The sequence below is a fragment of the Dyella sp. NPDC103356 genome (genome assembly GCF_055584465.1).
In genome coordinates, this window is record NZ_JBVJLZ010000006.1 from 341,507 (window position 1) to 399,177 (window position 57,671).

General features: G+C 59.6%; 51 protein-coding genes (2 of these 51 running past the window's edge). 25 read left to right on the plus strand and 26 right to left on the minus strand.

The genetic code is table 11. The features are described 5' to 3' along the window. Together ACZ6WW_RS16090 and ACZ6WW_RS16095 are read right to left on the minus strand one after the other, a co-directional pair. Positions 1-40, minus strand: the start of a protein-coding gene (locus ACZ6WW_RS16090) for an efflux RND transporter permease subunit (protein ID WP_465275092.1). Its footprint begins 3,068 nt before the window's first position; the window shows 40 of its 3,108 coding nt (coding positions 1-40); its start codon is at positions 38-40; its stop codon lies off the left edge, out of view. A gap of 18 nt (positions 41-58) precedes the next feature. Beyond that, positions 59-1,312, minus strand: coding sequence for an efflux RND transporter periplasmic adaptor subunit (locus tag ACZ6WW_RS16095; RefSeq protein WP_465275093.1), 1,254 nt, complete (start codon positions 1,310-1,312; stop codon positions 59-61). Between the two features lie 378 nt (positions 1,313-1,690). Between ACZ6WW_RS16095 and ACZ6WW_RS16100 the strand changes: the two genes are divergently transcribed. Continuing rightward, positions 1,691-1,951, plus strand: coding sequence for a hypothetical protein (locus tag ACZ6WW_RS16100; protein ID WP_281849197.1), 261 nt, complete (start codon positions 1,691-1,693; stop codon positions 1,949-1,951). A gap of 4 nt (positions 1,952-1,955) precedes the next feature. Here the strand turns inward: ACZ6WW_RS16100 and pgaD are convergent, their stop codons facing one another. The 9 genes from pgaD to ACZ6WW_RS16145 form a co-directional block, all read right to left on the minus strand. Further along, entirely contained in the window at positions 1,956-2,402 is a 447-nt protein-coding gene (pgaD, locus tag ACZ6WW_RS16105) for a poly-beta-1,6-N-acetyl-D-glucosamine biosynthesis protein PgaD (RefSeq protein WP_465275094.1), read from the minus strand. After that, positions 2,399-3,646 carry a poly-beta-1,6-N-acetyl-D-glucosamine synthase gene (pgaC, locus tag ACZ6WW_RS16110; RefSeq protein ID WP_465275095.1) on the minus strand — a complete coding sequence of 416 codons (1,248 nt, stop codon included), beginning with the start codon at positions 3,644-3,646 and terminating at the stop codon, positions 2,399-2,401. The genes pgaD and pgaC overlap by 4 nt, the downstream gene beginning before the upstream one ends. A 9-nt stretch (positions 3,647-3,655) precedes the next feature. Beyond that, entirely contained in the window at positions 3,656-5,545 is a 1,890-nt protein-coding gene (gene pgaB, locus ACZ6WW_RS16115) for a poly-beta-1,6-N-acetyl-D-glucosamine N-deacetylase PgaB (RefSeq protein ID WP_465275096.1), read from the minus strand. Positions 5,546-5,548: 3 nt separating this feature from the next. After that, on the minus strand, positions 5,549-7,636 hold the full coding sequence (gene pgaA, locus ACZ6WW_RS16120) for a poly-beta-1,6 N-acetyl-D-glucosamine export porin PgaA (RefSeq protein ID WP_465275097.1): 2,088 nt from the start codon (positions 7,634-7,636) through the stop codon (positions 5,549-5,551). A gap of 119 nt (positions 7,637-7,755) precedes the next feature. Continuing rightward, positions 7,756-8,889 carry a GGDEF domain-containing protein gene (locus ACZ6WW_RS16125; RefSeq protein WP_465275098.1) on the minus strand — a complete coding sequence of 378 codons (1,134 nt, stop codon included), beginning with the start codon at positions 8,887-8,889 and terminating at the stop codon, positions 7,756-7,758. A gap of 259 nt (positions 8,890-9,148) precedes the next feature. Further along, positions 9,149-9,601 (minus strand): SRPBCC family protein, encoded by a 453-nt coding sequence (locus ACZ6WW_RS16130; RefSeq protein ID WP_465275099.1) that lies wholly within the window; start codon positions 9,599-9,601, stop codon positions 9,149-9,151. A 19-nt stretch (positions 9,602-9,620) separates the two neighbouring features. After that, positions 9,621-9,881 (minus strand): GlsB/YeaQ/YmgE family stress response membrane protein, encoded by a 261-nt coding sequence (locus ACZ6WW_RS16135; protein ID WP_465275100.1) that lies wholly within the window; start codon positions 9,879-9,881, stop codon positions 9,621-9,623. A gap of 67 nt (positions 9,882-9,948) precedes the next feature. Then, positions 9,949-10,554 carry a hypothetical protein gene (locus tag ACZ6WW_RS16140; protein ID WP_465275101.1) on the minus strand — a complete coding sequence of 202 codons (606 nt, stop codon included), beginning with the start codon at positions 10,552-10,554 and terminating at the stop codon, positions 9,949-9,951. Positions 10,555-10,824: 270 nt separating this feature from the next. Continuing rightward, positions 10,825-11,454 (minus strand): response regulator, encoded by a 630-nt coding sequence (locus ACZ6WW_RS16145; RefSeq protein ID WP_281849206.1) that lies wholly within the window; start codon positions 11,452-11,454, stop codon positions 10,825-10,827. Between the two features lie 120 nt (positions 11,455-11,574). On the opposite strand from ACZ6WW_RS16145, the gene ACZ6WW_RS16150 reads away from it, so the two are divergent. From ACZ6WW_RS16150 to ACZ6WW_RS16165, 4 genes are all read left to right on the plus strand, one after another. After that, positions 11,575-14,490 (plus strand): PAS domain-containing hybrid sensor histidine kinase/response regulator, encoded by a 2,916-nt coding sequence (locus tag ACZ6WW_RS16150; RefSeq protein ID WP_465275102.1) that lies wholly within the window; start codon positions 11,575-11,577, stop codon positions 14,488-14,490. A 132-nt stretch (positions 14,491-14,622) separates the two neighbouring features. Then, positions 14,623-16,290, plus strand: a complete 1,668-nt coding sequence (locus ACZ6WW_RS16155; protein ID WP_465275103.1) for a FecR family protein — start codon at positions 14,623-14,625, stop codon at positions 16,288-16,290. A gap of 40 nt (positions 16,291-16,330) precedes the next feature. After that, complete coding sequence (locus tag ACZ6WW_RS16160; protein WP_465275104.1) at positions 16,331-17,473, plus strand: CHASE2 domain-containing protein; 1,143 nt, start codon at positions 16,331-16,333, stop codon at positions 17,471-17,473. A 471-nt stretch (positions 17,474-17,944) separates the two neighbouring features. Continuing rightward, the gene (locus tag ACZ6WW_RS16165; RefSeq protein WP_465275105.1) at positions 17,945-18,997 is read left to right on the plus strand and encodes a hypothetical protein; all 1,053 of its coding nucleotides are present in this window, start codon (positions 17,945-17,947) and stop codon (positions 18,995-18,997) included. Positions 18,998-19,276: 279 nt separating this feature from the next. Here the strand turns inward: ACZ6WW_RS16165 and ACZ6WW_RS16170 are convergent, their stop codons facing one another. Then, positions 19,277-20,749, minus strand: a complete 1,473-nt coding sequence (locus ACZ6WW_RS16170; protein WP_465275106.1) for an efflux transporter outer membrane subunit — start codon at positions 20,747-20,749, stop codon at positions 19,277-19,279. A gap of 128 nt (positions 20,750-20,877) precedes the next feature. Here ACZ6WW_RS16170 and ACZ6WW_RS16175 point away from each other — a divergent pair, with 128 nt between their 5' ends. Next, positions 20,878-22,821 (plus strand): AI-2E family transporter, encoded by a 1,944-nt coding sequence (locus ACZ6WW_RS16175; RefSeq protein ID WP_465275107.1) that lies wholly within the window; start codon positions 20,878-20,880, stop codon positions 22,819-22,821. A gap of 3 nt (positions 22,822-22,824) precedes the next feature. Here ACZ6WW_RS16175 and ACZ6WW_RS16180 read toward each other — a convergent pair whose 3' ends face one another. Further along, positions 22,825-23,709, minus strand: coding sequence for an EamA family transporter (locus tag ACZ6WW_RS16180; protein WP_465275108.1), 885 nt, complete (start codon positions 23,707-23,709; stop codon positions 22,825-22,827). A 185-nt stretch (positions 23,710-23,894) separates the two neighbouring features. On the opposite strand from ACZ6WW_RS16180, the gene ACZ6WW_RS16185 reads away from it, so the two are divergent. After that, positions 23,895-24,182, plus strand: coding sequence for a DUF1330 domain-containing protein (locus ACZ6WW_RS16185; protein WP_465275109.1), 288 nt, complete (start codon positions 23,895-23,897; stop codon positions 24,180-24,182). Here the strand turns inward: ACZ6WW_RS16185 and ACZ6WW_RS16190 are convergent. Then, a complete protein-coding gene (locus tag ACZ6WW_RS16190; RefSeq protein ID WP_465275110.1) occupies positions 24,152-24,565 on the minus strand; it encodes a hypothetical protein in 414 nt (137 codons plus the stop codon). The genes ACZ6WW_RS16185 and ACZ6WW_RS16190 overlap by 31 nt on opposite strands. A gap of 218 nt (positions 24,566-24,783) precedes the next feature. On the opposite strand from ACZ6WW_RS16190, the gene ACZ6WW_RS16195 reads away from it, so the two are divergent. Both ACZ6WW_RS16195 and ACZ6WW_RS16200 read left to right on the plus strand, forming a co-directional pair. Further along, complete coding sequence (locus tag ACZ6WW_RS16195; protein ID WP_465275111.1) at positions 24,784-25,899, plus strand: sensor histidine kinase; 1,116 nt, start codon at positions 24,784-24,786, stop codon at positions 25,897-25,899. Then, positions 25,896-26,684 carry a LytR/AlgR family response regulator transcription factor gene (locus tag ACZ6WW_RS16200; protein ID WP_465275112.1) on the plus strand — a complete coding sequence of 263 codons (789 nt, stop codon included), beginning with the start codon at positions 25,896-25,898 and terminating at the stop codon, positions 26,682-26,684. Before ACZ6WW_RS16195 ends, ACZ6WW_RS16200 begins: the two co-directional genes overlap by 4 nt. A gap of 24 nt (positions 26,685-26,708) precedes the next feature. On the opposite strand, the gene ACZ6WW_RS16205 is transcribed toward ACZ6WW_RS16200, so the two are convergent. Next, positions 26,709-27,560 carry a hypothetical protein gene (locus ACZ6WW_RS16205; RefSeq protein WP_281849218.1) on the minus strand — a complete coding sequence of 284 codons (852 nt, stop codon included), beginning with the start codon at positions 27,558-27,560 and terminating at the stop codon, positions 26,709-26,711. A 477-nt stretch (positions 27,561-28,037) separates the two neighbouring features. On the opposite strand from ACZ6WW_RS16205, the gene ACZ6WW_RS16210 reads away from it, so the two are divergent. Further along, on the plus strand, positions 28,038-30,155 hold the full coding sequence (locus ACZ6WW_RS16210; protein ID WP_465275113.1) for a sulfatase-like hydrolase/transferase: 2,118 nt from the start codon (positions 28,038-28,040) through the stop codon (positions 30,153-30,155). Positions 30,156-30,262: 107 nt separating this feature from the next. Beyond that, a complete protein-coding gene (locus ACZ6WW_RS16215) occupies positions 30,263-31,087 on the plus strand; it encodes a hypothetical protein (protein WP_465275114.1) in 825 nt (274 codons plus the stop codon). A 2-nt stretch (positions 31,088-31,089) separates the two neighbouring features. Here the strand turns inward: ACZ6WW_RS16215 and ACZ6WW_RS16220 are convergent, their stop codons facing one another. Next, on the minus strand, positions 31,090-31,416 hold the full coding sequence (locus ACZ6WW_RS16220; protein WP_281849222.1) for a hypothetical protein: 327 nt from the start codon (positions 31,414-31,416) through the stop codon (positions 31,090-31,092). Positions 31,417-31,462: 46 nt separating this feature from the next. Continuing rightward, the gene (locus ACZ6WW_RS16225) at positions 31,463-31,999 is read right to left on the minus strand and encodes a hypothetical protein (protein ID WP_465275115.1); all 537 of its coding nucleotides are present in this window, start codon (positions 31,997-31,999) and stop codon (positions 31,463-31,465) included. Between the two features lie 226 nt (positions 32,000-32,225). Here ACZ6WW_RS16225 and ACZ6WW_RS16230 point away from each other — a divergent pair, with 226 nt between their 5' ends. Further along, entirely contained in the window at positions 32,226-32,738 is a 513-nt protein-coding gene (locus ACZ6WW_RS16230) for a hypothetical protein (protein ID WP_465275116.1), read from the plus strand. 35 nt (positions 32,739-32,773) lie between these two features. Here the strand turns inward: ACZ6WW_RS16230 and ACZ6WW_RS16235 are convergent, their stop codons facing one another. Both ACZ6WW_RS16235 and ACZ6WW_RS16240 read right to left on the minus strand, forming a co-directional pair. Then, positions 32,774-33,283 (minus strand): arsenate reductase ArsC, encoded by a 510-nt coding sequence (locus ACZ6WW_RS16235; protein ID WP_465275117.1) that lies wholly within the window; start codon positions 33,281-33,283, stop codon positions 32,774-32,776. A gap of 22 nt (positions 33,284-33,305) precedes the next feature. After that, the gene (locus ACZ6WW_RS16240) at positions 33,306-33,629 is read right to left on the minus strand and encodes an ArsR/SmtB family transcription factor (RefSeq protein ID WP_465275118.1); all 324 of its coding nucleotides are present in this window, start codon (positions 33,627-33,629) and stop codon (positions 33,306-33,308) included. 38 nt (positions 33,630-33,667) lie between these two features. Between ACZ6WW_RS16240 and arsH the strand changes: the two genes are divergently transcribed. The 6 genes from arsH to ACZ6WW_RS16270 all read left to right on the plus strand — a co-directional run bounded on the left by arsH (position 33,668) and on the right by ACZ6WW_RS16270 (position 41,853). Beyond that, positions 33,668-34,390 carry an arsenical resistance protein ArsH gene (arsH, locus tag ACZ6WW_RS16245; RefSeq protein ID WP_465275119.1) on the plus strand — a complete coding sequence of 241 codons (723 nt, stop codon included), beginning with the start codon at positions 33,668-33,670 and terminating at the stop codon, positions 34,388-34,390. Positions 34,391-34,882: 492 nt separating this feature from the next. Next, entirely contained in the window at positions 34,883-35,419 is a 537-nt protein-coding gene (locus tag ACZ6WW_RS16250) for a Csu type fimbrial protein (protein WP_465275120.1), read from the plus strand. An 8-nt stretch (positions 35,420-35,427) separates the two neighbouring features. Then, positions 35,428-36,174, plus strand: coding sequence for a fimbrial biogenesis chaperone (locus ACZ6WW_RS16255; RefSeq protein ID WP_465275121.1), 747 nt, complete (start codon positions 35,428-35,430; stop codon positions 36,172-36,174). Next, positions 36,125-38,530: a fimbria/pilus outer membrane usher protein gene (locus ACZ6WW_RS16260; protein ID WP_465275122.1), complete on the plus strand. Its 2,406-nt coding sequence runs from the start codon at positions 36,125-36,127 to the stop codon at positions 38,528-38,530. Before ACZ6WW_RS16255 ends, ACZ6WW_RS16260 begins: the two co-directional genes overlap by 50 nt. Then, a complete protein-coding gene (locus ACZ6WW_RS16265) occupies positions 38,527-39,564 on the plus strand; it encodes a Csu type fimbrial protein (RefSeq protein WP_465275123.1) in 1,038 nt (345 codons plus the stop codon). The genes ACZ6WW_RS16260 and ACZ6WW_RS16265 overlap by 4 nt, the downstream gene beginning before the upstream one ends. Positions 39,565-39,837: 273 nt before the next feature. Beyond that, entirely contained in the window at positions 39,838-41,853 is a 2,016-nt protein-coding gene (locus ACZ6WW_RS16270; protein WP_465275124.1) for an amidohydrolase family protein, read from the plus strand. Positions 41,854-41,896: 43 nt separating this feature from the next. Here the strand turns inward: ACZ6WW_RS16270 and ACZ6WW_RS16275 are convergent, their stop codons facing one another. Next, on the minus strand, positions 41,897-43,111 hold the full coding sequence (locus ACZ6WW_RS16275) for a YbfB/YjiJ family MFS transporter (RefSeq protein WP_465275125.1): 1,215 nt from the start codon (positions 43,109-43,111) through the stop codon (positions 41,897-41,899). A gap of 130 nt (positions 43,112-43,241) precedes the next feature. Here ACZ6WW_RS16275 and ACZ6WW_RS16280 point away from each other — a divergent pair, with 130 nt between their 5' ends. From ACZ6WW_RS16280 to ACZ6WW_RS16300, 5 genes are all read left to right on the plus strand, one after another. Then, the gene (locus ACZ6WW_RS16280; protein ID WP_465275126.1) at positions 43,242-44,129 is read left to right on the plus strand and encodes a LysR substrate-binding domain-containing protein; all 888 of its coding nucleotides are present in this window, start codon (positions 43,242-43,244) and stop codon (positions 44,127-44,129) included. Positions 44,130-44,548: 419 nt separating this feature from the next. Next, positions 44,549-45,973 carry a hypothetical protein gene (locus ACZ6WW_RS16285; protein WP_465275127.1) on the plus strand — a complete coding sequence of 475 codons (1,425 nt, stop codon included), beginning with the start codon at positions 44,549-44,551 and terminating at the stop codon, positions 45,971-45,973. 18 nt (positions 45,974-45,991) lie between these two features. Continuing rightward, positions 45,992-46,486, plus strand: a complete 495-nt coding sequence (locus ACZ6WW_RS16290) for a hypothetical protein (protein WP_465275128.1) — start codon at positions 45,992-45,994, stop codon at positions 46,484-46,486. An 11-nt stretch (positions 46,487-46,497) separates the two neighbouring features. After that, positions 46,498-48,474, plus strand: a complete 1,977-nt coding sequence (locus ACZ6WW_RS16295) for a GMC family oxidoreductase (protein ID WP_465275129.1) — start codon at positions 46,498-46,500, stop codon at positions 48,472-48,474. Positions 48,475-48,740: 266 nt separating this feature from the next. Next, positions 48,741-50,354, plus strand: coding sequence for a hypothetical protein (locus ACZ6WW_RS16300; protein WP_465275130.1), 1,614 nt, complete (start codon positions 48,741-48,743; stop codon positions 50,352-50,354). 72 nt (positions 50,355-50,426) lie between these two features. Here ACZ6WW_RS16300 and ACZ6WW_RS16305 read toward each other — a convergent pair whose 3' ends face one another. Next, the gene (locus tag ACZ6WW_RS16305; RefSeq protein WP_465275131.1) at positions 50,427-50,933 is read right to left on the minus strand and encodes a gluconokinase; all 507 of its coding nucleotides are present in this window, start codon (positions 50,931-50,933) and stop codon (positions 50,427-50,429) included. Positions 50,934-51,087: 154 nt separating this feature from the next. Beyond that, positions 51,088-51,714, minus strand: a complete 627-nt coding sequence (locus ACZ6WW_RS16310; protein WP_465275132.1) for a DUF2278 family protein — start codon at positions 51,712-51,714, stop codon at positions 51,088-51,090. A gap of 385 nt (positions 51,715-52,099) precedes the next feature. Here ACZ6WW_RS16310 and ACZ6WW_RS16315 point away from each other — a divergent pair, with 385 nt between their 5' ends. Continuing rightward, the gene (locus ACZ6WW_RS16315) at positions 52,100-53,284 is read left to right on the plus strand and encodes a DUF2235 domain-containing protein (RefSeq protein WP_465275133.1); all 1,185 of its coding nucleotides are present in this window, start codon (positions 52,100-52,102) and stop codon (positions 53,282-53,284) included. 41 nt (positions 53,285-53,325) lie between these two features. On the opposite strand, the gene ACZ6WW_RS16320 is transcribed toward ACZ6WW_RS16315, so the two are convergent. Then, on the minus strand, positions 53,326-54,027 hold the full coding sequence (locus ACZ6WW_RS16320; RefSeq protein WP_465275134.1) for an SDR family NAD(P)-dependent oxidoreductase: 702 nt from the start codon (positions 54,025-54,027) through the stop codon (positions 53,326-53,328). Between the two features lie 125 nt (positions 54,028-54,152). Between ACZ6WW_RS16320 and ACZ6WW_RS16325 the strand changes: the two genes are divergently transcribed. Continuing rightward, the gene (locus tag ACZ6WW_RS16325) at positions 54,153-55,076 is read left to right on the plus strand and encodes a LysR family transcriptional regulator (protein WP_465275135.1); all 924 of its coding nucleotides are present in this window, start codon (positions 54,153-54,155) and stop codon (positions 55,074-55,076) included. 30 nt (positions 55,077-55,106) lie between these two features. On the opposite strand, the gene ACZ6WW_RS16330 is transcribed toward ACZ6WW_RS16325, so the two are convergent. From ACZ6WW_RS16330 to ACZ6WW_RS16340, 3 genes are all read right to left on the minus strand, one after another. Continuing rightward, positions 55,107-55,607, minus strand: a complete 501-nt coding sequence (locus ACZ6WW_RS16330) for an SMI1/KNR4 family protein (protein ID WP_465275136.1) — start codon at positions 55,605-55,607, stop codon at positions 55,107-55,109. Between the two features lie 110 nt (positions 55,608-55,717). Further along, positions 55,718-57,250, minus strand: a complete 1,533-nt coding sequence (locus ACZ6WW_RS16335) for a YadA-like family protein (protein ID WP_465275137.1) — start codon at positions 57,248-57,250, stop codon at positions 55,718-55,720. A gap of 309 nt (positions 57,251-57,559) precedes the next feature. After that, on the minus strand, positions 57,560-57,671 hold the 3' end of the coding sequence (locus ACZ6WW_RS16340; protein WP_465275138.1) for a LysR family transcriptional regulator. 770 nt of this gene lie beyond the right edge of the window; the window shows 112 of its 882 coding nt (coding positions 771-882); the start codon falls outside the window, past its right edge; it ends in the stop codon at positions 57,560-57,562.

Sequence of the window (57,671 nt, forward strand, 5' to 3'; positions counted from 1 at the left end):
TCGCCACCGGCCTGAGTACGAACAAGCGGGAGATGTTCATCGGAGTGGTATCCGCCGCTTACGAAGCTGACGTAGCGGTGGCGTTACCGCGCTTGTGCGCATGCATCTGCGTTGGGCCTTGTGCCGATGAGGCAGATGCCGGAGCACTGCCCGCACCGGCCGGCCTCGTACCGGCAAGCTTGATCTTGGCGCCGTCGCTCAAGCGGTCCATGCCGTCGGTAACGACGGTCTGTCCGACGGCGAGACCGGATGCAATGACCGTGTTCTTGCCGTCGCTGGGACCGAGCGTCACCTTGTGTACGGAGACCGTCTGATCGTCATTGACCAGATAGACGTAATCGCCGGGTGCACCACTCTGCACGGCAGGTGTGGGCACCAGCACGGCTTTCTGCAGTGTGTCGACCAGCAGGGTCACGTTGACGAATTCGTTCGGAAACAGCGCCTCGTCGTCATTGGGGAACGTGGCGCGCAACGTCACCGTGCCGGTGGCGGTGGCCATCTGGTTACCGAGCGCATACAAGGTACCGGTGGCGATCTGTTTGCTGTTGTCGCTGCTGAAAGCGGTAACCGCCAGCTTGGCGCCCGAACCGAAGCGCTGCAGCACCTTGTTCAATGCGTTCTGCGGCACCGTGAACTGCACCGTCGTCGGCTTGATGGTGGTGATGGTCACGATGCCCGGTGAACTCGACTGCGTGACGTAATTGCCCGGATCGACCAGGCGCAGGCCCACACGCCCGGCCACTGGCGCGGTGATGTGGCAATAGGCAAGGTCCAGATCGAACTGCGCGATGTTGGCCTTATCGGATTTCACCGCTGCCTCGTCCTGCTGGACGGTGAACTTCTGGTCCACATAGGTCTGTTCGGCGATCGATTTCTGCTGGTTCAACTGCGTGAAGCGGGCCAGGTCGGAACGTGCCTGGGCGAGGCTTGCCTCGTCCTTGGCCAATTGAGCCTGGGCCTGCTGCTTGCTGATTTCGTATTGCCGCGGATCGATCTGGGCCAGGAACTGGCCTTTCTCCACGTCCTGGCCTTCCTGATAGCCCACCGCCGTCAGGTAGCCGCTCAGCTGCGGCAGGACGTTGACGGTGGCCGTCGGCGTCACGGTACCCAGGGCATTGAGAATTTCAGGCATCTCGCCCTGCGTTGCCTTGGCCGCACTGACCACCTGCGGAGGTGTACCGGCCCTGGTCTTCTTGGCGCCCATAAGATGAACCACGATCAGGGCGATCACGGCAACGACGACAATCACAACAACGACGAACAGCCCGCGCCTCTTGCGAACGGGGCGAGCTGATTGGGAAACGCCACTCATAAACCATCTCCTGATGGACGCGTCTCGCTACGACGGCACGACCACTTGTGAAAGCAATGCTTCCCTGGGGAAAGAAACATCGTCAGCAAAATTGCCAAAGTGGATTTAACGGCTCATCGACTCACGCGGTTGACGCAAGAGCATGCGATCTCGTCACCTTGAGTCCTGCCCTGGTGGTGACTGAGCAGCTGGGGTTGGGAGGCCCTGACCCGAACCATGGCTTAACGCCTGCCCAAACTGGCTAGCGTGGCAATGTCCTTTTACGGCGCGGCCATCGGCACACTATATGGACGCATGCTGTCAATTCCTGGTGATGGGGCCCGGGCTATATTGCGGCGGGGCATACGCCCCATTTCCCCACACCCACCGGAAATCTCCATGAGCACCGAACTCAGTCGCGCAGATGCCAAAGCCTATGCGTGCAGCTACATCCTGGGAAACTTGCTGCAGCATCTGAATGGGCAACATCCAGGGCTGATCCATACGTTGATCGCTGGCGTCGAGGGCGATCTCGCTGCCATCCAGTCGCAGGAAAGCAAAGACATCCCCGGCCCGGTCCCCGCCATCTTTCAAGAGGCGCTGGCAATCCTGCGCAAGGCCAACGGCAACGAAAACAGCGGGGGCGCCATGTCGGGTTGACCCATCAACGCGAGTCGACCCGATGCATCACGCTATCGTCCTGTAGAAACTGCAACACCACGCGCCTTTGAGAACGCAATTCCCCAGCCGTCGTCGTCCGGACCTTGAGCGACCTGGCCATCGCTTCACGCGTCACGGCAGTCGGCGTCCTGCGGCGGGTCAAACTGCCGTAACGCAGGCGGTTATAGCCGGACCATAGCAGCGTAATGACAGCACACACCGCGGCGATAAACAGAATGCTGACAAGATCGTGCCAACCCTTGCCGTGCTCGCGCACGACCAGCTCGATATAGCCGTTGCGCAACCCCGCCGACCAGGCGACCAGCGTAATCATCGGCAACCACAGCACACCCCAGACAAGCCAGGCCACAAACGTAATCAATGCGAAGAACGCATTGCGTGCGTGGCGTGGCCGGGTCTGCCGCTGGATCAGGATCGCTTCGGCTCTCATCGCACACCCCGGTCCGGACTGACCCAGACAGCTCGCGTGCCCTTGCGCTTGAGCAGCGCCTTGGGCAGCGCGACCACGGTGGTTGCCGCGCTGATGATCCAATAGGCCAGCGGGTACCAGATCATCCAGTAGTAGTTGCGCCCGACGCGCGCTTCGTAACGACGATCGATCAGGCTGCTGATGGCGAACTGGATCAGGCAGACGATACCCAGCATCACGCCATGCCATTGCGGGAAGAGCGTCGCGACGTAAAGGTAGGGCGGCATGGGAATGAACAAACCAAGCATCCACAGCGCAACGATGCCAAGCATCGAATAGGCCCACAGCACGCTCAGCAGGTACTCCATGGCGACGAACCACTTTCTGCGCTTGCGCCAGCTAAGCAGATCGCCGGCATAACGCAGGATCACCTCCACCCCTCCCTGTGCCCAGCGCAAACGCTGCTTCCACAGCCCACGCAAGGTTTCGGGCATGAGGATCCAGCAGATCGCGTTGGGTTCGTAGCGGATATCCCATGAACGCATCTGCAAGCGCCAACTGATGTCGATATCTTCAGTCACCATGTCGGTGCTCCAGTAACCGACATCGTGCAGCGCACTCTTTCGAAAGCAGGCAATCACGCCCGATACCGTGAAGACGCGTCCGTATACCCGCTGCGCACGCTTGATCAGACCAATGATCGACGAGAACTCGCCAACCTGCAGTTTGCCCAGCAACGTGGACCGGTTGCGAATACGCGGGTTGCCCGTCACTGAACCCACGCGCGGAGAGCTGATCATATGCCGCATCAGCCAATGCGTGGCGTAGTCATCCAACAACGCATCGCCGTCGATGCAAACAAGAAACTCGCCCTTGGCGGCCATCGCAGCCATGCGCAGCCCCATCGCCTTGCCCTGATTGCTCGCGAAGTGAATGACACGAAGACGTGGAAATTCGCTCAGCAACGCATCAAGCTGCGCACCGGTGTCGTCGCTGGAGCCGTCGTTGACCGCGATGATTTCAAAATGCGGATACTTTTGCGCATCGAGTTGCGAAATGGTCTCCCTGACCTGCTCGCCTTCGTTGTGGCAGGGCACGATCAGCGTGACGAAGGGATAATCGCCAAGCTCCGGCGGCTTGACCCGTTGCGGCGATTTGCGTTCCCAACGGAAGTAATACACCAGGCTCCCGCTGATCCAGGCGAACGACATGATCAGCGGATAGTAGAACGCAAAATCGAATAGCCATGCGACGATGTCACGCATGAAACGTCCTCATGGTTCCGGGTAGGGGTACGTGGCTGCCGAGATATACGGCCGAATCGCTTCCAGTGCGGGACGATCGATCACGAAGTCATCGGGGTAATACGCGATATGTCGCGCTCCTTTGGCGAGCAGCAGACGCATGCGCGCGCCCATGGTTTTCTCGGGCACAGGTTTTCCGCTGCGCCAGTCGACCGCGGCCAGCTCGAAGACAGTGCGCTCCATCGCGCCGGGCTGCGCCGCCACGGCGGTGGCGAGTCGTTCGAACCATGCGTCGCTCGCGCGCTCCTGGTCCAGCTGAGGCATGGCCATCAGGCCGGTGTAGTCATAGGCGGCGTTGAACGCCGCCAGGTTCTGCGCAAACCATGCCTCCGAGCGCGGATCGAGCACAGGCCGCGCATACAGGTTTCGCGCGGTGAGCGCCTGCGGATGCCACTGGCGAACGCGACGGGTCAGCTCATCGGTGAAGGCGATCAGATACTGCGTGCGCTGGCCTGGCGTGCTGCCGGCCCACGGACCCAACGCGTCCGTATCCCGGATATAGGCATCGTCCGAAAACAGAATGCCGTCCAGCGGCGCCTGCATCGCCAGATCCTCGTAGACATCGCCGATCGTTTCGCGAACGCGCGCGTCCCACGGCGCCAGCCGATAATGATCCTTGTCCTTGCTGCCATGGCCGAGCGTGGGCAACGCCGCTGCGTCGGGAAAGTGAAAGGCCAATACCGGCATCCACGCATACACCTGAACCTCGGCGCGCGTATGCAACTGCCACGACACGCGCGAGAACAGGTCCGCGCGCATCGGCAGATGCCGATTAGGAAAATACACCGCATCGGCCACCCCATCCCCATCGGGGTCGGCATAGGCTTGCAACCAGACCTGGGTGGGGCGCAGGCGTTTGATGCGCTCCAACAACGCGGAGAGATTCTTCTCCTGTTGCTGCGAATCCTTGTCGTAGACGTAGTCGAGATCGACTTGCACGATACGCTGGGCTTCGCGCTGCCTGCGTTGGTAGATCAGTGCCGCCAATCCGTCCGTGCCGATGTTGTCGGCCACCAGCAAGCGCGCAATGGTGCCGTCGGCAATCGGTCGATCTGTCGCCAGGCTCAGCGAAACATCCAGGCCGACGGCTTTGGCTTGCGCCACCGCAATCTGGCTATAGGCGCCGTAGGGCCACACGATGGCACGCGGCCGTCGGCCGGTCTCATGCTCTATTTCATCCGCGCTTCGTTGCAGATCGTCATGAATACGCACGCGGTACGCTGCCACATCGGCATAGTGTTGCCGCGCAGGATCGTAGCCAAGGCTGACCACGGCCGGCATCTGGTTGTCCTGTGGGTTGGCATCGATCCCGTGGTGAAGATCGTAGGTGTGCGAGGCCAGCTCCACCAGGCCGGACGACTGCATCTCACGCACCTGCGCCCAACTGACAAAACATTCATGCCCGCAAAGCGTGCCGTTGTAGTCGAAGCGCTGGCCCTCGGGCAAATCCATCCAGGAGCCTTCGAGCGCGAAAAGCGCCGGATAGCCATAGGCCTGCAATAGCGGATACACATGCGTGTAGAAGCTGACCAGCCCGTCGTCAAAGGTCAGCAGCACCGCCTTGGCGGGCAACGCACGCCTTCCCTGCCGGGCGGCGACCACATCGTCCAGACTGACCATATGAAAGCCGTTGGCGCGCAGCCAGTCGAAATGCGCAATCAGATGATCCGTACTGATCGCAGTGCTGTCCTTGGGTCCGGCGTCGCGAATGTCGTCACGCACGTCGTGATAGTTGAGAACAATCACGTCGGATGCAGCGTTCTGGACTGGCACAACCGCAGCCGGAGTCCCCGCATCGGCCAGCGTCGCCAGGAACCATAATGAAATCGCTACGAAAGCGAATATCGCAATCCGGTGCACGCGTCATTCTCCCCAATGCATTTTCAAATCGAGCGTGACACGCGTTTCGCGCCTGCCCGCATACGGTTGGCTCGCCCATCCGAGGCTCCATCCATAAGTGCGCCCGCCTCGCGGCGTAAACACCTGTCCGTACTGGATGCTTGCCATCCAGCCGCTTTGATAAGAGCGCTCTTGATAGGTACCTACTGCAACATCGATCTGTTGCCGCCATTGCGTTTCGTAGTGCTGGTACAGGGCGCTTTTCAGCCGGCCAGAAAGCGTGGCCCAACGCGCACGCGAAGGGCTGTAGTACGGCACCGAGCTGAGGTCGTTGCGGGTTTGCCCGAGCTCCAGCCCGCCATCTAGCGTAAAGAAGGCTGCCGTATGCAGCCGTTGTTGCAAGTCGACCTGCCAATCGGTGCGCCGGTTATGGTCAGTGAAGCGGCTGCGTGTCGCATCGATGCCGACCGAGGTCAGCTCGCTGGCGCGCCAATGCACATCCGCATTCCACGTCGTTGCCGTGACGCCGTAATAACCGGCCTGGAGCGGTACCGTCGTGTCACCCTTATTGCTCCATGCCAGGCCAAACAACCAGTAGTCGTTGGCGTTCCAGCGAACACCGCTTTCCCATGCCGTCCCATGCGCCTGCCCGGCCACGCCCGGCAGCAGCTGCATATAGGCCTCCAGGTCGCGCATATAAAAACGTGCGCCGAGCCCGGCACGGTCGCGTTGTGCATGCCCTTCTTCGAGCGAAGCATCGGCCAGCTGGGCGAGCGCGTAGACGCGCCAGTGATCGTCGAACAAGGGACTCTGCAGGGTCGCCTGCGTCTCGTGGTCGTCATTGCCGAAACGGGTCGCGCCGCCCTGCCCGCGCTCGTGTTCGAGGTCGAACTGCCAGCCGCGCTGACGATCCCATTCGCGGCGCGTTTCGATCACCTGCTGATCGCGCGGCATGACTTCCTCGACATCACGCAAGGCAGGTTCGACCGGCGCAAAGTCGCCGATATCGCGCCAGGCATCGATGGCTCCAAGCCGTGTGCCCATGTCTTCCGGGTCGAGACCGGCGGCGATCGTATCGGCATCCTCCGATCTATGCGGCCAACCGCGCGCACGCTGCACCTTGGCCCATTCGCGCCAGTAAGTGGCATTGGCCGGAGCGCGCGATACCAGTCCCTCCACGCGCTGCGATGCGTCCGCCAGCAGCTCCAGATAAAGCCGTGCCTGGGCAGCACTCAGTTCCGCCTCACTGCGGTGCGGATTGGGAACCGGCTTGGACGATCCCGGCGAAGGCAGCCACGCGGGTTGGCTGTTCGACATCGTGTCGATCAGGGCGAGCGCGTCCTTGGGCCGCCCCGCCTCCAGATAGGCGTGCATCAATCCGATCCTCGGATCGGTTTCCGACTCCGCATAGACGCCCGGACGGTTGTGTATGGCTTGTTCGAACAGCGGTATGGCCGCTTCGGGACGGCGTACGTCCAGCAACGCGTTAGCCACGGCTGTCTGCGCATACCCGGGAACCGCTTGACCGGATTGACGCATGCGGTCGAACTCGTGCGCGGCATCGGTGTTTCGTTGTGCCTGCGCATAGGCCATCAGGCGATCGGCTGCCAATCGCTCATCCAGCCCCGAAACACGCGAGTCATAGTGTTCCGCTGTCAGTTGCAGACTCTGTACGGCACGATCGGCTTCGACATAAGGGCGGCGGGGATTTTCGTTAACCCAGGCGGCCCATGTGGTCTGATGTGCTGCGGCATTTGCTTCCAGACGCGCCATCTCGTCGGGTGCAAGCGCCGGATCCAGCGAACGAGCGAGTTGCAGGGCCTGCGTCGCGGCGCCCAGCTCCGACAACAGACGCACACGCAGCAGCTTCGCCGCCGGATCGTCCGGCCAGCGCTGCAGGACGGCCTGGCATGCAGACAGTGCTTCGATGCGGCGCCCTTGCGTTTGCAGTTCGCGAGCATGAGCGAGCAGGGCGTCGCGCGAGGTCGGCGCAACGACGGCGGCTGCATCTGCGGCTCGGCAGAATGTACTGCTACCAAACACCACGGCAATGGATACGGCCAGGCCCAAGCGACAGACGATCGGTTTAGAACGTGGTGCAACAACGGTCATGCGAGTACGACGTCCATGGCTAAGGTTCTGCGGCATGGCCGCAGATGTTTTCACTGTGTTGACGGTGCGCAGCGCCTGCGCGGCATCAAGGCCGGGCCGAATCGGCCCGGCATCCCTGGCTAGGGACGGTGCGTCGAGGGATGGGCACAGACGGTATTGCGGCCCTGCGCCTTGGCGGTGTACAGCGCGCGATCGGCCTGGCCGAGCAGCTCGCTGCGCTGCTGCGCCACGCTGGCTTTACGCGTGAAATCGTCGAACGTCGCCACACCGATGCTCAACGTGACGCATCCATACGGACTGGTTGGATGCTTCAGCTGCAGGTTGCGGACCTCCTGCAATGCATTGAGTGCGATACGCAGCCCATGCGCGGCACCGGTGCCCGGCAACACCGCCATGAACTCTTCGCCACCGTAGCGGCCCATCACATCGCTGCTGCGCCGCATGACCTGGCGCAACTGCTTGGCGATAGCACGCAGGCATTGATCACCCTGCAGATGCCCGACGTGATCGTTGTAATCCTTGAACATGTCCACGTCGATCATCAAGACCGACAACGGCGTCGCATCCTGTACGGAACGACGAAGCTGCTGATCGATCGCCTCGTCGATATGACGACGGTTGGGCAATCCGGTGAGATGATCGTGGCTGGCGTGAAACTGCCAGCGACGATGGTTTTTTTCCAGTACGCGCTCGGCCTGCTTGCGCGAGGTGATATCGACCAGCGTCGAGGTAAGCGCCAGCACCTGCCCGCCCGCATTCTTCACCGGCTGAATCAGCTCGTGGAAGACACGTTCCTTCCAGGCAATTTCGCGATCGGCGACCCTGAGCCCCGCATCGAGTACAGCCAGATCCTGACGCAATTGTGCAAGCGCACCGGGCACGAAGTTTTCGACACGGTTGCCGATCAGTTGGGCCGGCTCCAGCTCATGGATGGCCGCGTAGGCGGTGTTGACCACGATGTAGCGGCCATCGCGACCGATCAGGCCGATCGGCATGGGAAAGGTGTCGTAAACCGCTTTCAAGGAAGCATCGAACAGCAGCGTCTGGTCTTCGATCCAGCCTTCGCGTTGCTCATTGGGGCCTTCACTACGTGCTGCACGGTCGGGCAGCATCACTGCACTCGGCGTGGCAGACTGCGTGCCCGCGGCGACATGCAGAGGCGTAGCCTTGCCGCCATGGACGACGTTATCGTTCTTGGTGGCAAGCACAGGTGTCGACGAGGCCACCAGGCGAATCGGCAGCGCGTCGTTCATTTGTCGATACATCTTTCTCATTGCTTCCCCCTGGGTCGCCATGAATTCAAGTACGATCTTGAAGCCCTGGTGCCAGCGACTACACGAACAAGAAAGGGCTGACCTGCCCTCTACGTACGGATGGTGTCGACGCCCGACAGGTTCGTATCGCGTGCGGCCGAACCCGTCGAATCACTCGACATTGCATAAATATGCTCGCGTCGGTCAGCGCTTTGAATCAGAAAAGTCCTAGGGCAACAAAGATATGCCCGGGCAACTGCTACTCGATGGCGTGAGTCCGCAGCAAGTACGCCCTCAGACCTGTCATCGCATTGCCTACTTGCCTGCTGACCGCGCGTCTGATCAACGGCGCCACCAGTCGTGCCAGAGGCGAGCGCGCCGTGATGTCGATGGTGTGGGTCAGGTAGGTACCGTTTCCATGCGGTCGCATCGAGAAGTCGACCAGCACCCTGAACCGGCGGGCCACATACTCGCAAGCGAGGTTTTCAAATGGCCGCCTGGAAACGATCACGCCGGGCATCACGCCATCGCGGGCGACGCCCTGGTAGAAAAACTTCAGCGGGTCACCCACTCGATTTTCCCCGTCGCCCGATCGTTGAAGCCGAATGCAACGGTTCAGCCATTGATGCGTCGAGGAAAAATCGTCGATGACCCTGAACACCTGCACAGGATCTCTGGGCAAGAATGCATCTTGCCCGTGGGATATCTTCATGCGAGGCAAGGTGCCGGCGTTACTTGACCAGAACCTTGACGGCACGCAGCGCCAGCAAAAGAACGACGGCGCCGATGGTGGCGGTAATGATCGAACCGAACAGGCCGGCACTCACGCCGATCCCAAGCAACCCGGCGAGCCAGCCGCCAACGAAGGCGCCGACGATGCCGACCGCGATATCGGCAAACAGGCCGAAACCGCCGCCCTTTACCAGTAGACCCGCCAGCCAGCCGGCGACGGCACCGATGATGATCCAGACAATGATGCCATGTGCTGCCATGTTCCCTGCTCCGTCGATAGTGATGTGTATGAAGTTCGCAACCGATGCTGTGGTTATCGTGTGCGCGTCACGTCTCGGCGACGCGCTGCTGCGACTTGAGCGCGATGACCGCGCGACGCAGCGTCTCCTGCATTTTCGGATCGACCGCGACCAGGCGATCGGCGGCGCGCAACATGACCTGCATGGACGGGTCGGACAGCGACAGCTCACCCCACTCCGCCAGCAAGATTTTGCGCAGCATGGGCAGCCGGATGTTTTCCAACGATGCTCGATCGTCCGGATCGATCTCTTTGAGCAGATCGGCCAGTTCGCGCTTCATGACTATTTCGCCCGCTTCCCGCGCCGACGAACCGGCGTGGCCAGGCATGGGCGCAATGCCGCTGGCGATATGCCTCAAGATGTCGATAAGCGAAGGTCGTTGATTGGACACGGTCATAAGAAACCAGGAATCGTTTCCCAACCTTCCGTGGTCGGGAAAACGAAAAGGATGGTGATGGGCCGGCGGGTGCATCAAGCGGCAGCACCCCAAGCTCACCCCTTCACCCAATAAAGTTCCCAACAAACCGAACCAAGGGGGCGGAGGTCGGTTGGTCGTCGGCGTGCTCACCGACACATACACATCCCTGGTATGCGGGAAGGCAGGTGCTGCGGCCCGATCGAGCGGCCACTGCATCGTCTTGATGCGTAATGTGGGCTAGCGGGGGCGCGCTTGGAATCGGAAAAGTCCTAAGCGCTGATAAAAGGGTTGGTGTTCAGCGGGCGTAGCGACTTCAGAGAGCCGCGAATAACCTCAGTTTTCATCGTCGCCCCGGCGAAAGCCGGGGCCTAGCGTCTTCAGCACGTTCAAGGGGAAGGCACTGGGCCCCGGCTTTCGCCGGGGCGACGTATAGGAGATGCTTCTAGAAGGTCTCTGAAGCTGTTCTACAAGGACTTGGCTGCCCCACTAAGACCCAAGCGACCGAGCATACTCAAACAACTGCTTGTCACTCTCCAGCCCAAGCTTGCGCATCGCGTCGCGCTTCTGCTGACTGATCGTCTTCACGCTGCGCCCGGTACGCCGCGCAATCTCCGACACGGTAAGCCCTTCGGCAAGAAAGCGAACGATCTCCGCCTCGCGCGGAGAAATCGGCCCGTGCTCATCGGTGGGCGTGGTGGTGCCTTCGATCTGGCGACGCGTACGCTCGCTCAGATAAGTACGGCCGGCACGAATCGCATCGATCGCGAGCATCAACTCCTTGGTGCCCGCCATTTTGTCCACCACGCCACGCACACCGGCGGCGATCATGCCCTGGATCAGGCCGGGGTTGCTGAGCATCGTCAACACCAGGATAGGCAGTTGTGGACTGGCCTCGCGCAATTGCCGCAGCATGCTCAGGCCATCACTGGCGGGGTGGCTGCCCGGCATGGAAAAATCGGTGATCAACAGATCGCAGGGAACCCGCGAAACCAACGAAACCAGCTCCGGCCCGCTATAGGCCTCGCCGACAACGGTGAAGCGGTCGCCATAAGCCTGTAGCGATGCCTTGAGCCCGGCCAGAACCACCGGATGGTCGTCGGAAATAATGATCCTCACACACCCTCCTTACCCTGCAACTGCAACGTCCTCGACACCCTGAATTCAACCGTGTTCCCTTTGTCCTGGACTCGAACAGGAGTCGTAGCAACCGGTATTCTCCACGCAGCAGCTTATTACATGGGATCGACCACGACAGTGCCGCCGAATGATTACCTTGCCCTCCAAGGACTGATGCCGGACCACTCGGGGTGGTTGGCGGCTGTGCTGGACAACGCGTCCACGGCAGCCTGGGTGGACAACCGGGCGGTGCCCATCACCCCTGTGACTCTGGCTTTGGCCGGTCTGTTGTTGGCCACAGCCCTGGTAGGGCTGATGCTTACCTGGCTCCTGCAGCGCAGGGATCGCAATGCAAAGGCCTTGCAGGCCGAACTGGCCGGCCAACGCTTTTTTTCCGAAGAAACCCTCAATGCACTGCCCTTCCCGGTCGCCGTGCACCACCTCGATGGCACCTGCCGGAGCGCCAATGCAGCCTGCCAGCGCGACCGGCCGGCCTTCGATGCCCTGATGGCGGCCATGGACGATCGGCACATCGCGCAAACGTTGCAAGCGGGCGTCGATGGCTATCGTCACGAGATAAGTTACACAGACGACGCTGGACGAACACGCGCGGCGGTCGTCCTGAACAAGCTCCTGCTCAGCCCTGGTGGCGAGCCTGACGGTTTCACCAGCTCGTTGTTTGAGGTGACCGAGTTCCATGCTGCCGAGCAAGCGGCGCGCTCCACGGAACTTCGCCTGCGCGAGATCGCGCAACACATTCCCCTGGTGATTTTCACACGCGCCGTCGACGCTCGGAATGTGCACCGGCTGGTCTTTGCCGCAGGCGACATGCATGCGCTGTTCGGCCTGGGCGTCGCCGATCTGGTGGATTCGGGCGACGTGCTGCGCGAACGCGCGCTCCATGATCGGGTCCATCCGGACGACTTGCCGGCTTTCGATGCCTTCATGTCCGCCAACGGCGATATGCAGCTGCGATCGCTCGATTTTCGCGCCTTCGGCCAGGAAGGATTGCGTTGGATCCACGCCATGCTCGCTCCACAGCGGATGCCGAACGGCGATCTGCGTCTGCTGGGCTGCTTCATCGACACGACCGAACTCAATCTTCGCAACGAAACGCTGCGGATCGCACGCGATGTCGCCGAGCGCGCCTCCAAGGCCAAAGCGGATTTCCTGGCCACCATGAGCCACGAGATCCGCACGCCGATGAACGGCGTGATCGGCATGCTGGAATTGCTGGGCCATACACCGATCAATGCGGAGCAGCGCGAACTCCTGCGCGCCGTCGAAGACTCCGCCAGCGTGTTGCTTCAGATACTCAACGACATCCTGGATTTCTCCAAGCTGGAAGCGGGCGACCTGCGCCTGGACGAAACCGCCTTCGAGCCACGCGCTTTGATCGACAGCGTGATGAACGTGATGGCCTCGTCGGCTCAAAAGAAAGGATTGAGCGTACGCACATCCGTCGATACCGGCGTTGCCGGCGCGCTGCGCGGCGATAGCGTTCGCCTCAAGCAGATTCTGCTCAACCTGGTGAACAACGCCACCAAGTTCACCGAGCGTGGCAGCGTTTCCGTACGTCTTATGCTGCTGGGCGACGATGGCTCGCATCAGCGTCTGCGCCTGTGTGTCACCGATACCGGTATCGGCATCGCCAAGGACCGGCAGGCCACCCTCTTCAATCCCTTCACCCAGGCCGAAGCATGGACGAGTCGCCGCTACGGCGGCACCGGCCTGGGCCTGGCTATCTGCCGTCATCTGGCGCAATTGATGGATGGCAGCATCGAACTGAGCAGCGAGCCAGGGGCGGGAACCACCGTCATGCTCGACCTGCGCTTGTCGATCGTTCAACGCGACGCAACAGCACCGGCAAACTTGCGTGGGCGCCACGCGATCGTACGTCTCGGCTCGGACGACATCGCCACGGCACTTTGCGAATCGCTCAAATCGTTAGGCGTCAGTGTCGAGAACGCCCCACCCTCGCAGCCGCTGCGCGAAGGCATGGCAGCGAGCCTGCTCTTTATCGATCCGCTCGATCAGGCCAGCGCCACCCAGGTCAGCGCTCACGTGGTCACGGTCACCGGCGAGCCGCTCCGCGGCATGGGCGTCGAAACGGCGAACGGCCGTGTCCTGCTGAGCGCGAACCCGCTGCGCTGGCAATCGTTGATACGTGCCTGCATGGTCTCGCTCGAACTGGACGCGGCCCTGGAACAACCGACCGCATCGCCGGGAACGGCTATCGACCAGGCTCCGCTGCCTGGCTCGAACCTGCTGGCGACAGCGCAGGCGGATCTGCCGCTTCATCGCGGCCACGTTCTGGTCGCCGAAGATCACCCCATCAGCCAGCAACTGATCGGCCGCCAGCTCGCCCTGCTCGGGCTCAGCTGCGATGTCGTGGACAACGGACAGGATGCCTATGAAGCCTTGTCCGGCGGCGACTACGACCTGCTCCTCACCGACTGCAACATGCCCACGATGAGCGGCTACGAACTTGCGTCGGCATGGCGTCGCCATGAAGCAGCTGCACCGGCCCAACGCCGGCTGCCGATTGTCGCAATGACGGCCAACGCCCTGGGTGGCGAAGCGATCAAGGCGCGGGACGCGGGCATGGACGACGTGCTCAGCAAACCCCTGCAACTGCTGCCGCTCAGCCGGAAGCTCGGTCAATGGCTGCCGGATCGGGCCATCGAACTGCCCACCCAAGCGCATGGATATTCCGGTGTCGCGGGCGCCGACGATGCCTTCCGTTCGCAGATGTTGCAGATGTTCACCAACGCCAGTCGGGACGACCTTCGCGAGCTCGCGCGCTGCGTCGCCGAGGGCGATAGCGCGGCCGCATCGCTGGCCTTGCACCGCCTGCTCGGGGCCTTGCAGCTTTTCAACGAGGACGGCGCGCTAATGGAGGAGGGCCGGCGACTGCTGCAGGCCCTAAATGGGGAACATGGGTCTCAGACCCTGCCGGAGCTGCCCGGATTCGCCGAGCTAACCGAGAAGTTTCTTATAAAACTTAATGCCCACCCACCTGCCGCAACCCCCTAAATAGCTATTTCCATCACAGTTCGAGACAATAGCCCTTGCTGAAAGCCGCAACTTTGCCTAGGGATCCGGACGATCCTTGGCCAGGGAGGACGTGCGGCAGCGCTTCTGGGGGCGCAACAGTTGAGGATTTACATGTCATACCGCACTAGGGGACGGTGTCAGCTTGGCAAGTGGCTGGTAGCCGCATCGCTCGCGGCCATGTTCATACCCGCTTTCGCAGCGCCGACGGCCGATTGGAGCTATCGCGTGCGCCCGGGGGACAATATCTGGGATCTGGCCGCCCGCTTTCTGAAGCCCGACGTGCCCTGGCAGAAGCTGCAGGGCTATAACAACGTTGCCGATCCGTTGCATCTGCCGCCGGGGATGACCATGCATGTCCCCATAGCGTGGCTGCGCCTGCGACCCGCGCCCGCGAAGATCATCGCCGTTATCGGCAACGCCACCGCCAAGCCAACCGATGCCGCGCAGGCGATCCCTGTGGTCAAGGACATGTCGGTGGGTTTCGGCACCGACCTGGTCACGCTCGCTGGTGCCAGCCTCACGCTCGAACTGGCCGACGGTTCGCACGTGCTTATGCAGAGCGACAGCGAATTGTCGCTGGACCGCCTCAGCGAATACGGCGGCACCGGCATGGTCGACACGCGCATGCGGCTCAAGCGCGGGCGCATCAACAGCGACGTCATCCCGCTGAACGGTAACGCGGCACGGTTCAGCGTATCCACGCCCAATACGATCTCCAGTGTGCGCGGCACGCATTTCCGTGTTGTCGCCAATGCCGACGATGGCACCGCGCGAACCGAAGTGGTTTCCGGGCGCGTCGATGTCGGCAACGACAAACGCCATGTGATGGTCAAGACGGGCCTGGGCGTAGCCACCTCCGGCAACGCCGCACCCGGCCAGCCCGAGGCCTTGCTGTCGGCGCCCGAACTGCACTGCCCGCAGGATCCGGTCAGCCAGATCCCGTTTGAATTTCAGTGGACCGCATTGGAGAACGCACAACATTACCGTGTGCAGATCGCACCGAGCGCCAAGTTCGAGGCCTTGCTGCTCGATCAGGTCATCGACGAAAACAAGATCAACCTGCCCGACCTGGGCAATGGCGGCTACGCGATCCGTGTGCGCGGCATCGGCAACAACCAGCTCGAAGGGCTCGATGCCACCTGCCTGTTGGCGATCGCCGCCAACCCGCAACCGCCACTGGTGCTGGAGCCGCAACCGAACAGCAAGGTTCGCGATGCGCGCCCGACATTCCGCTGGACGGAAAGCCAGCAGGCTGCCTCGTATGTGTGGCAGCTATCGAGCGACCCGGCCTTCGGCCAGTTGCTTGCCGACGACCAGACGGTCCACGGCAGCGACAGGCGCGCGCCGCAATCGCTGTCCTATGGCCACTACTTCTGGCGCGTGGCCAGCCGTGACGCTCAAGGCAAGGTCGGCCCATACACCAAGTCGATGCCGTTCGAACTGGTGCCCGATCCGCCCGCCCCCGAACCCGGTGCGCCCAAGCATGAGCGTGGCGATCTGGTACTGAGCTGGCCTGAAGGCACACCGGGGCAGCGTTACCATATTCAGCTCTCGCAAAAGACCGATTTCTCCAAGCTGCTGGTGGACGACACTGTGAGCGAGCCGCAGCTCAGCTTGAAGAAATTGCCATCCGGCAAATGGTACGTACGCGTGCAAACCATCGACACTGACGGCTATGCCGGTCCCTGGGGTCCGATCCAGCGAACCCGGATTCCATGCACGGCATGCCGCTGGGTCGAAGCGGGAGGCGGTGTCGTACTGCTTTGGCTGGTGCTCTGAGGTGTTATAAGCGCTGGTGTTAAAAGTCATGAGACGTTGAATGCACTTTGATCCGCTGACTTTCGCCAGACGTCTCTTGACCTGGTTCGCGGGTATTTCCGCGGTGACCTTGCTGATGGCCAGCGGCATCGCGGAACGAGCGGATGACGTTCTGTACGACTTCCATATGCGTTACTGGTCGTACCCGGCCAGTGACAACGTGGTGATCGTGGCGATCGACCCGCAAAGCCTGGCCAAGATCGGCAACTGGCCGTGGCCTCGTTCGGTCCATGCGAAGCTTATCGATCGCCTGACGTCGGCCGGGGTGCGCGGCGTCGGCATCGATATCACCATGGCCGAAGCGGATGCGGACCACCCCGACGACGATCTCGCCGTTGCACAAGCGATCGGGCGCAACGGCCACGTCGTCATGCCGGTCTTTGCCGAAGCCACCGAGCTGGGCGGCGTGCTGGAAGAAATGCTGCCGGCCCCGGTGATCGCGCACGACGCGGCCGCATTCGGTCACGTCGACGCATCCAAGGACCCGGACGGCGTCACACGCGGCGTCTATCTGAAGGCAGGCCTGGGGCAACCGCACTGGTCTGCGTTAGCGCTCTCGCTCTTTGATCTCGGCAACAAATCGCCGTCCGTGCCGATACCGGGTTTGCAGAATCCGGAACAAGGCGATGGGTCGCCTTATCAATGGGTGCGCGACGACTATGTCATGTTGCATTTCGCCGCGCCCATCGGCGGCTTCAATCAGGTCTCTTACATCGACGTGCTGGACGGACATGTCCCTCCTGCCTTGCTCAAGGGACGCTGGGTACTGGTCGGCGCAACCGCCGAAGGCCTGGGCGATCGCCTGGAGACATCGGTCTCGGGTGGCAACCCGCTCATGCCTGGCGTCGAATACCAGGCGAACATACTCGAGTCCATCCAGGACGGCCGCTTGATTACGCCGCTGAATTTCTTCAATCAGCTGGCACTGAATGCGGCGTTGATCGCGTTACCCTTGCTGCTTTACGGTCTGCCGGGCTTCCGTCGATTGTGGCGTGTTGCGCTCGTAACGTTGCCGGCAAGCCTTGTCGCAAGCCTGCTTCTATTGCGCGGCGCATCTGTATGGTGGCCTCCGGCAACGTGCCTGGCGGTGACTGTCATTGGCCTTGCGGCGTGCTGGTGGACAGCGAGACTCTCGCGCGGCTGAGGCCGATTAACCGGTATCGATAAATACCAGGTTATCCATTAAACGTTTACGTATCATCACAAAAATAAATAAACTCTGACGCCAGCCTCTCTCCCGTTACTCAATCCCATAAAGCCGTTACACGTCACAAAACCAGCACAATTAGACGGGCACAATCGTTGTTACATTAGTGCCAAACATACTGCAAATTGCTGGTTTTTAAAGAAATATCTTCTGCGCGCGCGATATCTTAATTCGACACGTCGCAAGAAATTACATAATGGCACAAAATCGAATTTATTTGCGAAAGACTATCCAGTCTTTGCATTATTGCGGCCGAAATAAACGCCGCGCGCATGAGTTTATAAATTCATGGTGAGTGTTTTCGCTTTTGCTTCAGGGGAAGTCACGACTTTCGGATAGTCCGGAGTCGAAAAACTACTAATGGGAGAGGTTGTTATGCAATCAAGCATGAAACGTGGGGCGCGTTACATGATTCAGATCGCGATCGTGGCCAGCTTGGCGGGTGCCGCCTGGTTGCCGTCCGCCTTCGCTACGCAGGCAGGTGACGAGAGTCTCGCGCAGGTCGGCCCGCTCGAAACTCAAGCACGCGCCGATTGGCGCGAAGCGATTTCGCATACCTCCGCACCGGCGGAAGGGTGCTATCAGGCTGAGTATCCGAGCATCATCTGGAAGCAGGTCGGTTGCAACGTTGCGCCGGCACGCGTGCATTCCGTACCGCCGGTGCCGTCGCGCCGTAACCTGAGCCTCGCCGAAGGCGGTGCATCGCAGACCACCGGCAACGGCCACGACTACGCGCTTTCGTCGTCGAGCCTGATCAGCACGACCACGGGCACCTTCCCTTCCGTCACCGGCGTCACGTCCGAAACCGGCGTGGGTGTGGCCGCGTTTGGCGGTGGCGGCATCCTGGGCCCGAACGAATACACGCTGCAGATCAATTCGAACTTCAACTCCACCACGGCCGCTTGTAAGAGCCATTCCGGCTGTACCGTGTGGCAGCAGTTCATCTACTCGCCCGACTACAACGTCAACGGTCAGGCCGCGGTCTTCATGCAGTACTGGCTGATCGGCTACGGCGGCACCAGCTGCCCGAGCGGGTTCGGCAGCGATGGCGCTGGCGATTGCTACAAGAACAGCGCCGCCGTGTCGGCTCCCGATGTACCGGCTACCCAGCTCGCCAATCTGAAGCTCTCGGGTACGGTGGTATCGGGCGGCAACGACACCGTGACCTTCACCAACGGCACTCACGCCTATAGCGTCAGCGGCAAGGACAGCGTGCTTTTCCTGGCGACCGTGTGGAAGCAATCGGAGTTCAACGTTGTCGGTAACGCCGGTGGTTCGGAGGCCAAGTTCAACACCGGTTCCTCGATCACCGTGAAGGTTGCCGTGAGCAACGGCAGCACTTCTGCTCCGAGCTGCGCGTCCAATGCGGGCACGACGGGTGAGACCAACAACTTGAACCTGGGCACCTGCACCGCGTCATCCGGTTCGACGCCGTCGATCCAGTTCCCCGAGACCAACTAAACCGGCTAATAGTTGGAATTATTGGGTGAGAGGCCGAGGGGAGCGATCCCCTCGGCTTTTTTTATGTGTATTAGTAGGGAGTCGCGACTGAAGGCTGACTCCGAATAACCTCAGATTTCACTCTCGTCATCCCGGCGCAGGCCGGGATCTACTCTTCAGCGTAAATGCTTGCCATGCGTTGTCTGACGAGCGAGGACTGAGGAATGGATCCCGGCCTACGCCGGGATGACGAATTAAGGAGGGGGTTCTAGAGGTTGACAGAAGTCGCTCTTACAAAACTCAATGACTCTCCGCCGCCACTTCAGCCGTCTGCGCCGACGCGTCATAACCACCGCCCAACGCTTCGATCAGTCGAACGGCGATATCCGTCTGCTGACTCTGTAACACGGCAAGCCGCTGCTCGGTCAGCAACAACTGCTGGCGCGTTACCAGCGGCGTAATCGCATCGGTCAAACCGCCTTTATAGAGGGCTTGCGCATCGTTCCAGCTTTTCTGCGCATCATCCCGCGCCCGCTTTTCCTGTGTGATCTGCGTGCGCACCGAATCGGCGGCCGACACCAGGTCGACCACATCGTTGACCGCACTGACCAGCAAGGTGTTGTAGCGCGCTACCGCTTCGTCGTAGCCGGCATCCTTGGCCGCCAGATTCGCGCGCAACTTGCCACCGTCAAAAATAGGCAGCGTGAGCGCAGGCGACACGCTATACGTGCGCGCGGGCAGCTGGAACAGGTTCGTGCTGCCGCCCACGGCGACAAAGCCGGCCATGGCACTCAGGCTGATATTGGGAAGAAACGCTGTCTTGGCCGCCTTGATCTCCTTGCCGGCGGCTTCGACCTGCCAACGCGCCGCCACCAGATCGGCGCGACGTCCAAGCAAGTCGATGGAAATCTGGTCGGGAAGAACGACATCACCGGTGTCGACCAGCGTCGGACGATCGATCGTGCGCCCACGATCCGGCCCCTGCCCCAGCAAGACCGAAAGGCTGCTACGCGCCGCATCGATGGCGCGATCCGCCTGGGTTTTCTGTTGCTCCGCGCTGGCGACCTGCGAGTCGGCCAGATATTGCTGCTGCGGCCGCTGCAGCCCGCCCGCGACCAGCCGATGCGTATAGCTCGCCGATTGCTTGGCGCGCGCGAGTTCCTGTTCGGCGACATCACGCAGCGCGAAGGCATAGCTCAGTTGCACATAAGAGCGCGCCACGTTCACCGACAGCTGGATACGCGCGGCATGCGCGTCGATGTCCGCCGCTCGACTGCGTCCGAGTGCCGCTTCCCACGCGTCACGGCGACCGCCCCAGATATCGAGGTCCCAGGACAGCTCGAGATCGGCCTGCTTGGCCCAGACAAATGTACCGAGCGCATAAGGGGGATAGATCGGATCCTTGCTGGACAACCGGGAGCCCAGCATCGCCGCATCCAGCGCAACCTGGGGTTTACGGCCGGCATCGACCGCCTGCGCGGCAGCCTGGGCCTGCTTCGCGCGTGCGCTGGCGATGGCCAGGCTCGGGTTGTTCTGCAGGGCCTCGTTGATGAGCGCCGTCAACTGCGGATCGCCGAAGCCGATCCACCAATCCTCCTTGGGCCACGCCGTTGGGCTGAGCTGCACGCCCGCCAGGCTCTGATCGGACTTGAGGCTTTGTGCATCGGTCAGGTGACCGCTGGGCTGCAAATGGCCGCTACTGGCGCATCCGGCCAGCAAGGCACCGAGGGCTATGCCAAGGCTGCGGGAAACGAGGGGTCTATGGATGATCATGGCAATACTCGAGTGCAATCATGCTTGCGTAACATGGTACCTGCCGGCCTTAAGGACAAGCAGCCGCGCCGCGCCTGCCGCCCGCACCACCGTGGCAGAATGAAGCCTTCTGCCAGGGGAAGTCACTCATGCCGTTGCCGTCTGCCTCAGACCCGTCGCCGGTAACGCCCGCGCCGTATCGCGCCATCGCGATCATGGCCAGCGCGACCGTGCTGGGCCTGGTGTATCTGGGTAGAGAGGTGCTCATCCCGATCACGCTGGCGATCCTGCTGAGCCTGCTGGTGGCCCCGGTGGTCCGCCGCTTGCGCAAGATCGGGCTGGGGCACGGCGGGTCCGTCTTCGTGGCGGTATTCATCCTTGCCGTCTTCCTGGGTTACCTGGCCGCCGTGGTCGGCTCGCAGGTCGTCCATCTGGCCAGGAGCCTCCCGCAGTACGAAACGACTATCCAGGCAAAAGTCCATACGTTGCGCGATGCGTCGCTTGGTCGCCTGGAAGCCATGCAGGGTTCGACCAAGACCCTGATGCAACAACTTTTCGACGACAAGTCGTCGTCCTCGCCACGCGTCGAAGACACGCATCGCCCCGCGGTTACCGAGGTACCGGACGATACGACACCGCTGCATCTATCGGGAACGAACTCGATGCAGGCCATCACGCATATCTTCTCGTCGATATGGGTGCCGCTGCAAAGCGCGGGCATCATACTGGTGGTTCTGTTCTTCGTGCTTCTCGAATACGAGTCGCTGAGAGATCGCTTCATCCGCCTGGTAGGTGGCACCGATCTTCGTGCGACCACTGCGGCGATCAACGATGCCAGCGCACGACTGTCGCGCTTCTTTGCATCTCAATTTGCGGTCAACTTCGGCGTTGGCGTGGTGATCTGGATAGGGCTCACCCTTATCGGCGTACCCAGTGCACCGCTATGGGGCATCATGACAGCGCTTTTGCGCTTTGTTCCCTATGTCGGTGTGTGGTTGGCGGCGATCTTCGCCGGCATATTGGCAGCCGCGGTCGAACCGGGTTGGTCGATGATGCTGATGACCGTCGGCCTGTATCTGGTTGTCGAATTGATCGTCGGACAGGTCATCGAACCGCAGCTTTATGGCCATACCACCGGCCTGTCTCCTTTGGCCGTGGTGGTCGCCGCCATTTTCTGGAGCTGGCTGTGGGGCCCGGTCGGGCTGATCGTATCCACGCCGCTGTCGCTATGCCTGGTGGTCGCCGGGCGACACGTCAAGGCGCTGATGCTGCTCGATGTACTGCTTGGCGACCTGCCCGCACTCACCATGCCGCAACGCTTTTATCAACGCGCGCTCTCCGGCGACTCGGATGAGATCATTGCCGATGCGCGTGGTTTTCTGCGCAGAAAATCTTTCGCCGCCTACTGCGACGTTGTCCTGTTGCCCGCGCTGCAGCTCGCCCGCAGCGATCTCAATCAGGGCGTGATCAATCAACAGCAACAGGTGGTCGTTCGAACCGCGATCGTCCGTGCGATCGAATCACTGGGAAGCAAGGACCGCTCGCTATCGCGCTGGCGTCGTCGCCCTTCTTCGGTACTGGAAGGCAGCAACCTGGGAATGGTGCTCAGGCAGCAGCGGGAAAGCACCAGCGGGCGCTGGCAAGGCTCGTTGAAAGTCGCGCCGAGGTCCGTAGTTCTGTGCGTCGGCCTGGGTGGCCTGGGCGACGATCTGTGCACGGAAATCCTCGCGCGCATTCTGCGCGATCTGGATATCGATGCACGACACTTTTCGCTGGAAGAAATCGACGCGTTTGAAAAAAATCCTCCCGAAGGTGCCACTGTCGATGGCGTATCGATGGTGTACCTGGTCAGCATCGACACGCTCGATTCGAACAAGGCCAGCGTATCTTCCGCCGCCGATATGCGCGGCCGCTTTCCCGATACTCCGATCGTCGTCGTTCTGCTCCCGCAACTGCTTACCGGGCCCGACCTCACGCTGGATCACTCCGCCGCCGACCACGTGACTCATTCGTTTGAACACGCTACTCAACTGGCGATCGCGCAGTTTCCGAAGGTCGATCGAAAAACCCAACAGGGCGCACCGGAACTGTAGGATTCAGTTCACCAACGGCTCGGTCAGCGGTGGTCGGCGCACACTCAATGCGGTGCCGGCTGCCGCCACGATGATCGCTACGATCGCCAGCCATTGCAGCAAGCTGAGCTGCTCGTCCAGCAACGCCACACCGGCCACCGCAGCGATAGCCGGTTCCAGGCTCAACAAGGTGCTGAACGTACGCGCCGGCAACCGGGTGAGCGCCACCATCTCCAGCGAATACGGCAGCGCCGAGCTCAGCACCGCCACGCCCAAGGCATAAGGCAACAGTGCCGGCGATAGCAACGCGCTCCCTGCATGCGCGGCACCAAACGGGATCGCCAGCAAGGCACCGATCGAGGTACCCAGCGTCACAGCATCGGCGCCATAACCGTCGCCAGCCTTCTTGCCCAGCAGGATATACAGCGCCCAACCTACGCCCGCCGCCAGCGCGTACATCACGCCGATCGGATCGAGCGCCTGCATCTGCCCGCGCAACGGCAGCAACAGGGCAAGTCCTGCGATCACCAGCGCGATCCAGATGAAATCGACAAGCCGGCGCGAGCCAAACAACGCCAGCGCCAGCGGCCCGGTAAATTCGAGCGCTACCGCGATGCCCAACGGAATCGTGCGCAGCGACATGTAGAAAACCAGGTTCATCGCCCCCATCGAAAGGCCGTAGCCCCACAATGCGCGCCAGTCGCGCCCCTGGGTGAATCGGCGCCATGGGCGTCGCCACAACAGCAGCATCAACGCGCTAAGCCCCAGACGATAAGCCGTTGCACCCTGCGCCCCCACCTGCGGAAACAGGTGTTTGGCCAGCGAGGCGCCGCATTGGTACGAAACCATGCTGATCAACAGCACGCCGACCGCAAGTGCGATCGGGGCAACGGCGGAGCGTGACGACATGGGTACGACCAGCGGGGAGTGATGTGCCTATGATGCCCGCAGTCTCGGATGAAGCCCACTGTTCTGGCCGCCGTGCCATGGATACTGCTGACAGGTGGTGGCAGCAGACGTTGGCTGATGCATCACTCACATCCATGCGAGTACAAATGGGACGGTTCCTCGTCCCGTTGCCCAGGAGATACCGCATGACCACCTATATCGTCTTCATCCGTGAGAGCACCCAGGATGCTGCTGAACTCGAACGCTACTCGGCCTCCGTCAAGCCAAGCTTCGATGGCCACCCTGTGAGCTTTCTCGCGCTATACGGCAAGCACGAGACCCTTGAGGGCGCGCCTGTCGAAGGCGTCGTGATCATCTCCTTCCCAACGATGGCCGAGGCGAAAACCTGGTACGACAGCCCGGCCTATCAGGAAGTAGCGCAGCACCGCTTCAAGGGCGCTACCTATCGCGTCGTGATGGTTGAAGGTGTTTGAGCCCCAAAAGCTGGCCTTGCGTCGCCTCTTGCGCCTGCTGTCAGGCGCAGACCATCGGACCGGCACAGGTCAAGGTTCGGATAAATCAATGTCCGGCCGTTGCGGAATGTCACGCGAACATCGCGCAGGCATCCTTCACCAGGCACATCCACCGTGATCGACGTCAGCCCACCCTGCAATGGCGCCGCGAGATTCATATCGTGAAAGGCCGGATCCTGGGGCGGCGCGAAAGCCAGGCCGGTCACACTGTCGAACGTGGCGTTGACGATACGGAAATGATGCACGGGCTTGTGCTCATCGTCGGCCTTCGCATTACCGACGGAAAGAATCGCTGCAGCCACGGCAAACGTTGCAACGAAGGCGCTGATACGGGTCAGATGCACGGCGGCGCTCCAGACAGGTTGTTGAGGTGCCGGTCTTGCGTGCAATGGGTTGCACCGACGACAGGCAGCTCATCCAACCCTTTCCTTGCCTTGCCATGAAAGCTATTCGGGACGAATCGTCGTGAGATGATGACGAATCGTAGCGATCTGGCACATTGCTTTTCACCACCAATCCCGGCACTTAAGATGGACAAGCGTTCCACCCTGGATATATCGCAATGAAGGTTCGCCTGGGCAACACCGACATCGGCCTGGCCCGCTATCTCGGCCTATGGACAGCCGTGGTTCTGGTGTTCACCGTGCAGCGATACCTGAACGACGTCGTCGGCGGTCAGCATGTCTGGGACATCTCAGACTATCTGCGTTGGTCCATGATCCAGTGGTACACCTGGGCTGCGTTGGCGCCCTGGATATTCGGGCTTGCAGCGAGATATCCCATTCAAGCCCCTGTGCGCCTGCGCAAACTGGGCAAGCCCCTGTCGGTGAGTCTGGGCGTGACGCTGCTGGCGATGGTGATCGATGCGGCCATATCCACCGTATTCGAGCCGAGCTCCTTTATGGAGCAGCTTCGGCTGTTTCTCGGCTTCCATGTCGCAACCGGGTTGCTCACTTATTGGGCGCTGTTTGCGATTCAGCAGGCGATGGCATTCCACGCCGAGAAAACCCGTCGCGAGCTGGAAGCAAGCCGACTGGAAGCCGAACTCGCACAATCGCGACTGCAGGCCCTCAAGTCGCAGCTTCAGCCGCATTTTCTGTTCAATACGCTGCACGCCATCTCGACACTCCTCGATGAGGACACCTTGTCGGCAGGCGACATGCTGCTGCGCCTGAGCGATCTGCTACGCGCATTTCTGGAAGACTATGATGGCCAGGAGATCAGCCTGCAGCGGGAGCTGATACTGCTCGACCTCTATCTCGGCATTCAGCGGACACGCTTCAAGGACCGCCTCACGACGCAGATATATATCGCCCCGGATACCCTGCACTGCTCGGTACCGAGCCTGATCCTTCAGCCAATCGTAGAGAATGCCATTCGTCACGGCATCGGCGAGCATGTCGGCGCGGACTGCATCGAGATCGAAAGCCGGCGCGAGAACGATAGCCTCTGCATCGATGTGCGCAACCGTAACAGTCGGCTGGAGGCCGGAGCCACATCCACGTCCGGGCGTGGCATCGGACTGTCCAACACGGCACTGCGCTTGCGCGAGCTCTATGGCGATGCGGCGCAGGTCCGCCTGGAAATGATCTGGCCGCAGGGGGTGATCTGCCGCCTGCGCCTGCCGTTCCGCGAACTTGAAGAGCCCGATGACGTACCGGAGGTGGAGACGACATGAGCATCACGGCACTCGTCGTGGACGACGAGCCGATCGCACGTCACGCGATCGTACGCGTGCTGCGCGACGATCCGGATATCGAACTGCTCGGCGAGTGCGGCGACGGAGCTTCGGCTGTCCGATCGATCCGGCAACAGTCGCCCGATCTGATCTTTCTCGACGTCCAGATGCCTGCGATGAACGGCATAGAGGTCGTCAATGCCATCGGGGCCGGGCGCATGCCGGCAACCGTCTTTGTCACCGCCTACGAGCAATATGCCGTCCGCGCATTCGAGGCGAATGCAGTGGACTATCTGGTAAAGCCATTCAGTCGCGAACGTTTCGCCGATACGCTGGCCCGCGTCAAAAGGCGGCTCGCTGTCCGCGACGCTAAGGACGAAGCCCCTTCGGAGCGCATACTGCAAGCGCTGGACGCCATGCGCCAGCGCGACAGCTATCTCAAGCGTGTTCCCGTGCGCACCGACGAGCACATTATCTTCGTCGACGTCGACGATATCGTATGGATCAAGGCCAGCGGCAACACCGTACTGCTTCACCTGGCCGAAGGTGTCCACGAACTGCGCGAGACCATGACAACGCTTGCCTCGCGCCTCGATCCTCAGCACTTCGCACGCATTCATCGCTCGGCCATCATCAATATGCGCCGCGTGCAAACCATCCATCCCTGGTTCAACGGCCACCACGTCGTCACCATGGATACCGGACAGAAGCTGCGCATGAGCCGCTATCAGCATGAGGCCTTTTTACGGCTTGTGCCGATTCGGGATGTGAAGCGGGACGAATAGAGTCGGCCCCCTGCCGCACAGACGTCAGTGAATCGCAGCAGCCTTCTGGGCAGCCGCTGCCTGTACTGCCTGGAGCTGCCTGCTGGCTCCCCTATCACCGTCGGCTGCCGCCTTCTTGATAAGCACCACCGCCTCCTCGGTCTTACCCTGGGTCAGCTTCGTGTAGCCCAGCCCGTTGGTCGCTGACGCGACCTGATCCCGAGGCAATGACGCATCCGTCGTAGCCACCGCAAACGACTTACTTGCTGCGTCGACATTGCCTCCGGCAAGTTGCGCCCAGCCGCATTGGGCGGAGTTGCTCTCTTTGCAGACGGCCTCGGCAACCACGGAAGGTTGCGCAGATGCGAGTACTTTATCAATGCGGCTCTTCATCGCCGGAGGCGTCGGGATGACCGCCGCAAATACCTGCGCCCGATCGGCACTGGCCGCCGCGTTATTGGTGACTTGCGCGTGCAATTGCACATTGTCGATCTTCAGCTGCTTGTAGTGATTCGCGAGCTTTTCGACATTTACTTGAACGATGCTGTTGGGACCTTCAGAAGAAACATCGACAAGCTTTTCTGAGGGAGTGGGGGTCAGTGTGGTGGTAATCAGCGGCGCCGAGTCGGGCACAAGTCCCTCCAGACTGGGTTTAACTTCAACCGCTATGGTCACACGTGGATTGCGGCCACTCTTCATATAATCGAACAACGAGCTGACTCCGCTCGATACGCTGCACACGATAAGAAAAATCGTCGCATACTTGAAACAGGTTTTCAGCGTCGCATGCTGCTGCGGCGAAATGTTCTTTCCGATAATCCCCGTAACGACGCCGCCCATCAGACCAAGCGCAAGGCCGGGCAAGCCGTACTGGAGCAGACCTCCATCGAATGCCATAACCACCCCCTTTCGATGCATTTCAGCTACGAATGAGCCCAGGCCGGGCCGCCAGAGTATTCTCAGAAAAAAAGGGGATGTCGCTAGGTCCGAAGTAGTAGGCCAGATCGACCGGCCGGCATGTAACCGGGGGCATTGGACTCGAGAATCGAGTTGATTTATGCCTCCTCGATATCCAAACTAATATTAAAAGGACGTAGCCATTAAACACTCCCCGGGGAAATATTGATCCAAATCAGCTTATTGGAAACCATCCCCGGCATCCTGACTGCCATTGGAAATGATGGAAATCGGCGCTACTCAAGGTCTCAATTGTCGCTTAATTGCCATCTTTTCGTGACTAACCTTCGATCAGAATCCAGATTCCGAAACAGAGTTGTCGGCACCGACCCGGCAATTAGCTAAACAGCGTTTGCATGTATGCGGTACGGCTGGCCCAAAGCCGGCCTGGAGTTCCAACCAACAACAGGGGGAAGTATGCAGAGCGACAAGAGCGGCAGCACCACGGCAAGCCATAGCGCAGGGCAAGGACAGGCACAGCAGATAGCAAGCGAGCGCAAATCCCGCCCCAATATCCTGATGATCATGGTGGATCAGCTTTACTATCCCGGCAGTGGATACGGATCGGCAGGGTTTGCCGATGGCATCAAACAGGTGCTTGATTTTGTCGGCAATATCGATCCGGCCAACAACGCATGGGCGCAGTACTACCCTGGCTTCTGCAAGCTGCGCGAATACGGGGTCGTGTTTACCGATCACACCATCGCCGAATCCGCCTGTATCCCGAGTCGCGCCAGCATCATGACCGGGCAGTACGGTCCTCGCAGCGGCGTGACGCAGACCGACGGTCTGTTCAAGAGCGGCGACGCGCAAAACTTCCCCTGGCTCAAGGCCGATGGCGCCCCTACTGTTGGCGACTACTTTCGTGAGATCGGCTACAGCACGCATTACTTTGGCAAGTGGCATGTCAGCGACCCGCCGGAGCACACGCTGGAAGGATTCGGGTTCGCCGATTGGGAGCTGTCGTGGCCGGAACCGCATGGCTCGTTGACCAACAACATGGGCGCCTATCGCGATTATCAGTTCGCCGACCTGGCCTGTGCGTTCCTGCGCAATCGCGGCCTGGGCGTGCCGTTCGCACGCAACACAGGCCATGTCAGCGCGAACGCTCCCGACAGCCCTGTCGTGCCGGAGCCGAAGCCTTTCTTTGCGGTGTGCTCGTTCACCAATCCGCACGACATCGCCACCTACCCGACCTTGCCGCGTGCGCTGAAACCCCAGTTTCCGCCGAACGAACCCCTGGAACAGCCGGAGTTCGGGCCCGGCATGTCGGTGCCCGTGCCGCTGCCCGGCACCTTCAGCGCGGCGCCGAAGAACGGCACGTTTCGCATCCCGATGAACCCGCTGGGATTGCCGCAGGCATGCGCCACCGCATCGCCCACGCAGAACGAAGACCTGCTGACCAACAACAAGCCGCGCGCCCAATACGACTACGCCTATAAGGTGGCCTTGGGACTTGCAGCAAAGACCGGCCTCAGCATTGCCGAAGCCAAGGGCGGCGATGAGGCGACGCAGCTACGCAACGCCATCGAGGCGACGCTGGCCATTCCGATTCCCTTCCAATTGCAGGAAGACGCCGATGGCGCCGCCACCGGGTTCCTGCAGTACTACGCCTATATGATCTCGATGGTCGACCGGCATATCCATCGCGTACTGCAGACTCTGGACGAAGCCGGCCTGCGCGACGATACCGTGGTCGTATTCGCGTCCGATCACGGCGAGTACGGCGCGTCGCACGGCATGATGATCGAGAAGTGGCACGGCGCCTATCAGGAGACAGTGCATGTGCCTTTTCTGGTAAGCGCCAAACAGTTCAATACCGACCGGGATACGCCGGTGTCGATCGATGCACTTACTAGCCATATCGACATCTTGCCGACGCTGCTGGGGATCGCCGGAGCGAGCACCGCACAAATCGAACGGGCTCGCCGCAATCTGTCCAAGACGCACCCCGCCGCGGCACTGCCCGGGGCGAATCTTGTGCCGCTGATCGAAGCGGGTGGCGGGCCGGTGATCGGACCCGATGGCAAGGAGCGCAAGGCGGTTCTGTTTGCCACTGACGATATGATCACCGAACCGCTGCCGCGCGACGACGATCCGCACAACGTCACTTCGCAGCAGCAGTACGCGGTATTTGCCGCGACGGTCGAACTGTTGCGTACGCCACCGACAGCAGATGCGACACCACACCGTCACTTGCCGGATCTGACACCCGGTGCGGTATGTCAGCCCGCGCACGTGCGCGCGCTGCGCAGCGGCGACTGGAAACTGGTGCGCTATTGCGACCCGTGGAGTCCACAGCCTGTGCCGGATCAGTGGGAGCTGTACAACCTGGCTCACGATCCGATCGAGAACGTCAACCTGATCGTCTATAACGGCGCCTTTCCAACACCGATCGCAGCATCCGCCATGCCGGCAGGGGTGACGGAGGAAGACGTAGTGGCTACCGCCAAGGCTCTGCGCGAAGAACTGGCACGGCAGGAAGCGGCTTGGTTATCGCCCTATCCCAGCGCGTATCCCAGCGGCAGGCTTTGACACAGACAGGCATGGAGGGAGTTCGCTCCCTCCATGCCTCTGCACTCCTAAAGTATCCGGAATAACTGCCGCTACCGGTGACAAAGGAATGCCGGTAGTGAGCAAGCATGAACCTGTCGATCAATACCTCGGCCACGGCCACCGTATCAACGACAAACCTCAGCACGACAGCGCTCAAGCAGTCGTCCCCCGATCCCACGACCGGGCCAGCTTCCGCTTCGCTCACCGTTGCGGTCGTAGATCCGCAGAAATCGCAACAGGCCGTACAAAGCTACCTGTCGGCACTTTTCGGCACGCAGGCAAAGTTGAGTGCGGACTCCGAAGCCATTGCCAACGCCTTGGTTCCGTCCATGCAGCAACTGATCCTGCAGCGGCCCGACCTGGCGAATGCGCAGTTCGATTTCAGCTCGGACAACGGCGCCATCAAGGTTACCTCCAATAGCCTGAGCGAAAGCGACCGCACCTGGCTCCAGAACACCTTCAACCAGAACGGTTCACTGGTGAAGGCCGTCAATACATTTCATGACGATGCCGTGGCAGGCTACGCCCAGTATGCGCAACTCGATGGCCACTCGGTTTCCAGAGCCGAGATGGATGCGGTGAGCACGCAGGCGGATGGCATGACCCATTTCATGTCGCTGTTCAAGCGCCTTGGCGCAGCGGCCCAGCCCCTACTCGATGGCTCCGGCGGCACGTATGTCGCGCAAAATGGCGCCAAACTCAACCTGGTGCAGCCGAGTACGGCAGTGGGCTTTCTAAGCTTCATGCAAAGCGCGAAGGCGAGCAGCGACGGTACGGCCACGCTGCATATGCCCAAGGGCCAGATCGTTCATGGCGGACTCAAGGGCGACGTGTTTGCAAACATGGATGCCATGCCGCGCTTTCTTCCACCATCCGACAGCCATTCGTTCGGCTTTCACGAGGTGGCCTGAATCTATCCCGCCGCTATCCAGTCAGTGCGATTGGCAGCGGACAAGAAGGGCGCCAGTATCTGCTTCAGTTTGCGCCGTCGTATCGGCGAACCACAGAACAGATAGTTGGAATGGTCCGTCAGGTTGCACAGCGCCAATACCTGGAACTCGCTTCGTTCGTCATACCCCGCGGCGATAACACGATCGCCCAACTGCAAAAACAGGCGATCCGGCCAGCGAGCAAGTAAAGCGAGGCTTACCGTCGAATCGCTCAGGTCGATACCGATCTCGTTGAAGTATTGCGTAGTCGTCGTCATGCTTTCCGTCGCTGCGACGCGATCGACACCCACGGTACGATCCCGCACCCTTGCGATCTCTCCGCTGATAGTTAGCAGCTCAATCGTCATGCGTGATTGTCTTGCGCAAGGCGAGGTAGGCCCGATAAGCCCGCAAACGACGTGGTCGAAAAATGCCGAACACGTCCACTAATGCGAATATGCCGAACAGCCCACAGACGAGGGCCGCGATCGCCAATGCAATGGTGACCGGCAGCAAAATAACAAAGAGCCATGTGGACAGCTGATTGATCCAGGGCCACAGGAACATCAACGCGAACCCGAGTATCGGCGCCAAAAGGACCAGCAACGCAGACACACCTGCCCGTTTCAACGTCAAAGGCTCCAGGGCTACACCCGAATCATGGCTGTAGAGCCAATAGATATACCGGCGTCCATTGACGACATGCGGGGCCACAGTCACGCGTTCCGGTAACTGGACATGCCGTAGCACCGTGCCAGCCGATGCGCTGTCGGTGAAGTTACTGGCGGTACAGAAATACCAATGGCCATCGATACGCAACCGATAGAGCCGCGCCGACTCACCCAGTCGCCCCCGGACCAGACTGCCTTCAAGGCGATCAAGCTGGCCGCTCACGGTTCCATGTAAGTTGTTTTTCGTCATGGGTAACTGTTCGGAGCTTCCCTGCAGCTCGATGCACACTTTTCGATGATAGCGTGGATTTCCGGCTGGCCTGCCATGAGCCAGCAATATTTTGCGACCGGGACAACGACAAACTCTACCTGCATAAGCCAAATGCAATGACATAATCGATTTGCCAGAAGCATTCAGACCATCTACCCATCATGGACAAGAGATTCGGATGAAGATCAAGCTGATCGGTTCTACCGTAGTCGCCATCGCAGCACTTGCGTCGGGCGCACAAGCAATCGGCCAAGAGGTGAAGCTGGACAGTAATTCAGCGGGCATGGTGGTTCGCAAATACACGGGCGTGTCTGCCACGCCGTTCTTCAACCAGTTCGCCGCTAAATTGCAGGAGGACGCGAAAGCGGGCAACACCGCCATTGGTAAGGGCGCCGCCAAGTATCTTGCTCAGCTTGCATCCGGGAACTCCTACGGCTACATCCATCAAACAACACGCTCGGTCACCGAGCGGGAGCTGCAAACCGGTATTCAGGCGGAAACTGCTACGGACGCACCCATGGTCGTCGGTCAGACCACGATCGATCAGGTATGCCAGAAGAAATCGAGCAATACCGTCACCGTGATGGGCACGACTTATGTCGCGGAGGTCAATTCAAAAGGCGTACTTGCCTGGGTGATGCAACGCTCCATCACATCCCTTATGACCACCTGCCCCGACACCACGATATAAAGGCGGCCGGATGCTGGCGATGACGAAGGCCGCGCTCAGGCGCAAGGCTTATCCGCTGGAATAAGGCCGATGCGATCCAGCGCCGCCTTCAACGCAACGCGATCAGCCCATACGTCGTCAGGCAACGCCAAGAACGCAAGCAAGCGGGCCTTGATCACCGCATGTGCATGCGCAAACGCTGCACGTTTGCCGGCATCACTGCCTTCGACAGCCGCTGGATCCGGCAAGCCCCAATGCGTGCGCACGAAGTCGCCGAAGAATACCGGGCACGGCTCAGCGGCCGCGCTATCGCAAACCGTTACGACAATATCCATAGGTGGCGCAACGTCACCGGAAAATTCATCCCATGATTTGCTCCGCAAACCGGCGGTGGCAATGCCCTCCGCTGCCAGGGTATCGAGCGCATAGGGATTAACGCGACCGGCAGGCTGACTGCCGGCACTGAATGCTTCAAAACGGCTACCCGCCCAGGACCGCAGCGTCGCCTCGGCGAGCACACTGCGAGCGGAGTTACCTGTGCAGACAAACAGGACGCGACGGGTCATGACGGTTTCTTCCCAAGAGACATCAGCAGCAGGCATCGCTCGGCGCACACTCTGCCCCGGCACTATCGGCGCAGCAGTTGTGGGTCAGGTAGGCGATCAGGCCATTCATGGCATCGAAGGCAGCCCGGTAACAGATAAAGCGCCCCTGCTGTTCGCCCACGATTAACCCAGCACTCACCAGCTCTTTAAGGTGGAACGACAAAGTGGCGCCGGGCATCCCCAGCGTCTCTCCGATATCGCCGGCCATACGGCCCGCAGGACCGGCCACCACCAGCAAACGGAAGATGGCCAGGCGCTTGGCGTGCCCCAGAGCCGTCAGGGCAGAGATTGCTTGCATCGTTTCCATAAATCTAGAATAGTGGAAACAATACCGCCGGACAAGCCATGAACCACGACCTGCCCCATCTCGATCACGACTACCTGCCCCTGCCAGATGCCAGTCAACTTCACCATGCCGCAGACGACGGTCACGCCCCGCGCATCCTGATCCTTTACGGCTCGCTGCGGCCGCAATCGTTCAGTCGCAAACTGGCGCTGGAAGCCGAGCGCATTCTCAAACATCTGGGTGCCGAGACGCGAGTGTTCGACCCGCACCAGCTCCCCATGCTCGACCGCGTACCGGCCAGCCATCCGGAAGTGCAGCGCCTGCGGGAATGGTCTACCTGGTCGGAGGGTCAGGTGTGGGTGAGCCCCGAACGCCACGGCGCGATCACAGGGGTGTTCAAGAACCAGATCGACTGGCTTCCGCTAGAGGATGGCAGCGTGCGACCGACGCAAGGCCGCACGCTTGCGGTCATGCAGGTGAGCGGCGGCTCTCAATCGTTCAATGTCGTCAATACATTGCGCGTGCTCGGCCGTTGGATGCGCATGGTCGCCATCCCCAATCAATCGTCCGTGGCAAAGGCGTGGCAAGAGTTCGACGAGCACGGCCGCATGAAGCCTTCTGCCTTTTATGACCGGGTCGTGGACGTCATGGAAGAACTGATGAAATTCACGCTGATGGTGCGCGGGCGCAGTGATTACCTGGTCAGCCGATACAGCGAGCGCAAAGGCGACGCGATCCAACGGAAGCTTGCACAAGCGGCGGGCGCGGTAGAGAAAGCATGACGCCGCAGCCCTTTTTATGGGCTGATTCAATAAAAACCATGGCAATAGCCGACCGCAATACCGGCCACCCTTGAATCGATGTATACATTAATAGGTATTATTTATTAATGCATATTTAGTCCATTAGATCGATCTTTAGCAGCACACCCTTAATGCTTTTAATCTGATGGATTTTCATAAAACCTCTTCCAATACCCAAGACATCTCTATACATTACAAATCGTAGAGCGGCCCTTATTGCGGAACATCCAACACGCTATCCATAGCGTGATGTATGGACAGTTCAAAGTGGCATCCATGGGAGGGAACTCACGCGATTTTCACGCGATTGAATACAATAGATCTCCATTTTCTTCCAGCCTGATGGCGCATTTTGCGGTATGGCTACGGGCTTTTATGCCCTATTCGATCGCGCCTGCCTCCCGGATTAACACAGCCACGCCTGAGCCGTATTTGAAATTCCCGCCCAATCCATGACAGGGGAGATTCATGATGTCGCTCAAGAAAATTCTGCTGATGACCAGCCTGCTCTGCAGTAGCGGGTTTACCCTTACCGCCCAAGCCGCCAGTCCCGCGACAGCGACATTCCAGGTCTTGATGGTGATCCAGAAAGCCTGCACCGTAACCGCTGGCGCTACCTCCAATATCAATCTGGGCACGGTAGCGTCTACCGCGCTGAACACCACCGGCAGCAATACCATCAGTGTGACCTGCTCGAAGAGCACACCGTATTACGTGGGCCTGGCGCCGTCGGCAGCCAATGGCGGCACGACAACGGGCAGTGGCGGCATGAGTACAGCCGATGCTCTCCCCGGCAATACCGACAAGGTGCCCTATCAACTGACTTCTACTCCAGGCCCCTCAGGCACCGTCTGGGGCAACACCGCCACCTCGACGACAGTCGGCAATGGCGTAGCCGGCACCGGCAGCGGCACGGCGCAATCGCTTACCGTCTACGCCACCGCAGCCAGCGCCAACTTCACACCCGATAGCTATGCCGACACCGTCACGGTCAATGTGAACTTCTGAGCTTCAACATGAAGCGCACATGGCTGCGATATACGTTAGGCAGCGCTCTGTTCGTCGGCCTGCTGATGTCAGCAGGTGCAGGTGCGAGTGGCCTGCAGGTAGCGCCAACGACACTCAGCCTGAAGGCCTCGCAAAACGCCGATGGACTGTGGCTTATCAATACCGGCGACAACGTGGTGCATGCGCAAGTGCGTGTCTATCACTGGACGCAGAGCGACCAGGGCGATCAGCTCGTCGGCTCTCGTGGCCTGGTGATCAGCCCACCGATGCTGCAGCTCGCTGCCGGCGATCGCCAGTTGATACGCGTCATCCGGACCGGCGCACCGCCCAACGGCGCCGGTGCCGTTGAAGATGCCTATCGGCTGGCGATCGATGAGCTTCCGATTGACGTGGAGGGCAAACAAGGGCTGCAGTTCGTGCTGCATTACTCGGTACCGATCTTCATCGAACCTGTCGGCGCTACTGCTCCGCCACAGTTGCAGTGGAACCTGTTGCGGCATGGCGAACAAGTCATGTTGCGGGTAAGCAACCACGGCGGCAGCCACGCTCAACTGGCGGCACTTAGCTACATCGACACCAAAGGTCATCGCACGGACATCAATCCTGGTCTGCTTGGTTACGTTCTACCGGGTGCCACTATGCAGTGGATGCTGAAGCCACCCGCCACGGTATTTTCCGCTGGCGGCATTCTCGAGGCGATGATCAATGGAGAGAAGGCCGCGCAAGACCTGTCGCTGGCCGATCGCTCTCGCTGAAGTCATCGTGCTGCAAGGTCTGCTTGTGTCCGGCAACCATGCCGCCGATATGACTACAGCGAACGACATAAAGGCCAACCCCACCCTGATCACCGACAGCAGCGATGGCATGACCCATCTTGGCGGCATGGACGTCTATCTCGAGGTAACCCTCAATGGTGCCCACGGGGGCCTCGCTCATTTCGTCGATCTCAACGGCGAGCTTTGGGCCAGCGCAGCAACGCTACATGAGCTCGGCTTCGTCCTGCCGGCCAACACGCCCGACCCGGTCCAACTGAACCGTTTGCAAGGTGTCCAGGTCGACTACGACGCCAGTCATCAGGCCGCGACCATCCATGCGCCGCTGCACATGCTCCAACTGGGAACGACCGTGCTCAATGCGCCCGGCAACAGCCGGCCCCAGCCCACCGCTTCGCCCGGCATCGTGCTGAACTACGATGTCTATGGCACGGAAGGCCAACACGACACCAGCAGCCTGAGCGCTTTCACCGAATTGCGTGCATTCAACAGCGGCGGCGTGTTCAGTACCACCACGCTCTCGCAGCTCACCCGCAACAACAATGAGTGGCAGGATCGCTCTGTACGCCTGGATACCAACTGGAGCATGTCATTTCCCGACAGCCTGCTGACTCTGCGCATCGGGGATACCCTGACCGATGCGCTGTCGTGGTCAAGATCCACGCGCATCGCCGGCATACAGCTCGGTACCAACTTCGCTTTGCAGCCCTATCTGATCACGGCACCGCTGCCGGCCTTTCTCGGTTCGGCCACCTTGCCGTCGAACGTGCAGCTGTATGTCGACGGCGTGCAACAGTACAACGGCAGAGTGCCAGCGGGCCCGTTTCAGCTCAATACGATTCCCAACATCAATGGTGCCGGCAATGCACAAGTTGTGCTGACGGATGCATTAGGCCGAGCCACCACACTCAATTTTTCGTTGTACGACGAACACCAGTTGCTCAAGCAGGGCCTGTCCGACTGGTCGGCGGAGCTGGGGTTCGTGCGCGAGAACTATGGCTTGAGCTCATTCACGTATGGTCATGATCCCGTCGGCAGCGGCACCTGGCGCTACGGCGTCAGTGACAGTTTCACCGTTGAAACGCATGCGGAAGCCACGCGCGGGCTGGGCAACGCCGGTGGCGGTGGTGCATGGCTGCTTGGCACCGCGGGCGGCATTGTTTCCGCATCGCTCGCGCGAAGCGAACATGCGGGGAGAAGCGGCTCACTGTACTCGTTGGGCTACAGCTGGCGCGACAATCGATTCAATGTCAGCGTGAGTGGCATCCGCACTCGTGGCGACTATAGCGATGCGGCCACGCTCTACGGGCCGCCACCGCCCAGCACCAGCGCACAGGCGATAGCCGGCTATAGCACCGCCTATTGGGGCAGCTTCGGCCTGAGTTACCTGCAGTTGCGCTATCCCCGGCAGGACGCCACCCGCTATGGCAGCGCGTATTGGTACCGATCCGTCGGGCGGGCGTTGTCGCTGAATCTCAACTTCAATCAGAATCTGAACAAAGCATCCGATCGAAGCATCTTCCTGATCGCCACCCTTGCGCTGGATCACAACATCACCGTGAGCGGCAGCGTACAGCGCGATGGCAACCGTACCGGATTTGCGCTCGATGCCAGCCAGTCGCCACCCAGCCAGGGCGGCTTGAGCTGGCGCGCAGCCATGCGCCAGGGTGGCGACCAGAATGGCGGCCAGGCCGAGCTGGATTACCTGGGCCGCTACGGTCAGGTGGGCATCGGCGTCAACGCCGTTGGCGATACGCGCTATGGATATATGGATGCCACGGGTGCGCTGGTGTTGATGGGCGGCGAGATGTTCGCGACACGCTATATCAATAGCGGTTTCGCAGTGGTCTCCACCGGTGGGGTCGCCGACATACCGGTCAAGCTGGAGAACAACCTGATCGGCACGACCAACCGCAACGGGCTGCTCCTGGTCAGCCCATTGAACGCCTATCAGGATAACCACCTCAGCATCGATCCGATGGACCTTCCTGCCGAAGTGCAGATCGATCATGTCATGGCACGCACCACACCCACCGATCGGGCTGGAACGCTGGTGCGCTTTGCCATTACGTCAGTAAAAGCGGCGCTGGTGACATTGCACGATGCCAGCGGCCAACCGCTACCGGTTGGCAGTCGCGTGGCTCTTGCCGGACAAGCCGAAACGGATGCGATGGTCGGCTTTGACGGTACGGTCTATCTGAACACCTTGGGCGAACACAACACGCTTATCGTGCGCACACCGACCGGCACGTGTCGGGCAAGCTTCGATTATCAGAGCGACAGCCACGGCATTCCCGCCGTCGGGCCTCTGCTTTGCCGCCAGGACACCGCGCCATGAGCCGCCACGGTCGACAGCTCATGCTGTTCATCGCCATGCTGACGATCGGCTGCCTGGGCCTGCCGCGCCTGGCCCAGGCCCAGTCGGTCAGTTGCGCCAATCCCACGGTCAACAACGTCCAGTTCGGCACGATCGATCTGACGACCGGCACCGTCAATGTCACCGGCTCGATCGGCTGGTCCTGCACCAGCACAGGCATCCTGGGTGTTCTGCTTTCGCCACAGGCCAATATCGCCATGTGCCTCAATCTCAACACCGGTACCGGCGGCACACAGGCCAACCCGCGCCTGCTCAGCAGCGGCAGCAACACCTTGCAGTATCAGCTTTACGCAGATGCAGCCACCACCCAGATATGGGGTTCAACGGCAACAGCGGGAACACCCATACCGCTAGGCATTGCGGTGGCGATTCCTGCAGGGTTGATCTTGTCGACCACGGTAACTGGTCAGACGCCGTTCTACGCGACGCTGCCAAGCGGACAGACGACAGCTCCGGTAGGCACTTACAACAGCACACTGGCCGTCACGGTCAGCGGCTCCTACACACTCAACGCGAACACGCCGCTGAGTTCCTGCACAAGTGGCCAGCGTGTGCTCAACGCGGGAAGCGCGGCATTTACGGCATCGGCAACGATCCAGAAGGCCTGCGTGGTTACCGCAAACAACGTCAATCTCGGCACGGTACCGTTCACCGCTCTCAACACCACCGCAAGCAATACCCTTGGCGCGACCTGCACCAACGGCACGCCGTACTTCGTTGGCCTCGCGCCTTCCAACGGAAGCACTATCGGCGCCGGCGTCATGAAAGGCGCCATCAGCGGCAATACGGATAAAGTGCCCTATCAGCTCAGCTCTACCCCGGGGCCTGCCGGCGTTGTGTGGGGCAACACTGCCACTTCGACGACGGTAGGCAATGGCGTATCGGGTACGGGAAGCGGGCTAAGCCAAACGTTGACGGTCTATGCGACAGCAGCCAGCGCGAATTACACGCCCGATAGTTACTCCGATACGGTCACCGTGAACGTGAACTACTGAATTCCCGGCATTAGGTCGAAAGGCAGGGTGTCTTTTCACGTATTGCCGGGCAATATCAGGGAATATCGAACAACCTTAATTTTTCCTATCGTCATCCCGGCGTAGGCCGGGACCCAGTGGCGTCGGCTTTCAGTCTTCGCGATGGAGCTGACTTTTGCAGGCTCTCGCAACAACCGATCACAATGCCACTAGGTTCCGGCCTACGCCGGAATGACGAATAGGAAGGTTATTCGAAGCCCCATCAGTCGCTGCCGGCCCACCCTGGAACCGCCTATGAAGCCTGTCCTTGCCTATTCACTCGCACTCGCAGCCTTATGGTTGCTCCCATCGTTTGCGATACACGCACAAGGCAAGCCTGCAAACGAACAAGGTACATTTGTCCTGTACAAGTTCGCCAAGGCCATCGGCAAGGAAACCTACACAATCGCCGATGAGAAGGGCCTGCTGACGCTCCGCTCGGACTTCAAATTCAACGACCGTGGCACCGACGTGCCACTGAAGACTGTCTACACGGCCACAGACATTCTTCACCCCGTTTCACTGAAGACCGAGGGACAGTCGTCGCGCAATTCGCCGATGAACGACGCGTTCTCATGGGACTCCAAGCGACAACGTATCGCGCTGCTACGCGATGGCAAGACAACGGACTATCCGACGACCACCGATACCTTTCTGGTGGATGGCTACTCGCCCGTCGCCATGCAGCAAATGCTGATGCGCTTCTGGATCGCCCGAGGCAAGCCTGCCCAGATTGTCGCCCCGCCGGATGCCAGCATACATATAGAACCCGGCAGCGATCTCACCGTCACTGTCAACGGCCACGCCACAACGCTACATAGCTACGTGATCAGCGGCCTGGTCTGGGGCGCCGAGACCGTATGGCTGGATGACGACCAGAAACTCGCCGCTGTCGTCACCACCGATTCCGAGTTCGATCACTTCGAGGCGGTGCGCGAAACGTACAAAAACTCGCTCGCTCCGTTTATCCAGCAGGCCGTCAGCAACGATCTGGCGGCGCTGGCGCGATTGACCGCCACGGCGAAACACGCCACCGGGAAACACCTGGCGATCACCAATGCCACCCTCATCGATGGTACGGGCACTACGCCACGCCACGTTGCTGCGGTGTACGTGGATGACGGCCGAATCACGAACATCGTCCATTCCGGCGCTGCGCCAGAAGCCTCGGACAAGCTGGACGTCATCGACGGTACCGGGAAATACCTGATCCCGGGACTGTGGGACATGCATGCGCACTACGAGCAGGTCGAATGGGGTCCCATCTATCTGGCGGCCGGCGTCACTACGGTACGCGACTGCGGCAACGAGTTCGACTTCATCACGACCGTTCGAGATGCGCTGCAGTCCGGGCGTGGCATTGGGCCGCGACTGCTGATCGCCGGCATTGTCGACGGCACCGGCCCGATCACGCTTGGCGCCATCACGGCCGACACACCCGAGCAAGCGCGCGACGTCGTGCGGCGCTACAAGAAAGCCGGTGCGGTACAGATCAAGATCTACAGCAGCATGAAGCCCTCGCTGGTCCCGATCATCGCGGAGGAAGCCCACAAACTGGGTCTGACGGTGACCGGTCATGTACCCGAAGGCATGACGACCCCACAGGCCGTTGCCGCCGGCTACGACGGTATCAACCACATCAGCTTCGTCGCTCGCGATCTGCTGCATATGGAGCGCGGCAAACCGGCACCCCCGATCGACTTCACGACGCCAGAGGCCAAGAAAGAGCTGGCGCTGTTCAAGTCGCACCATACGGTGTTCGACGACACCATCGCGCTGTACGAAACCTTGTCGCGCTCTACCGAGACGCCGCTGGAAACGCTCGAGCCTGGCATCGCCCATGTCGCCCCGACACTGGCCACCGCGTTGAACGCGACCGGCGTACCTCCCGCCAAAGCATCCGAATTTTCCAAACGTTACGCTGCACTGCTAGCTACCCTGCGCGAACTGCATCGACAGGGCCTGACCATCGTGGCCGGCACCGACCAGGACGTTCCCGGTTATTCACTTCACAGGGAACTGGAAATCTACGTACAAGCCGGCTTCACGCCGATGGAAGCCTTGCAGGCGGCGACCATCGTCCCGGCACGCGTACTCAAGCTGGACAAACAACTGGGCACACTGGAGGTCGGCAAGCGCGCCGACATGCTTCTGCTGGATGACGATCCGCTGGCCGATATCCGCAACACCCGGCGCATCGCCAAGACCATCAGCGACGGTACGGTCTATGACCCTGCGCCGCTTTGGCAATCGGTGGGTTTCAAGCCATAAGCAACAGGGGCGCCACGATTGCCGCGCCCCTGTGTATTTATCCTCAGCCCCGCCGTCTTCGCATCGGGTTCCATCCCACCGCAACATCGATAGCCAAAGCCAGCATCATCGCAGCGGTGCCAACAACAAATAGCTCCCGATAATCTCCACCCCCATGCGCGAACACAAAGGAGAAACCGTAGGCTGCTACCGCCTGGCATACCGCAAACGCGACAGTCGCCGTTCTCCAAGCCGGACCCTGCTGCGCAGGATGGTGCACAAGCAACTCGTGCACGCGCCCCAGCACCAACGGCACCGTACCCGTGACGAACGCACCCACTACCACGCTGGAAACGATGAGCCACGGCCCGGTCAGCCCAAGCGCCGGTATCGCTACGCCGCCGATCTCCAGTACGAATGCCAAACGCAGCGCGCGGCTGAAACCCACCTTGTCCGCCAACGCGCCCACGAAAAGCGGACCGGCCGTCGCCCCTGCTCCGAACAGCACCCAGAACTCCGCACCTACTTGCAAACCCTGTCCAAGACCGCGGGCGACAAAATCGACCAGAAAGATCATGTGCGGCACCCAACCGGCGGCATTCAACGCGTACTCCACATACAGCGCACGCAACGTGCGTGACGGCGCCGCATGGCGATGATGGACAACTGGCGCGACTTGCGCCGCCGCCTGACCTGGCCATCCGTTCCACGCGATCATCGTCAGCACCAGGGAGATCAACCCCAGACCCATCCACGTGTCTTGCAGGCTACGTTGCAACAGCAGCGGCACCAAGGTCCCCGATACGACGATCCCGATGCCCACGCCCATGAAGATGACACCACCGGCAAGCCCGCGCCGCGAAGGCAACACATGCGGTAGCACGGCGGGCGCGGCAAGCACCATCAATGCACCTCCCGCTACACCGGAAAGAAAGCGCCACCCGAAGAACCATGCAAATGACACCGGAAAGGCGCAGGTAAAGAATGCCAGCGTCGCCAGCGCCATCATGGCTCGCAAGGTAGTGACGCTGCCGATCTTTGCCGCGAGCCGCCGTCCAAGCAGCGCGCCAACGAGATAGCCGGCCAGATTGGCGGCCCCAAGGTAAGCGGCCATGGATGCATCGAACCAGTGAGCCGTGATGATGGCCGGCAACAGCGGGCTATAGGCAAAGCGTGCCAGGCCGATGCCAACCAGGCTTGCGCAGAAGGCTGCCAGAACAGCCCACCCCGCGTTGACGGAAGGCACGCTGGCGACATGCGTTTCAAGGATGCGGCTCATCGGCGAAGCCTCTTATTTCTTGATAGGCTAAGCGTAGAATCAATCTGCATTTCAGAGAACTGAATTGATTCGATAGCACCTATCTCATTTGGCGATAGGCGCGCATATGAGCAAATACGGGAGTTCGAGTATGGATGTGGCCGATCTCAAGACATTTGAAGCCGTGGTCCGGCATGGCAGCATGAACAAGGCAGCCCAGGAGTTGCATACCGTGCAGTCCAATGTCACGGCCAGAATCCAGGCACTCGAACAGGAGCTCGGCGTCGCCCTCTTCCAGCGTCACGCGCGCGGCGTCAATGCAACACCCGCAGGACAACGCGTGCTGCCCTTCGTGGCACGGATCTCAAAACTGCTTGCCGAGGCAGAAAGCGCGGCGAAGGACGACGGTACTCCACATGGCGTGTTGACGCTTGGAAGCCTCGAAACCACGATGGCGTTACGCCTGTCGCCGGCATTGAGCGGGTTTGCCAGGAACTATCCCGATGTTCGCCTGGTCATCCGCAGCGGCACCACGGAAGGACTCATTCGCCAAGTGATCGAAAACCAACTCGACGGCGCTTTCGTCGCAGGGCCGATCGATCATCCAGAGATCGTGCAGGAACGCGTGTTCACGGAAGAACTCGTGCTGGTGACCAGCCAAGCCATTCAGACGCTCAAGGATCTGCCCAAGACTCCCGGCTTGAGGACCATCGTTTTCCAACTGGGCTGCTCCTACCGGCAGCGGCTGGAAACCATCCTAGCCGGCATGGGCATCGTCACCGCCAAGCCGCTGGAATTCGGCTCGCTCGATACCATCATCAACTGCGTAGCAGCCGGCATCGGTGTAACTCTGCTTCCGAGAGGCGTCGTGGCAGCGGCTGCCGAAAATGCCCGAATCAATGTGCATGCGCTACCACGAAACCGTGCTTGGGTGGAGACTCTCTTTATTCGTCGCCACGATGCGTATGTGTCCAGTGCTTTGAAGGCGTTTGTGGCAATGGCCCGAGAAGATCAGAGTGGCGGCTCGAAACATGACTGAACCTCGAATCGCTGTTTGATCAGCGCGTGGCGCTAAGCAGCGTAGAAAAACATCCGAGCTAAGACCGTAAGATTATGGTCGATGCAATAGACAACAGATGTTTCATATGCATTCTCCCTGCTCTTGTAATCACCCCTCTCGACAGATCCAGTTAAATCGCTGGAAATATTGAGCTTGTTAGCAGGCACTGCCTCTCAAGAAAGCCGCGATACGCGACGACTTGATTATTTCACACTCTATTGACAGACTGCAGCCTTTACTCGCGCATAGCGCAATAGCATTGCGTGTTGGAATGGGGGAAAACGTGCAGTGATATCTATGGCTTCGCCACATAGTGGCGTTCGGTAGCCACGGTTGCCTTTCTTTGGCCCGTAAATACGTCGCACGCTTCGCCCTGACATTGGCTAACGCTACGAGTGGTGGCGTCTCTTGTTGTGCAGGGACGTCCCACGGTTTTGCAAAACCACTCTTGGGCAAGGACGATAGCGATGAAAATCAAACAACTCTTCTCTCCGGGCCGACGTAAATACGGTGTTTTCCCGGTAATTATCGGCATATCGCTGTTTTCGCTAATTCAAATACTCAATGCCGCCGATACACGCACGACCGCACCGCCACCTTTGCCGGTTTTGACACCACAAGTTCCGCTGGAAATTACGGTCACCGGGTCGAACCCGACGCTGGCCTCTTTGCAACAGGACTTCGACGTTTTTTCCTGGCAGTCGTTTATCGCGCTCAATTGGCCCGCCAATCCAGATGGCACGCCCAATACGAACCTCACGATCGGGCAAGCTACCAATAACCCGGTGGTGTGGGAGAGTTATCGAGAGAGCCGTACCATTTTCCTTCCCGGCGGCGCCACACCCGCGCCGTGGGGCGAAGACAGCCCTCTTCCCGATGTCTGCAAGAACATCGACGCCAAGCATCTCCCGCCGGGAACGATGCACCTGACACAGGTGGGAAAGACCGCCAATGTGCTCGACGAAAGCGGCGAGCCGTTCAAGACCGGGCCTTTGATCGACCAGAACGGCCAGTACACGCGCTTTGCCATCATGACCAACGAGGCGATGTTCAACTACATCCTCACCAACAAGATCTACTCCAAGGACGGACAAAAGGCGTTCAACGCGGACGCCAACTTCCCTGCCAGCAATACATCAGCCCAGCAACTTGGCTCCATCATGATCAAGACGGCATGGGTCAAGATGGGCGGGAAGTACGACCCTGCAAAGTTCTACACCACGTACGCGCTGGTCTATGACAACCCCGCGGAAGAACCCGGAGTCAAGCCATCTTGCGTGCTCACGCAGGTCGGCCTGGTAGGCTTTCACATTGCGCACAAGACGGCAGGCGAGCCCCAATGGGTGTGGTCCACGTTCGAGCACGTGGACAACGTGCCAACGCAGGGCCAGAAACCTGCGCTGCCTGCTTACAACTTCTTTGATGCGCACTGCAAAAGCTGCAAGGTCAATGAACCGCCGCCGCGCCCCTGGAATCCGGGCACTCCGTATACAAAGCCAACTCAGGTGGAGCGCGTGATTGCCATCACCCCGGAGGCGCAACAACTCAACGCGTCCTATCACCAGGCCCTGGCCGCCGTCGTTCCGGATTCTGTCTGGTTGAATTACGAGCTGGTCAGCACGCAGTGGCCGACCAACGCAAAGAGCAAAGTAGACCCTACCGGCGTCCCCGCACCATCGTTCCTGGCCAATACCACTCTGGAAACCTATATCCAGGGCCACGTCAAGCAGACCTCCAGCAGCTGCATGGCGTGCCACAACAATGCCACGACAACGACGGGCAACTTCTCGGACTTCACCTATCTGCTTCAACGCGCGCAGTAGCTCTCAAGGAGACAAGCCATGAGCAATGATATGGATAATTTCATCGGTCTTAGCGCTGTGCTGACAGGCTTCAATCAGAGCGTGCTTGCACCCGAGCTGGACCCGGTCGACATCAAATCGGAGTACTTGCCCTTCTTCACACAGAAGATCGCGCAGGAAAGCAGTAACCCGCTGCTGGTTGGCCAGATCTTTCAAAAGTACTCGGCGCTTCAAGCCAAGGGACTCACATCCCAGCAAATTGGCGAAGCCATGCTGGATCCTGCCAATGGCGAAGCGTTTGTGCTGGCCTGTCGCAAATTGATTTTCATGTGGTACTCGGGCGCGTGGCCCACGCTTATTTCCGCGACCGCGACAGAGCCCGCCAGCACCGTAAGCGACCTGATTTCCGAGAATGCCTATACCTCGAGTCTCGTGTGGCAGGTCATGCAGTCCCATCCCATGGGCGATTCCAATTACCGCTACGGATATTGGGCCAAGCCGCCTGTCCCGCTTAGCGACTACACGGGTAATTGAGGAGATCGCACATGACTACCCAATCCTACGACCTGGTGATCGTCGGCTCAGGCATCTCCGGCGCGATCGTCGCTTATCAGCTGGGCAAGCAAGGCAAGAAGGTGTTGATCCTGGAAGCCGGCCAGGCTGTGCCGGTCGACCGCAGCGGCTACATGAGCACGTTTTTCAAGGCCAACGCCAAGACGCCGGAGTCGCCGTATCCGCCGACCACCCAAGACCCCAAGGAGTCCACACCGAACAACCCGTTGGGCCTGCCCAACCCGGCACTGGAGAACGTGCCACGCTACACCGTGTTGCAAGTCCGAGCCTGGCGTAAGCCGGACCAGTGTTATTTCATCTATCCGCCCCAGCCGCTTGGTCTCCAGGGAGACAGCCCGGAAGCGTTGTTCGCCTTTGCCAGTTCGTACGAACGCATCGGCGGCGGCACCACGTGGCACTGGCTCGGCACCAGCTTGCGGTTATTCCCCAGCGACTTTGAACTCAAGACACGGTACGGCCAGGGTGTCGATTGGCCAGGCGGCAAGACGTTCTACCAGACGCTGGTTCCGTACTACGAAAAAGCGACCAACGAAATCGGCGTGGCAGGCGACAAGATCGCCCTGGATAAGCTCTACGCACAATTTGGCGTCGAGCCCTCCGGCACCTATGGCCCAAGCTACAACTACCCCATGCCTCCCATCGTGGAGTCGCAGGTAGACGCGGTGTTCGGCCAGATCACCACGCTGACCGTCGACGGCAACCCCGTTTACACCACACCGACGCCGCAAGGGCGCAACTCGTTGCCCGGGGACCGGCGTCAATGCGCCGGCAACACCAATTGCATTCCCATCTGCCCGATTCAGGCCAAGTACGACGCGACCGTCACCCTCAACAATGCGCTGCAAACGGGCAACGTCGATATCCGCTATCGCACGGTTGCCAACAATATCCGCGTCGATGAAACGACAGGAGAAATCATCGGCATCGACTACATCACCTACGACGACCATCTAGGCCCGCAAACGGGAACCGGAACGGCGGTAGGCACGAAATACCTGCTCGCGGCGCACGCCATCGAAACACCCAGGCTCTTGTTGATGTCGAACAAGAACAAGCATTTCCCGCAAGGCGTTGCCAACTCCAGCGGCCAGGTCGGCCGTAACTTGATGGACCACGTCATGTACCTGGCCTGGGGGCTGGCCAAGGATCCTGTCTACGCGTATCGCGGCCCCTTGGCGACATCGGGTTTCGAATCGTTGCGCGATGGCGTGTTTCGCAAGAACCGATCCGCCTACCGCATCGAAATAGGCAATGAGGGCTGGCAATGGGCGGCGAACGATCCATACACCACGCTCGCGGACTTTGTATTCGGCCAGAACAGTAGCCAGCTCAATGGCAATTCCGTCAATCAACAAGGCCAGCCGCTGCGCTTCAACCCGGCTCTGCCCGCCAACAGCCAACTCTTCGGCGAGCAATTGGTCAACACCCTCAACGCCGTTTACATCCGGCAGGTTCGCCTGGGATACCTCATCGAGCAACTTCCGGACCCCGACAACCGGGTGCAGCTCTCGTCGACCGAAAAGGATCATCTAGGCCTGCCCCGCCCCCAGGTGACCTATCGCATACGTAGCGACTACGAGCGCGATGCATTTGTCTCCGCCAAAGCCGTCTCGACGGAGATCTTCAAGACCATCGGTGCCACGGAGTACACCACCGTGCCACCTGCTCCAGTGTTATATGGAACTGCGGGCAAAGTGACCGCCACCAACTTTCAGTACAAGGGAAACAACTTCACCTTCTATGGTGCGGGCCATATCGTAGGAACGTATCGCATGGGCGATAAAAAAACGGACTCCGTACTCAACGCACGGCAGCAATCCTGGGACCACAGCAACCTGTATATGGTTGGCAGCGGCGTGTTCCCGACGGTTGCCACGGGTAACCCTACCTTGACCATCGCCGCGCTTGCGTTTCAGGCGGCGGACAACATCTTGGCGGATCTTAATTAACCTTACGGGCAGAAGGCGTAGCTAGTGCCGCTTGTACGAGCAGTGCTTTCTCCCAGGCTCGCTGCAGCCACGGTATGCCCCGCCTCAGTTCGTGGCTTCTACCGCCACCGGGACGCAGATGTTATCTGCGTCCCGTACTGCACGTAAGGCTTGCAACAAAGCCATTCTCGCTCCCTGAGATCGCATCTCCAGATGATAACTACGGCCTGATTGCTTTACCCAAGCGTCAGTGATCGGAAAGTCACAAGCAACACAAGGAGCGCAAGATGTCCAACGATATAAAGGTAGACGCAGCTCACACCTCAGCATTATCCAACCCCACGGACACTGCAGTAATGCACGCAGAATTGGCTGCAGGCGGCGGGGCAGCCCTGGTCGGATTCTTGCAGAATGCGCCAGGGGCCGTGTTACGTACCGTGCAAGACGAACTACGCCAAAAAGTGCGGCCAGAACAGTTCGGAGCGGTAGCCGACTATGACCCGGCCACAGATACAGGCACGGACAACACTCCATATTTTACGGCGGCAATCAGTTACCTCGCCTCCCTTGGCGGAGGCACACTTGCTCTTGGTTCGGGCAAGTATCTTGGACAGTTCGAAATCGACAGTCCATTCATTCATATAGTTGGGGAAGGTGAATGGGCAACCTCCGTTTACAACGTGAACAACAGTCCAGTTGTTCTTATAACGAACACAAACAATGTCATCACCGATATAACTGTTGAAGGAATGGCCATCCTCAACAGGAATCCAGGTACCTGGAATGCATGTGATGGCATCGCCATTCAAAGCGTGCAAGCAAACCAGGCGTGCTCCTTCCTTACCTTTAAAGATCTGTACATCTTTGAGATGAGGTATGGCATCTTCATCTCCGGCGGATCCATCTGGAACCTGTACGAACGTGTGCATGTGTCGACTTCGCTCATAAACGGCATGAACGTCGATGCGACTGACAACGTTGGAGCGCAGACCTTCAATATGTGCAGGTTCGCCGCATGCGGACAGCACGGCATATTCGTTAACAGCTCATTCTCGACATTCCCCGTCGTGAATTGGACGTTCTACAACACCACCATTGAACACAATCTCGCTAACGGGGTGCGTGTCACCGGGACTGGCGGGGGCATCCAAGCATGGATTTTCAGTGGTTGCTACATGGAAGAAAACACCTATGGCATTTCGCCGGGTGGCACGAACGGCCTGGTAAAAGCTCACGTCTTCATCGATTGCCCAAATGTCTTTGGCTTGACGTTTGACACGTGCACGTTCTTCGGGGCATCACCCTCGCATGCCAATCTCGACTACAGCATCTATGTCAACAGTACATTGATGACTACTGTCATTGGCGAAGTAAAAGGCTGCCGTTTTGGCACCTCAACGACCAACGACATCTTCTGGCCCGCTGGCGTCACACTAGGTAAGAACGTCTACACATCGACCAATAATGTCGATCGGCTTCAAGGGTCGTTTGATATTCGCGATATGACACAGGCGCCACTGTCTTTTACGCCATCAGTCAGCTTTAACGGGTCATCCTCCGGCATTGCTTACAGTAACCGGATAGGGCGTTATGCACTGCACGGAAATGTCGTCTATTTCGAGATCTACGTATCGCTAACCAGCAAAGGTACGACAACCGGCGCAGCAACAATCGACGGCCTTCCTGTCGCAACCTCGTCAACAACCAATTTGATGCCTGCTTTTTCTGTTCATGCAGACCAGCTTGCTTCTGGCGTGAATCAGGTCGTCACGCGAGCACTGGCAGGCAGTACATCCATACAGCTAAATAAATTTTCATCAGGAACGATTGCGCAACTGACCAATGCTGATTTTGGCAACTTCACCGCCATCAGTGTCAGCGGCCACTACTTCTTGCAATAACATTCATCGAGGCGCCTCGATCGAATATGGCCTCCAGAGTTCCGGTTGCGATGATTGCACCGCAACCGGATTTCAAAGGTCCAGAAAGGCTATGGCTTCCTCGACGATAGAACTCAGTGCATTCGTAGCACATACCGTCAGCACGTCAGGCTCGCCAATCGGCGGCTCCAGATCACGAAACTGACTATCAACCAGGCTAGAGGGCATGAAGTGGCCCGGACGATGAGCCACGCGCTCAGCAGCAACCTCTGGCGATAGCTGCAGGAAGACGAAACCCAAGCCAGGCACTGCTGCACGCAACACATCACGATAGCGGCGCTTGAGCGCGGAACAGGTCAACACAGCGGGGGCTCCGGTTACGACCCGCGCCAACTCTTCTCCCAGACGCTCAAGCCAGCCCTGACGATCGCTATCATTCAGCGGAATACCGGCTCGCATCTTGAGAATATTTTCCTCGGGATGAAACGCGTCACCCTCGATGAGCATTGCACTCGTCCGCTCGCATATGGCGGCCGCTACAGTGGATTTGCCGCAGCCGGTGACTCCCATGATGACAAGGGCGCGCATGTTGTCTGGCATGGTCATTGTTCCAGGGTCACGCGAATAGTCCGTCGATGCAACCCTTCGATTGTTCCATATGTTGGTACTGACCGAATCCCCGCCTCCCTCATTCATGAGAGAAACGGGGTCTTTCCAGACAACTTTGGAACACAGTGATGCGGCCAGTCAATGATCAAATAGGCAGACCGTTGTTGTCCGTCTTCAGCGACTGAGTAGAGAACTTGCCCAGGTACGCGGAAAGCGTGCCATCGCTGAGCAGAGCGAAAACCGCACCGTCCTGCCAGATTCCATCGAGGTGCTGGAAGGGTCCCGGTGGGTCCCCTTGATTGCAGTGGACATCATGCACGCCGTTGCCGGTCGTATAAGGTGCACCGAAGGCATACAGCTTGGTCGAGTTGGTCACCATGTTCACCAGCGCATTTCCCGCTTCGTCCCCGGTCACGTTCGTCCAGGTCTGGATATTGGTGCGGAAAATCGCATCGAAGATCCCCCAGAGCAGCGACAGACAGCCAAGCGGTCTCTGAAGGATCAGGCTTCGCGCGTAGTCGATCGCGCCGGATGTCGGAGTTGGAGCGAGTTGATGATAGCCATCCGGCAGACTCGATATGGTCGTAAAGAGCGAACTATCGAGCTTGTTGAACACCTGGTACTGGAACAATCCGTTCGGCTCGTTAACGTCGACCGCAGCCTCATACACGGTACCCGCTGCGTTGATGTTCAGATCGACGTGTAGCCATTGCCCCTGATTCTTCGTGTAATTCTGATAGGTCCCGATTACAACCCCATAGCTCGGCAACATAGACACCTCCCTAACCTGGCTTGTTAACCATCAGCACGTATTTGTGCGATTTTCCCTTTTCCGAAGAGGTCCGTCCGGGTCGACATCGGACGCAGTCCGAATTCGAATCATAACCGGCAGATGCTCAGCTTTACCGGGTGCATTTGACAAAATTGGCCAGTCACACCAAAACCAACGGTCTAAATCCTAAGTTAGGTAACCACACCAAAACGACTTAACCAGGATTTGCAGATCATTGAAGTAATTAAAATTAACAGAACCACCACGGATGCTCATAAAATCTTATTGACACGCGAGGTGCATATTGCGACCTTACCCGGCGCCTCGCCCACCTGCTGCCTTTTTTAGCAGGCTTAACCAGCGAGGTATTCATGGGGAATCCTATATGTCAAAGAAGCGCATTGCGCTGTTCTTGGATGGCACCTGGAATACGGTAAAAAGCAACACCAATGTCTGGCGTATGAAATCGCTGTGCTGTACCGATGCCGGACAAATCTCTTACTACAGCGCTGGTGTCGGCACGCAACTCGGCCAAAGACTCATTGGCGGCATGTTCGGCTGGGGACTCGATGCCGAAGTGATCCGCGGCTATATGTGGCTGATGGAAAACTACAACGAGGGCGATCAGATCTTCCTCTTCGGCTTCAGCCGCGGCGCGTTTACGGCGCGCAGCCTTTCCGGCCTGATCTCCAAATGCGGGCTATTGAAGCCCGGCTCCCCTGTTTCCATTCCGCAGTTGTACGCACGCTACAAGCGCGGCAATACCGTGCCTACCATAAGAAAGCTCGCCAACCTCGCCGATACGGAGCTCAGCCAGGAAGACCGGCTCGTCAAAAAATATTCCATGGCCGTCCCGATCTGGTTTCAGGGCGTCTGGGACACTGTCGGCGCACTTGGCGTGCCTTTTGGCAATATTCCCGGCATCAGTCGTTCCAACTTCGGCTTTCTGGAAACGGACCTGCGCATAAACAATACCCGCGCGTTCCATGCCATGGCGATCGATGAACATCGAAAGGCCTTTGCACCGACACTTTGGACAAAGACCGTCGACAAGGATGCCGGCCCCAACGATACACCGGCAGCCCGGCCGTTGGATCAGGTAGAACAGCGCTGGTTTGTTGGCGCGCATGCCGATGTCGGCGGCGGCTACGAGAACGGCATGCTGGCGCAGATTCCCCTGAACTGGCTTATGCAGAAGGCTCAGAAGCACGGACTGATATTCAGAAGCGACGCACTCTGCGACGACGAGGACATCAAGTCTCCCATCCACAACTCGTTCGCCGAAATGGCCTTCGGCATCTATCGAGTGCTCCGGCTCTTTCGTCCATTCTACCGATCAATCGATGCAGCACCTGCTCACAAGGATGGACAGATCACGACCACGATCAACGAAACCATCGATGCTTCCGTCTTCGAACGCTGGCGCAAAGTGCCTTCTTATCGGCCGAAGAATCTGCTCCAGTGGTCCGCCAAACATGGTGTCGACTGCGACGACATCTTGCATACGGTCGCAGCTGGCAATCCGTCGACCGTTATTGATCTACCTGCCACCGACATAGCCAATGCCTGAAGTGCGCCTCGAAATACTTCCTACACGTCACTCCGGGCCGATTACCAGGGGACGACTCGGCCAAGATAATCCAGGTAATGAAGTCCGCCGCGCCCCTGATACGACTCCATGGTATTAAGCACGTTGGGAATGCTTTCTTGGATACTCAAACGGGCCTTTGAGCTACCCATGTCTGTCCGCACCCAGCCAGGCGCCATAAGCAGCAAGGTCCGGCTGCCACTGTGCTTTGCCGCAAAACTACGCATAAACATGTTGAGTGCAGCCTTGCTGCTCCGATAGACCTCGTAATTGCCGTTGGTGTTATTGGCAAGACTACCCTGCCCTGACGACATCACGCCGATGGTTCCGGTGGGATCCACCAGATCCTGACATGCCTCGATCACGCGCATCGGACTCAATGAATTGGTCACCATGACGCGGACAAATTCCTCGGTCGAGACGCCTCCTATGGTTTCGCCGTCCTCATTTTTGACGCCGGCGTTTACAAAAAGGACATCGAGTTTTCGACCCGAAAGACGGGCTCGCAAAGCAGCGATTTGCTCTGGAAACGTAATGTCGACCTCTTCGACTTCGAGTGCGCCATCAGAGGAGGCCGCGATCTGGCGAAGTTTGTCTGTCGAGCTGGCTCGCCCGGTGGCGATCACCCGCCAGCCGCGTTGCAGATATTCCTCGACCATCGCGAATCCAAGGCCACGGGAGGCGCCGATAAGTAGGACGGTTTTCTGAGCTGTTGAATTTTCCACGGTCTGATCCTGAAAGTAAGACCTGGCCACCCTATCGACGAATGGGATATGGCGGAAGACGCACGAATGGAACTTATTACATGCACTAAACGCCTTATCTCGCCCTGGCGGCGATAGAATGAGCCATGGCCGAGCCCGACTTGAACCTGCTCATTGCACTCGATGCACTGCTTGCCGAGGGAAGCGTGGCGGGTGCTGCCCGACGCCTGGGATTGAGTGCCTCGGCCATGAGCCGAACGCTCACCCGGCTGCGCACCGCAACCAACGATGCTCTATTGGTTCGAGCAGGCAGGCATATGGTGCTGACGCCGCGTGCCGAGGAGCTTCGGGAACGCACACGGACCGTGGTTCAAGATGCACGCACCGTGCTTCGCCCGTCGGAGACCGAACTTGATATCGCGACGTTGCAGCGGGAATTCACGATCCGTGCGAACGATGGCTTCGTCGAGGCCTTTGGAGCCTTGCTTATCGCCGAGACAACCAAGGAAGCACCGTGGGTGCGTCTGCGCTTTGCCCCAAAGGCCGAGAAGACCTCGACATACCTGCGCGAAGGCCTGGTTGATCTTGAAATCGGCGTAGTCGCAGATATGGGCCCGGAAGTGCGCGTGCAGGCATTGTTTCGCGACCGCTTCATGGGGATTGTCAGAAAAGGACATCCCCTTGCCAAAAAGAAAATCGTTACACCCAAGCAGTATGTCGCTTTCGGCCACGTCGTCGCTTCACGCAAAGGGCGCACCGCCGGGCCGGTCGATGAAGCACTGGCCTCCCTGGGCCTGGTACGTAGCATCATCGCTGTTGTGCCGAGCTTTCAGGCCGTACTGACTGTGGCACAAGCCTCCGATCTGGTCGGACTTGTGCCTGCATCTTTCGTCGCGGATCAATCGCATCGCGAAGGCAATGCTTATGCGATGCATGCTTTCGAGCTGCCGGTAAAAACTCCAGGAATTACCGTATCCCAGATGTGGCACCCACGTCTGGATGGCGATCCCGCCCATCGCTGGCTTCGACAGCTGGTACTGACTGCTTGCCGCAGTCGGATACCGCTTTGATCGAAGCACTGTTACGCAAAGCAGGCTCTTCTAATAAATCTCAAGCGTTCCGCCTTCCATGGAGCGGACAAGATCGCCCAGCCACGCCTGCATATCGGCCCAGATTATCGGCCGATCCTCGTCCGCTTTCCAAAACTCCAGTATCTGCCCAGGCTGACCGCCATCCTCCGCCGCCAGGTCCAGGCACAGGTAACTGCCGCCGCCGTTGCTAAGAAACGGGACCCATCCGCGGCGCCAGTATCGCGGGTCCTCAAAGTCGTAGCCGATCATGCCGTCCATCATGTCCTTGACCTCGGCGATATCGGCCAACGTCATCCACATGCGGTTGAACTGCAGTGCCTCGAACGATTGCAAATCTTGGCCGTCCCTCCACTGATAAAGCTGGCGAAACATCATGGGGAGCTTAAGAGAAAACTGCGATTCAAAAGCCGCGAGATCCGCCTCTGATACCCCTGGTCGCAGGCCTGCATGGTAGTCAGGCCGGAGGGTCCTGAGACACTGATCGAGTCTCGATATCAGTTCATTGTCCATTTGACTCAGCGTTCCATGGGACAGAAAGATAGTAATGGGCTGCTGCATGCAAAAAAAAGAGGGTGAGCCAAAGCCCACCCTTCAAATCGTATCGCTTGATTTGCTTATTTTTACCAGCTGACACCACCACCCATACCCACACTGGTTTCCGAACCCGATGCCGATGCACCGACGGAGATACTGGCTCGGTTATTGGAGAGCGCACGTTGGAAACCGACCGCGAGCGCGGCCTGACCGCTCTGGTTACCCACGCCCACACCCACCCTGTTCTGTCCCGACAAACCGGCCATATTGGCGGCCATCTGGGACTGCGCCATGCTCATCGAACCCACTCGGCTGATGCGCCGGTCCTGCTGCTGAAAACGACGGTCAACCGAGGTCTGGAACTGATCCAGACGTTGATTCACTGCGCCTATCTGGGTGTCGGTATAGGTCTTGGCCGTCTCGATCGCTTGCTGTGTCTGTTGAGTTACCTGACCCACCGTCGCTGCATCGTTGCTGGCTACACCGTCGCCCACATGGCCAATGACTTGGTCACCATTGTCCGTGACGGGGCCGCCCGTCACAGGGCCAATGGGAGCTGCCTGCCCACCCGCCTCGATGGTCGTCAATCGATCGTCCAGGCGATTGACTTGATCCTGCACGTCCCACAGCTCCCCACCGTTGACTGCATCCATGCTGCCGGGAGCGATCGAGCCCGCCATGACGTTGGTAATACGCGTCCCCATAGCACCGCTAAGTGCAATGAGGCTCCGGTTGGAACCCGCGGCATAGGACACCGCATCCAGCACGCTGCCGTCACTACCCACCAATCCGGCTGACTTCAACTGACGCAGGTTGATCGCATCGGTATCTTGCGTGCCGTCTGCGACGTTGGTGATTTGACGTTCCGAACCGGCCGCGCCAACGGAAACGCTGTTATCCCTGTCCGTCACGGAGCGCCAGCCAAGAGCGACCGAGTTGTCGTTTGACGCAGCAGCCCGGACACCCAACGCTACCGAATTCGTACCTGACGCTACTGCCATAGCGCCAACAGCTACGCCAGCGTAGCCACTGGCATTGGCCTTGTAACCGAGTGCGTTGCCAAATGAGCCAGTCGCACTGGCAAGCATACCGAATGCTGTGCTTTGAATGCCGAACGCATTAGCTCCTTCACCAACCGCAGTGCTGTTGGTGCCATACGCCTTCGCCATATGACCGACTGCGACGGCGTTGCCACCCGTGCTCGCGGCATTGCGACCGATGGCAATAGCATTCGTAATCTGCGCCGAGGCACCGGTGCCCATGGCAATCGTGTCCTGCCCCTTGGCATTGGCGGTAGCACCCAACGCGATGGCATTGCTGCCATTGGCTTGCGCTGCGTTACCCATCGCCATGCTGTTTGTGCCGCTTGCAGTAGCAGCCGTTGCGCCACGGATCTTGATATAGGTGTCATCCAACGTCGCGGCGGTCCCAGCGGACGCCGTGTCGACGGTGTTCATCGCATCGGTACTGCTGGCGACGCACGTGCGTGTAGCATCTAACGAACCCGCTGCACCTGTCGTCGCCACGCATGCCGTGCCGGAGATATTTTCGGTAGACGCAAACGCATTGGCACCACTCAACCCAAGGGCCAACGCGATGGAGGCAGACAGCCCAGCCATGACCCTGGTCTTTCTGAAACCAGAGGACGATGCGGCGCGCAGAGATATCGTGTTCTGAATAGCGTGAGCAAGATTCATGTCGATAGTCCTAAGGTTAGGTCGAGCGTCCCGTCGCTTCCCAGCGTGGCCAAACCTTAAGCATCCAATGCATTCCCGGGGTACACGGACATGCTATGAAGTGCCTAACCTCTGAACTATAAAAACAATCCTAAAACTCAGTTTTTTCTAAATTTCGTACTATTCCGAAATCACTTATCACTACGATGCAGGAGGAAGAAAATAAATAAGAGAACCATTCTTATTTTCAAATCAAATGGCTCTGGCGCACGCCACCTCGCGAAAATGCATCGCAGCCGGCGACAACGCCCTGCGCGGATAGGCAAGCACCAACTCAGCGCGCGCCGCGGTCTCGGGCAATGCC

Bases quoted from the DNA above. Each gene is read 5' to 3' on its own strand.
- ACZ6WW_RS16100 (WP_281849197.1), top strand. From the start codon at position 1,691: ATGAGCACCGAACTCAGTCGCGCAGATGCCAAAGCCTATGCGTGCAGC.
- ACZ6WW_RS16165 (WP_465275105.1), top strand. From the start codon at position 17,945: ATGATTCAGATCGCGATCGTGGCCAGCTTGGCGGGTGCCGCCTGGTTG.
- ACZ6WW_RS16160 (WP_465275104.1), top strand. From the start codon at position 16,331: ATGCACTTTGATCCGCTGACTTTCGCCAGACGTCTCTTGACCTGGTTC.
- ACZ6WW_RS16130 (WP_465275099.1), bottom strand. From the start codon at position 9,601: ATGAAGATATCCCACGGGCAAGATGCATTCTTGCCCAGAGATCCTGTG.
- ACZ6WW_RS16170 (WP_465275106.1), bottom strand. From the start codon at position 20,749: ATGATCATCCATAGACCCCTCGTTTCCCGCAGCCTTGGCATAGCCCTC.
- ACZ6WW_RS16205 (WP_281849218.1), bottom strand. From the start codon at position 27,560: ATGGCATTCGATGGAGGTCTGCTCCAGTACGGCTTGCCCGGCCTTGCG.
- arsH (WP_465275119.1), top strand. From the start codon at position 33,668: ATGAACCACGACCTGCCCCATCTCGATCACGACTACCTGCCCCTGCCA.
- ACZ6WW_RS16175 (WP_465275107.1), top strand. From the start codon at position 20,878: ATGCCGTTGCCGTCTGCCTCAGACCCGTCGCCGGTAACGCCCGCGCCG.
- ACZ6WW_RS16270 (WP_465275124.1), top strand. From the start codon at position 39,838: ATGAAGCCTGTCCTTGCCTATTCACTCGCACTCGCAGCCTTATGGTTG.
- ACZ6WW_RS16275 (WP_465275125.1), bottom strand. From the start codon at position 43,111: ATGAGCCGCATCCTTGAAACGCATGTCGCCAGCGTGCCTTCCGTCAAC.
- ACZ6WW_RS16280 (WP_465275126.1), top strand. From the start codon at position 43,242: ATGGATGTGGCCGATCTCAAGACATTTGAAGCCGTGGTCCGGCATGGC.
- pgaC (WP_465275095.1), bottom strand. From the start codon at position 3,646: ATGCGTGACATCGTCGCATGGCTATTCGATTTTGCGTTCTACTATCCG.
- ACZ6WW_RS16235 (WP_465275117.1), bottom strand. From the start codon at position 33,283: ATGACCCGTCGCGTCCTGTTTGTCTGCACAGGTAACTCCGCTCGCAGT.
- ACZ6WW_RS16315 (WP_465275133.1), top strand. From the start codon at position 52,100: ATGTCAAAGAAGCGCATTGCGCTGTTCTTGGATGGCACCTGGAATACG.
- ACZ6WW_RS16185 (WP_465275109.1), top strand. From the start codon at position 23,895: ATGACCACCTATATCGTCTTCATCCGTGAGAGCACCCAGGATGCTGCT.
- ACZ6WW_RS16125 (WP_465275098.1), bottom strand. From the start codon at position 8,889: ATGAACGACGCGCTGCCGATTCGCCTGGTGGCCTCGTCGACACCTGTG.
- ACZ6WW_RS16305 (WP_465275131.1), bottom strand. From the start codon at position 50,933: ATGCCAGACAACATGCGCGCCCTTGTCATCATGGGAGTCACCGGCTGC.
- ACZ6WW_RS16210 (WP_465275113.1), top strand. From the start codon at position 28,038: ATGCAGAGCGACAAGAGCGGCAGCACCACGGCAAGCCATAGCGCAGGG.
- pgaD (WP_465275094.1), bottom strand. From the start codon at position 2,402: ATGAGAGCCGAAGCGATCCTGATCCAGCGGCAGACCCGGCCACGCCAC.
- ACZ6WW_RS16095 (WP_465275093.1), bottom strand. From the start codon at position 1,312: ATGAGTGGCGTTTCCCAATCAGCTCGCCCCGTTCGCAAGAGGCGCGGG.
- ACZ6WW_RS16150 (WP_465275102.1), top strand. From the start codon at position 11,575: ATGGGATCGACCACGACAGTGCCGCCGAATGATTACCTTGCCCTCCAA.
- ACZ6WW_RS16140 (WP_465275101.1), bottom strand. From the start codon at position 10,554: ATGCAGTGGCCGCTCGATCGGGCCGCAGCACCTGCCTTCCCGCATACC.
- ACZ6WW_RS16135 (WP_465275100.1), bottom strand. From the start codon at position 9,881: ATGGCAGCACATGGCATCATTGTCTGGATCATCATCGGTGCCGTCGCC.
- pgaA (WP_465275097.1), bottom strand. From the start codon at position 7,636: ATGACCGTTGTTGCACCACGTTCTAAACCGATCGTCTGTCGCTTGGGC.
- ACZ6WW_RS16195 (WP_465275111.1), top strand. From the start codon at position 24,784: ATGAAGGTTCGCCTGGGCAACACCGACATCGGCCTGGCCCGCTATCTC.
- ACZ6WW_RS16335 (WP_465275137.1), bottom strand. From the start codon at position 57,250: ATGGCTGGGCTGTCTGCCTCCATCGCGTTGGCCCTTGGGTTGAGTGGT.
- ACZ6WW_RS16325 (WP_465275135.1), top strand. From the start codon at position 54,153: ATGGCCGAGCCCGACTTGAACCTGCTCATTGCACTCGATGCACTGCTT.
- ACZ6WW_RS16255 (WP_465275121.1), top strand. From the start codon at position 35,428: ATGAAGCGCACATGGCTGCGATATACGTTAGGCAGCGCTCTGTTCGTC.
- ACZ6WW_RS16330 (WP_465275136.1), bottom strand. From the start codon at position 55,607: ATGGACAATGAACTGATATCGAGACTCGATCAGTGTCTCAGGACCCTC.
- ACZ6WW_RS16180 (WP_465275108.1), bottom strand. From the start codon at position 23,709: ATGTCGTCACGCTCCGCCGTTGCCCCGATCGCACTTGCGGTCGGCGTG.
- ACZ6WW_RS16155 (WP_465275103.1), top strand. From the start codon at position 14,623: ATGTCATACCGCACTAGGGGACGGTGTCAGCTTGGCAAGTGGCTGGTA.
- ACZ6WW_RS16295 (WP_465275129.1), top strand. From the start codon at position 46,498: ATGACTACCCAATCCTACGACCTGGTGATCGTCGGCTCAGGCATCTCC.
- ACZ6WW_RS16240 (WP_465275118.1), bottom strand. From the start codon at position 33,629: ATGGAAACGATGCAAGCAATCTCTGCCCTGACGGCTCTGGGGCACGCC.
- ACZ6WW_RS16265 (WP_465275123.1), top strand. From the start codon at position 38,527: ATGAGCCGCCACGGTCGACAGCTCATGCTGTTCATCGCCATGCTGACG.
- ACZ6WW_RS16290 (WP_465275128.1), top strand. From the start codon at position 45,992: ATGAGCAATGATATGGATAATTTCATCGGTCTTAGCGCTGTGCTGACA.
- ACZ6WW_RS16310 (WP_465275132.1), bottom strand. From the start codon at position 51,714: ATGTTGCCGAGCTATGGGGTTGTAATCGGGACCTATCAGAATTACACG.
- ACZ6WW_RS16300 (WP_465275130.1), top strand. From the start codon at position 48,741: ATGTCCAACGATATAAAGGTAGACGCAGCTCACACCTCAGCATTATCC.
- ACZ6WW_RS16250 (WP_465275120.1), top strand. From the start codon at position 34,883: ATGTCGCTCAAGAAAATTCTGCTGATGACCAGCCTGCTCTGCAGTAGC.
- ACZ6WW_RS16260 (WP_465275122.1), top strand. From the start codon at position 36,125: ATGGAGAGAAGGCCGCGCAAGACCTGTCGCTGGCCGATCGCTCTCGCT.
- ACZ6WW_RS16200 (WP_465275112.1), top strand. From the start codon at position 25,896: ATGAGCATCACGGCACTCGTCGTGGACGACGAGCCGATCGCACGTCAC.
- ACZ6WW_RS16230 (WP_465275116.1), top strand. From the start codon at position 32,226: ATGAAGATCAAGCTGATCGGTTCTACCGTAGTCGCCATCGCAGCACTT.
- ACZ6WW_RS16215 (WP_465275114.1), top strand. From the start codon at position 30,263: ATGAACCTGTCGATCAATACCTCGGCCACGGCCACCGTATCAACGACA.